We start from the raw sequence: 56632 nt of genomic DNA, 5'->3' as shown, positions 1-56632 counted from the left end.
TCAAGGACGGCAAGGTCGACGGCGACATCCTCACCGCGCTGCCCTCGTCGGAGAGCGCGCTCGTCGTGCCCGAGGCGCTGCAGCGTGCGTTCGAGAACCAGACCCCCGCGGGCCAGGGCGACGTGGACGTGGCGGGCATCCTCGCCGCGGCGCCGCAGGCCATCCGCGTCGTCGAGTTCGACGCCTACTCGGGCGACGTCTTCCAGGGCATCACCGAGTCCCTCGCATGGCTGAAGGACAACGACAAGTGAGCCGCATCGGAGTCGGCATCATCGGTGCGGGGAACATCTCGGACCAGTACCTGACGAACCTGACCCAGTTCGCCGACGTCGAGGTCCTGATGGTCGCCGACCTCATCCTCGAGCGCGCCGCGTCGCAGGCCGAGAAGTACGGTGTCCCCGCGTCCGGCACGGTCGAGGAGCTCCTCGCCCGCGACGACATCCAGATCGTGGTGAACATCACGATCCCCGCCGAGCACGCCAAGGTCGGCCAGCAGATCATCGCTGCCGGCAAGCACACCTGGAGCGAGAAGCCCGTCGCGACCAACGCGGAGGACGCGCAGGCGCTCCTCGCCGCGGCCGAGGCTGCCGGTGTCCGCTACGCCACCGCGCCCGACACCGTCCTCGGTGCCGGCATCCAGACCGCCATCCGCGCCATCGCCCGCGGCGACATCGGCACGCCACTCACCGCGACGACGATGTTCCACGTGCCCGGACCGGACCAGTGGCACCCGGACCCCGAGTTCCTGTACGCCCAGGGCGCCGGTCCGCTGTTCGACATCGGCCCGTACTACGTCACGACGCTCCTGCACGCCTTCGGCGCCGCCTCGCGCGTGCAGGCAGTGTCGTCGAAGTCCCGCGAGACGCGCGTGATCGGTTCCGGACCCCGCGCCGGCACCGAGTTCGCCGTCGAGGTGCCCACGCACCACGCAGCGCTCATCTCGTTCGAGGGTGGCCAGTCGGCCCAGACGACCCTGTCGTTCCAGCACGCACTGCCCCGCAACGGCTTCGTCGAGATCAACGGCTCCGAGGGCACCATCGTGCTGCCGGACCCGAACGTCTTCGACGGTGACAGCACGCTGTGGACGCTCGGCAAGGACGAGCCGACCACGCTGACGCACAAGGGCTCCACCTGGGGTCGCGGCACGGGTGTCGTCGAGCTGGCCCGCGCGATCGCCGAGGGCCGCCCGGAGCGCGCCTCCGGTGCCGTCGCCTCGCACGCGCTGGACGTCATGCTCGGCATCCGCGACGCAGCCGAGTCGGGTCAGTCCGTCGAGATCACCTCGTCGATCGACCCGATCCAGCCGCTCCCCGAGGACTTCGACCCCGCCGCCGCGGTCCTCGCCGAGGCCGCGAACGCGTAGTCACGTCGTGCGTCGCGCACCGCGCCGCACCTGGTGAGCAGGAATGGTCGGGTCCCGAACGGGGACCCGACCATTTCTGCTCACGAAGCGCACGCGCACGCGCACGCAAGCGCAAGCGCGCCGCGAAACGCACGCGCCGCGCTCACTCCGGCGGCGCGGGCACGATCTGCTCGAGCAACCGCAGCACCTTCTCGCCGTCGACCGCCTCGGGGTCGAGCAACCACTGCACCTGCAGCCCGTCGGACGCCGCGATGCTCAAGCTCGCGAGGTCGACCGGGTCCAGGTCCCCGCGGATCCGTCCCGCCGCCTGGTCCGCCTCGATCAGCGCGGCGAGGTCGGCCCGGAGCCGCGTGAACCGTTCCCGCATGAAGTCACGGGTCGCCGGGTGGCCCTCCTGCACGGCGTCGGCCGCGAGCGTCGTGTAGAGCTGCACCAGGCCCGGCACCGCACGGTTGCGCGAGGCACTGTCGCGCATGTCCCCGATCGCCGACTCCAACCGGTCGGGCGCCCCCTGCTCGCGCACCTCGTGCTCGCGGTAGACGGCGAGCAGCAGTTCATCGCGGCTGGGGAAGTAGTGGCGGAGCGCCGCGTGGGTGATCCCGAGGGCTTCGGCCACGGACCGCAACGACGATGCGTCGACGCCCTGTTCCGCGACCATGCGGATCATCTCGTCGAGGATCTGGGTCCGGCGCTCGGCTCCCTTGCGGTACCCGCCGCGTCGCGGCGGGGCCGCGTCGTCGTCGGCAGGGTGCGTCATGCACCCAACTTACCGCTGGAAGGTTTTAGCGCCACCCCTGGACTGGAGGCCCGTGGCGGGGCCGCACCGCGCCTCCCGCCCTCAGGCGGTCGCGACGACTGCCCCGGGTCACGTCCGTCTGGTCGCGTCAGCCCCGGCCGTCGACCGCGATCGTGTCAGTTCTCCTCGTCCACCGGCACGGGCAGCCCCTCGGTGAGGGCATCGCTGATCTTCGTCAGCGACTCCGCGAGGACGGCGTTGTCGGCGTCGGACAGGTGGTCGAGGACCCCGACGACGGCTTCGTGGAAGCGGGCGTACGAGGCATCGATCTTCTCGGCGGCGAGGTCGGTGGGTTCGAGGACCTGTGCCCGTCGGTCGGTGGGGTGCGCGGTGCGGACGAGGAGTTCCTTGTCGACGAGCGCGTCCACGAGCTTCGTGATCGAGGCGTTCGACACGGTGAGCATGACGGCGAGGTCCTTCGGGCCCATGGTGCGACCGTCGCGGTGCGCCTGGAGCATGTACCGGATCGCCAGCGACTCGTTCTTGCTCAACCCGCTCTCGATGCGTGCGGACTCGATCTGCTGCTCTTCGGCGTGCTGGAGGCGCAGCAGGGCGTCGACGGCGGTCTTCGCAGCCTCGGATCGGGGTTCGCGGGTGTAGAGGTGGGCGTGCTCTCGACGGACGACGGTCAACGGCATGCGATCATGCGCTCCTTGCTGCTCGCTACGCGGCGGGGACGGTGAAGAAGTCGGCGTACGCCGGCTCGGCGCGCCCGGCGAGGAGCGACGGGTCCTCGATGCGGCGCTCGACGTAAGCGTCGATCACTGCCGGGTCGGTCAGACCGATGCGGGTGTGGCTGCCACCGATCCGTGCCGCCCGAGGCATCCCGGAGTACGTGCTGTGCATGTCTGATCCCGCCCTTCTGCGGCCGTTCGTCCCCTGCGGACGGTCGAACTCTTTCACGACGTGAACGTTTTCCGCAACGAACGGTTCGCAGAATGTACGTTTCGCGCGCCGAACCGGTTCAGACCATCGCTGCGGCCATGACCGCCACCGCGATCCCCATGGCGAGCGTCTCGACGACGGGGAGCGCCCGGGCCCGACGCCGGATGCCGTCCCGCACCATGTGGGCGGTGAGCAGCAGGTAGCCGGTGGTCAGGCCACCGAGGACGACCTGCCACGTGACGGCGACCGCGCCGCCGTGTCCGTGCACGCCGACACCCGCCATGCCGGTCATGCCGGGGTCGTGCGCCATGCCGACGCCCAGCGCGCCCATCACCAGCAGGCCGAGCGCCACGTGCAGTCGCCCGAACCGACCGTGCGCCGACGTGACCCGCACCGCCGGAGACGACCCGTGCCTCCCGTCCGGACCGGACGCACCGGTCGCACCGGACGCACCGGACGCACCGGACGCGCTCTGCACCCGATGCACCGCGGCGACCACCACGGCCAGCAGTGCGAGCACCACGAACCAGAGCACCCCGGGCAGCACGCGCGGCCCGAAGGCCCCGTCCACCATCGCGGCCACCATCACGACCGCTGCCACCACGTCGACCGCACGGCCGGGGCGCCACGCCCCGACCGTGCAGCAGGCCCCGGCGGACGCCGGCACGATCGCGGCGAGCCCGAGCAGGTCGGTCACGTCAGTGCCCGTGGTCGTGGTCGTGTGCGACGGCGTCGTGCGCCGCCTCGACGCCTCCGGACGCTCGGTGCGAGCAGTGCGTCGCCGCGTTCGCCCCGATGGCCGCCGGCACGTTGAGCGCCGGGTTCCGCGGGAAGAACCCGTACGGCTTGAGCGTGAACTTGGCGTAGTCGACCGGCATGACGGGCCAGTCCTCGGGCCGCGGGAAGTGCGTCGGGCCGAAGGTGTGCCAGAGCACGATGTCCTCGCCGTCGAGCGGTCGGTCCCCCTCGACGTACCGGGCGACCCCGTCACCGCCGGGGTTCTGGTGCACGAAGTCGCCGGCGGCGAAGCGCTCCGCCGGGTCGTACTGCGTGACGTACAGGTGCTTTCGGGCGAACTCGGCACGGGCGGCGACCGACGACGAGTCGTCGGCGAGCAGCACGGGGGCGTCCTGAGGGTACAGCACGTAGCCGGTGGGGCGGTCGAGGTGGTTGCGCTCCTCGGTGTTCGAGACGAACCACGTGCGGGCCTTCGAGGCGTCGGCGAGACGACCCGACGACGACTCCGACGCGATCCGGGTCACCGACTTCGTGAACGCGTTGCCGTGCTCGTTGCCCGGCCCGACCGGCACCCGCACGGCGTCGACCTCGTCCACCGCGTTCGACAGCCCGTCGACCATCATGTCCAGCCGCGCCGAGAACAGGTGCTGGTGGTACGGGGCACCGAGGCCGGGGGCCACCTCGGAGGCGTACGGGTAGTCGTCGCCGGACGCCGAGCGCCCCGGGTACGAGCTGGTGAAGAGCACGCCGGTGAGCTTCGCCTCGCACTCGATCGTGCCGTCCAGGTACAGGTACCAGTAGAAGCCGTAGTCGTAGTTGCCGACGGTGGTGAAGAACGAGATCACCAGGCGGCGGGACCGACGGACCTCCTGCGAACCGGTGTAGATGTCGCCGTGCTTCCAGAGCGTGCCGAAGTCCTCCTCGTGCATGCAGATGCCGTTGCGGATGGTCTGCGGGTTGCCGAGCTCGTCGGCCAGCACGGCGTCGAAGTACTGGATCTCGCCGACGCAGTCGCAGCCGAGCTCGAGCGAGTTCGTGAACCGACCGAACAGGTACTCGCCGGTGTCGAAGTAGTTCTGCCAGAACCGCACCGGGGACGGGTCGCCGTACGGCACGAGCATCTCGTCGATCGACGCCCGGTACACGATCGGACGCAGCCGCTCGCCGTCCTGCCACGAGAGCTGGCGGAGCACGAGTCCCTCGCGGGCGTCGAAGCCGACCTGGAACCGCCAGTTCGCCCACTCGACGAACTCACCGTCGACGTGGAACGACGGCCCCTCCGGCTGGGTGATGACGATCGGTTTGAGGTCGAGCGGTTCGCCCTGCATCGCCGGGTCGTCGAAGTTCCCCGAGGTGGTCGGCACGGGCATGTCCGCCACGTCCACGATCCGCGTGACGGCACGGTTCGCGGCGTCGACGTACGCCGACAATCCGTCGACGGGGTGCGCCCACACGTGGTCGGCCGGGTGGTCCTGCTTGAAGGCGAGCACACGCAGGATGCGCCGGCCCTGCTCCTCCGGGTAGTCGTAGTACCCGGCGGACAGCGGCACGCACTTGACCTCGTCGGCGGACAGGCCGCGCTTCGCCAGGGCGGCGACCCAGCGCTCGTCCGCGTTCGCGATCTCGCCGACGGCGTCGAACTCCTCGATCAGCACGGGCAGCTGGCCGCGGGACCCGTCGAGCACGTCGGTCCGCAGCACTGCGCCGGTGGTGATCGACACGACGCGGTCGGTGGAGCGACCGGTCGCCATGTCGAGCAGCATCACCCGGGCCGTGCGGTCCGGCAGGGGGCCGTCGCCGGCCTGCCACGCCAGGACCTCCTGCTTGTGCGGCTCCTCGAGGCCGACGTAGGCGAACCGGGTGGTGTCGGTCCAGTCCGGCTGCGCCGTGACGAGGTCGCGGACGGCGGTGAACTCGTCGGGCGTCAGGCTGCCGAGCGGGTGCGTGGTGGTGGTCACGGTGGTCGGGTCGGTGATCGTCATGTGCGTGGTGCTCCTTGCGCGTTGCGTCGTGCGTGGGGTCGGGTCGGTTCGGCCGGGAGGCGCGTGGTGCGCCCGGCGGGTCAGCTCTCGGTGGCGAGACGGTCGAGCATCTGCTCGTAGCGGCTCCGACTGCGGCGTCGCAGCACCACCGCCTGCACCACGCCGATGACGGGGACGACCACGACCAGGCCGGTGAGCACGATGCTCACGACGCCGAAGACGCTGGCGCCCGAGGCGTCGACGTCGCCGACGAGCGTCGGGAAGTTCACCCAGATCAGGACGGCGGCGGCGACGAGCCCGAGGAACCCGAGGACGGGCGCGACGACGGTGTTCCAGACCCGCCGGTCACCGGGGTTGCGGCGGAAGTACACGATGACGGCGAGGCTCGTCGCGGCCATCAGGATCGCGACGCCCAGGGTGGCGACGCCGGCGAACCAGCTGAACACCTGCAGCACCGGGTCGAGGCCGAGCACCGCGAACAGCACCATCAGCACGGCGGCGGTGACGGTCTGCACGAGGCTCGAGGTGTGCGGGGACGCGTGCTTCCGGTGCACGTCGCCGAGCCGGCCGGGCAGCAGCGACGCGTTCGCCATCGAGTGCTGGTACCGGGTGATGACGTTGTGGAACGACAGGACGCAGGCGAACATGCTCGTCAGCAGCAGCACGTTGAGCACGGCTTCCCCCGCGCTGCCGATGTACTGCGCGGCGGTGGTGAGGATGAGCGATCCGGGGTCCTTCGCGACCTCGGCGAGGATGCCGCCGGGGCCCCAGGCCATCACGAGCCCCCACGACGCGAGCGTGTAGAAGACGCCGATGCCGATCACGGCCGTGTACGTCGCACGGGGGATGGTCCGCTCCGGGTCCTTCGCCTCGTCGCGGAAGATCGCGGTGGCCTCGAACCCGATGAACGCGGCGATGGCGAACATCAGCCCGACGCCGGGCGACCCGGACATGATCTGCGTCGGCTCGAACGGTGCGAGGGACAGGCCGTCGGCCCCGCCGCGGAACACGATCGCCGCGACCAGGACGAGCACGATGCCGACCTCGCCGACGAGCATCACGCCGAGCACCTTGCTCGACAGGTCGATGTGCCGGTAGCCGAGCATCCCGACCAGCGCCACGACGACGAGCGACCAGACGTACCAGGGGATGTCCGGTCCGCCGAGGCCCGTGACGGTGACGCCGAGCAGGTACCCGATGTAGCCGTGCACGCTGACCTGGATGGTCGTGTACGTCAGGAGGGCCAGCGTGGCGGCTCCCGCGCCGGCCGGACGACCGAGCCCGTGTCCGACGAACGTGAAGAACGCACCGGGCCGCGGCACGTGCCGGGTCATCGCCGCCAGCCCCACCGAGAAGAGCAGCAGCACGACGGCCGACGCGGCGTACAGCGACGGGAACCCGACGCCGTTGCCGAGCAGCATGCCGAGCGGGGCGGCTCCACCGACGACGGTGAGCGGGGCGGCAGCAGCGACGACCATGAACACGATCGCGGTGACGCCGAGCGAGCCGCGCATGGTCCGCTGCGGCGCGGGTGCGGCTCCGAGTGACGCGGGGTCCTTCGTGATGCTGGACATCGTGGCCTTCCGGTTCGGGTGGGACGGGGTGGGTGGGGATCGCAGGTGGTGGTGCTGGGTGTGACCACGGTCCCGTGCCGCCGTTGCGGTGCCGTTCCACCGGCGTGAAGCCCTGTCGCCGCCGAATGGGACGTGCTCGTCGGAGGCGTCTCGTTTGCGTGAGACGCCGCCGAAACACCACCGAGACACGGCCGCAACGGCGCAGCCCTACGGTTGCCGCATGACCGCGCTCGACCGAGCCATCGCCGACCCGCCCCGGGTGCCCGGCGTCGGCACGCGCTCCCCCGTCGACGGATTGTCGCGGCGGAGCATCGGCCCGGTCGACGTGCTCGCCCAGTCGGTGTCCGCCGTGGCACCGTCCGCCGCCGCGACCACGATCCCGGTCCTCGTCGCGACGGTCGCCGGACAGGGTGCCACGTGGTCGCTGCTGGCGGCGATGGCGCTGTCGTTCCTGGTCGGGCGGACGGTGAACCAGTTCGTCCGACGCGTCGCCGGCACCGGGTCGCTCTACACCTACGTCTCGCTCGGGCTCGGCCCGGTCGCCGGGGTCGTCGCGGGCGCAGCACTCCTGCTCGGGTACGGCTTCATCGCGATGTTCTCGCTCACCGGCAGCGGCTACTACCTCGACTACCTGCTGTCCCGCTTCGTGCCGGCCGCCGGCGACGACGCCCTGGTCACGATCGTCGTCGTGCTGGTGATGGGCGCGGCCGTCTTCGCGGTGATCGCGCTCGGGGTCCGGCTGTCGACCCGGCTGACGTTGCTCGTCGAGTCGCTGTCGGTGGCGGTCATCGTGGTCCTGATCGTCGCGCTGGTCGCGCGCCTGCACCCGGCCGACGTCTCCGCCGTCGCGCTCGGACAGACGCAGCCGGCGTCGTTCGCGGTCGGCACCGCCCTCGCCGTCACCGCGTTCGTCGGGTTCGAGAGCGCGTCGGTGCTCGGTGTGGAGGCCCGGCGCCCGTTCCAGGCGATCCCCCGCGCGATCTCGTGGACCGTCCTGGTCGCCGGCGTCCTCTACGTGGTCAGCGCTGCGGCCCAGCAGATGGGGTTCGCCGCCGTGGGCGCCGACCTGGCGTCGAGCGCCTCGCCCGTCAACGAGCTGGCGAACGCCTTCGGCATGCAGTGGATCGGGTGGGCGCTCGACCTCGGGATCGCGGCGTCGTTCGCGGCGTGCGCGATCGCCTCGACCACGGCGCTCGTGCGGGTCCTGTTCGCGATGGGCCGCGAGGGGGTCCTGCCTCGGGTGCTCGGTCGGGCGTCGTCGCGCTTCCGGACCCCGTTCGTGGCCGGCGCGGTCGCGTGCGGCGTGCTCACGGTGCTGCCGGTCCTCGGCCTGGCGAGCGGGATCCCGACGTGGACGCTGATGGAGGCCGAGCTCGTCGTCGCCGCCCTCGGGTACATCGCGGCGTACGCCCTGACGTGCTTCGCGGCCCCGGTGTTCTTGCGGCGCATCGGCGAGCTGACGGCGGGGGTCGCGGTCGTCGCCGTCACGACCGGTGTCCTGCTGACCGCCGTCCTGCTCACCTACCTCGGGGTCGAGGCCGCGTCGTCCCGCTGGCCGGCCGTCGCCCTCGCCGTGGGGACGGTCGCCGCGGTGGTGGTCGCGTTCCTGGTGGCCACACGTCGGCGACCCTGGCGGCGGGGTCGGAGCCGCGCCGTGTACGACGTACCGGTCGAGGCGGACCTGCTGGGGGCCTCCCGTCCGTCCGCCGGAACCGGCCACCAGGCGGAGGTGCGGTGAGCGAACCCGGACTCCGCGCGCGGCAGCCGAAGGCGATCCAGAACGCCCTCGCGGTGCTGGAGGCCGCCGCGCACGCGGGACCGGGCGTCACCGCCCAGCAGATCTCGGAGGCCCTCGGGATGCCGCGGGCCACCACCTACCGGCTCATCACCCTGCTCGTCGAGGACGAGTACCTCGTCCGGTTGCCGGACCTGCGCGGCTTCGCCCTCGGCCACAAGGTCGCCGACCTGGCCGGGGTGTCGCCCGCTCCGGCACTCGCACCGCTGCCCCGGGCCGTGCGCTCGGTGCTCGCCGACGTCCGCTCCGCCGTCCGAGCGGGCGTGCACCTGGCGCGCTACGACGCCGCCGGTGTGCGCGACATCGACGTCGACCCGGACTTCCCGCTGCTCGACGAAGCCGCGCTGCGGGCGACACCCGGGTCGAGTGCGATGGGGCGGCTGCACGCCGAAGGGGGCCTCGGACCGGTGCACCAGGTCGGCGCGTTCACGGCGGGGTTCGGGTGCCTGGCGCTCCCGGTCCGCGGCGAGCGCGGCGAGCTCGTGGCGGGGCTGACCCTGTCGGCGCCGGCGGCCCGGGTGTCGTCGCCGGGCGACGCGTTGGTGCACCTGCGCCGGGCGGTGACGCGGCTCGAACCGCTGCTCGGCTGAGTCGCGACGGCACGTCGGATCCGGTTGCGGTCCGGTGCGGGGTTCAGCGCCCGGACGTCAGCGCCCGGACCCGCGTCGACGCAGCGCGACGACACCGGCCCAGACGGTGCAGCCGGCGAACCCGAGGGCGAGCACGAGCACGACCGGGATCGCGAACCCGTCTCCGATCGACTGCTGCCCGCGGAGCCACACGACGACGAGGAGCAGTACCAAACACCCTGCGGCGATGATCGTCGCGACATTGCCAGCTGATCGTGAGCGCATGTCCACCTCGTTCCCTTCGATACCCACCGACACTACGAGAAGAGCACGTACTCGTCGACCGGCGAGCCGCGACGGCGAGCAGACTGCAGCGCCCCGGCATAGCGTGGGCGCGTGGACCTCGAACTCAAGAACCGTGTCGCACTCGTCGTCGGAGGCAAGGGGTACATCGGTACCGCCGTCGCCGACCGCCTCCGCGCCGAGGGAGCGACCGTCGTCGTCGCGTCCCGCAGCGCGGAGGACTCCGACGGCAGCGTGTCGATCGACACCGCCTCGCAGGACTCGGTGGACGCGGGCATCGCCACCGTCCTCGAGCGGCACGGGCGCATCGACGTGCTCGTCGTGACCGCAGCACCGAGTGCGAGCACCCTCGACCCGGCCCGGAAGTCCGACCCCGCGCAGGTCCTCGACGCGATCGACGGCAAGGCCCTCGGGTTCCTCCGGGTCGCGAACGCCGTGCTCCCCGCGCAGCGCGAGGCCGGGTTCGGCCGCGTGGTCGTCGTGAGCGGGCAGAACGCCTACTTCTCCGGCAACATCACGGCGTCGCTCCGGAACACGGCGGTGAGCGTCATCGCGAAGAACCTGGCCGACGACGTGGCGGGGACCGGGGTCACGGTGAACGTCGTCAACCCCGGCACGGTGACGGACACCCCGTCCACCGAGGCCCGCTCGGGAGGCCCCGGCGACTCGACCCCGCAGCAGATCGCCGACCTCATCGCCTTCCTGTCATCGCCGCTGAACGCGGTGTCCGGCGAGTCCGTCTCGATCGCGCACCGCCAGCGGGGGTCCGTCGTCGTCTGATCCCGGATCGGGGTCGCTGTGCAGTGCAGGCGCATCGTCGGCCTCGGCCGGAGCGAACTAGAGTTGCCCCCGCCGAGGACGGCCTGGCCGCAGTGTGCGGCGTGCAGAGGGGAAGAACGGATGGGGATCGGTCGACGAGCCCGCAGTGGGCTGCTCACGAGTGCCGTCCTGTCGTGGACCGCGTTCCTCACCACGCCGAGGCGTCCACGCTGACGTGATCGTGCTCGTTGCCCGCGACGTCGGCTGCGAATGCCGCGATCTCTTCTGCAACCGTGCCCGGCACCTGCCAAGCGGTGAAGTGCGCACCGTGATCGAGGTCGCGCCAGCTGCGGATGTCTCGGTACGTCCGCGCACCGTACGACCGCGGCAGGCCGCGCTCTCCGGTCTGGACCGCCACGGCGACCGGGACGTCGATGGCCGGTAGCTCCGGCTGTTGCGGGAAGTCGAGGTACGGACGGAACGACGCTCCGACGCTCCTCGTGAACCAGTACAACGAGACCGTGCGGAGGAGTTCGTCGTCGGTCCACCACGTCCCTGCACCGGACCAGGCCAGCAGCTTCTCGATGATCCAGGCCGCGAGACCGAGCGGCGAGTCGTTCAACGCGGCGGCGAGGATCTCGGGGCGCGTGGCCTGGACGCGGGCGTACCCCAGGCCGCGCGCCCACGCTGCATCGTGCCGCCGGAGCCAGGAAGCCTCTGCATCGGTCAGGTCTCGCGCCCGGGACGGCGGCGGGAACGCGGCGTGCGTCGCGAACAAACCGATGGTCGATTCCGGGAACAGCGCAGCCAACCAGTCGCTCGTGGTCGAACCGACGTCTTCACCGTAGGTGACGTACCGAGGGTGGCCGAGCACGTCCGTCATGAGCCCGTGGAACAGTCGAGCGACGACCGGCCCGGTGAACGGCCGATCGGCGAGCGGCGTCGACGGCCCGAATCCGGGCAGCGACGGCACTACGACGTCGAAGCCCATGGTGCGCCCGTTCCCGAGGTCGACGGTACGGCTGGCGAGGTCACGGGCGAGGGGCAGCATCTCCACGAAGGAGTACGGCCAGCCGTGGACGGCGATGACGGGTGTCCGCACCGTCGCCGTACCGCTGGCGGGCAGGGACGCGAAGTGCAGCCGTTGCCCGTCGACGTCGACCTCGTACTGGTCGACCGCCGCGAGTTCGGCTTCGATCCGCCGCCAATCGAACCCGTTCCTCCAGTGCTCGAGGAGTGCCCCGAGCCGACCCAGCGACAGTGCACTCTCGGACGCGGCCCCGCCGACCGGGTCGGGCATGCGGGCATCCCGGAGGCGCCGGTGGAGATCGTCGAGGTCGTCAGCGGACACCTGCAGGCGGAACGGGCGCATGCGCCGAACGCTACGGCCATGCACCGACACCGATCGCGTGGAGGTCCCGGCGGAGCTTCACCCGCAGGGACGAAGCGCTTCGCCCCTGCGCCCGATGCCCCGGCGACTCCGGACCGCGAGTCTGGTGACATGGAGTCCTCGACGAAACACACCATCGCCACGCTGCTGCTCTGTGCCGCGATCGTCGCCACCACCGTCATCGCCCTCGCCGCCATGACCCCGGGCGCGTGACGCTGGTCCGCGCTGCCCGGCGCGGGCGGCATGCGATGATCGAGCCGTGACGGACCGGCGCACGTTCATCCGGCCGCTCGCCACCCGTTCGATCGTCGTCGACGTGGCGTGGGCGGCCCTCGCGGCGTTGGTCTTCCTGCTGCCGCTCGAGGTCGAGCTCGAGCACGCGAGCTTCTTCGCCGTGCTCGCTGCCGCCGGCGCGATCGCCCTGCGTCGGGTCTCCCCGTCGGCGGCGATGCTCATGGTGGTCGTCCTCGGGATCATCCAGGTCGGCGGCGGCGAGCGCCCGTCACTCGTCGACCTCGCCATCTTCGTCGTCATCGGCACCGCGGCCGTCGTCGGGACCCGGACCGAGGTCATCCTCTCCGGGGTGCTCGCGCTCGTCGCGGGTGTCGGGGCGACGTTCTACCTCGCCGTCACCGGCTTCCGGTACCTGGTGCTGCTCAACGGCCCTCGCGACCAGGCGTTCCTCGCGATGGCCGCACCGGTCGCCGCCCTCCTCGGGGTGTGGGCGGGCGGGGTCGCCGTCCGGGCCTTCCGGTCGCGCGACCGCGAATCCGTCCGTCGAGCCGACGCAGAAGCTGCCGCGTCGCGCGCCGAGGCCGTCGCCACCGAGGCCGAGGCCACCGCCACCCGCGCCATCGACGTCGCGGAGTCCGAGCGCATCCGCGCGGACATCGCCCGTGACGTGCACGACGTCGTCGGCCACTCGCTCGCGGTGATCATCGCGCAGGCCGACTCGGTCCCGTTCCTGGCCGACGAGGCCCGCATCCGCGAGGTCAGTGCCACCATCGCCAGCACCGCCCGCAGCTCCCTGGTCGAGGTCCGCCAGGTCCTCGGGCACATCGACGGGTCCGGGGAGACGACCGATCCCGGCTCGCTCGAGGAGATCGTGATGGGCATCCGCGAGGCCGGTGTCGACGTCGACCGCACGGTGCGTGGCGTCCCGGTCCCGCTCCGGCCGGACACCGGCACGGCGGCCCGACGCGTGCTGCAGGAGATGCTGACCAACGCGCTCCGGCACGGCGCACCGGGGCTGCCCGTCGTGGTCCGTGAGACCTGGCGGAGCGCCGACGTCGTGCTCGAGGTCGAGAACGTCGTGGGTGACGGCACCACCGGGGGCTCCGGCCGGGGGATCGACGGCATGCACACCCGCCTCACCGCACTCGGCGGGTCGTTCGACGCCGCCGCGCTGGACGACGTGTTCGCCGCACGCGCCCGCGTCCCGTTCGACGTCCAAGGGGGACCCGTCCGATGACCGAACCGATCAGGATCCTGCTCACCGACGACCAGGCGCTGTTCCGTGCCGGTCTGCGCGTGGTGCTCGACGCCCAGGAGGACATGCAGGTGGTGGGCGAGGCCGCGGACGGTGCCGAGGCCCTCGACCGCATCCAGGAACTCCGACCGGACGTGATGCTGCTCGACATGCGGATGGCCGGCATGGACGGCGTCGAGACCGTCCGGCAGCTGTTCTCCGGCGCCGTCGAGGGCCCGCTCCCCCGGGTCGTCGTGCTCACCACGTTCGGGCTCGACCCCGCCGCCGCGACCGCGATCCGGCTCGGCGCGAGCGGCTTCCTGCTCAAGGACGCCACCCCGACGTTCCTGTTCGCGGCGGTCCGGGCCGTGCACGAGGGCAGTTCCGTCATCGCCCCGAACGACCTGGCGCAGCTGTTCGGCACCGACGTCGCCAGGGCACCGGCTCCGCAGCCGCCCGAGTTCCAGGCGTTGACCGAGCGGGAGCGGGTGGTGTTCGGCTGGGCGTCCCGCGGGCTCTCGAACGCCGAGATCGCGACGAAGGAGTACGTCACCGAGTCGACCGTGAAGACGCAGATCTCGAGCATCCTCGGCAAGCTCTCGCTGCGGGACCGCGTGCAGCTCGTGGTCTACGCGCATGACCACGGGCTGGCGGGCACCCGCGACGGGTCCTAGCCCGCTGCGACCTCGTCGAGGATCGCCTCGACCGCAGCCGGGTCGTGCGCGAACCGACCGAGGAACAGGCCGCCGATCCGTCCGGCACCCCGGGTGAGCAGACCGGGCCCGGCGCTGCCCCCGTACAGGACCGTGCTCCCGCGCAGTTCGGGCCGTGTGGCGAGGTGCTGCTCGATCCCCGCGAGCACCGCGACGATGTGGTCGTCCGGCGCCGGCGCGGGAGCGCCGATGGCCCACACCGGTTCGTAGGCGACGGTCAGCGCCCCGGCGAGTCCGTCAGCGATGGCAGTCGAGACACCGCGGTCGAGCTGCGCGGTCACCTCCGCCACGGCTTCCGCTGCACCCGGACGGGAGGCCCGGGTCGTCTCCCCGACACAGAGGAGCGGACGCAGGTGGTTGCGGAACGCCGCGTGCACCTTCGCGGTGACGGTCGCGTCGTCCTCGTGGAACAGGGAGCGTCGTTCGGCGTGCCCGATCTCGACCAGGTCGACCCCGATCTCCCGCAGTTCGGCGCCCGAGACCTCGCCGGTGAACGCGCCTTCGTCGGCCCACGACAGGTCCTGCGCGGCGAGGAGCACCCCCGACCCGGCCAGCACGTCGCGCACGGGGACGAGCGCCGGGAACGTCGGCGCCACGAACAGCGTTGCCGCTCCCGACCGCGTCGCGGGGTGCCGCCGGGCGATCTCGGCGACGGCCCCCGCCCACTCCAGGGTCCGAGCATGCGAGAAGTACGTCTTCAGCGACACCCCGATGGTGATCACGGTGCGAGGGTCTCCACGATGAGCGCGAACGACACCGCTCCGGGGTCCGGTGTGCCGACGGCCTGCTCGGCGTGGGTGCGTGCGCGGCCCATCTTCGGCACGAGGGACGCGGTGGCGTCGGCGGCCTCGCGGGCGGCGCTGACGGCGTCGGCCCAGGCGTCCGCGAGCGACGCTCCCGCGTCGACCCGGGTGCGGAGCACCTCGTCGAACGGCACGAGCGCGTCGACCATGGTCTTGTCGCCGACGGTCGCGCCGAACGCGAGGACGGCGTCGGTGGCGGCGTGCACCGCGCTCTGGACCGTGGCGGCTGTCGGACGCTCCTCGTCCCCGAGGACGCGACCCAGTGCCTCCAGGGCGGCTCCCCAGATCGCTCCGGACGTTCCGCCGGCCTTGTCGGACCACGCGTCTGCCGCGATCCGCAGGACGGAACCGACACCTGCGCCGGCGGTTACTGCGTCCGTGGCTGCGGCCTCTGCGGCGCGTGCGCCGCGCTGCATGCCGATGCCGTGGTCGCCGTCACCCGCGACGGCGTCGATCCGGCCGAGCTCGTCGGCGTGCTCGTCGAGGAGCGCGCGGACTGCTGCGAAGCCGGCTGCGACCTGCTCGCCGACCGCGCGCGAGTCGTCGCTCGCCGCGCCGATGGCGACACCCTCGGCGTCCGCTTCCACGGTGGAGGGGTCGACGCGTTCCTGCGGGACGGCGCCGCCCTTGCGGTACGCGGGGGTGTCCGCGGGCGCTGCCCAGAGTTCCTCGAGTTCGGCGTCGAGCCAGAACAGGGTGAGCGAGACGCCGGCCATGTCGAAGCTCGTGACGAGTTCGCCGACCTCGGGCTCGACGATGACGACCCCTGCGTCGGCGAGCCGCTGCTGCACCGAGCGGTAGACGACGAAGAGCTCCTCGTACTTGACGCTGCCCAGCCCGTTCAGGATCGGGACGACGCGCGCACCGTCGGGTGTCATGCCGTCGGGCAGTTCGTCGAGCAGACGGGACACCAGCAGTTCGGCCAGGCCGTGCGCGGTGGGGACGTCCGTCTCGCTGATCCCCCGTTCGCCGTGGATGCCCATGCCGATGGCCATCCGCCCCTCGGGCACCGTGAACAGGGGTTCGTCGGCGCCGGGCAGCGAGCACCCGGAGAACGCGACGCCGAACGACCGGGTGCGGTCGTTGGCGCGCTCGGCGACGGCCGTGACCTCGTCGAGGCTGCGGCCCTGCTCGGCGGCGGCACCGGCGACCTTGAAGACGCAGAGGTCACCCGCGATGCCGCGGCGTTCCTGGGCGCGGTCCGCGGGCGCACTCACCACGTCGTCGGTGGCCCGGACCGTGCGGACCGGGATGCCGTCGGCCTCGAGCGTGCGGGCCGCGGCGTCGAAGTTCAGGACGTCACCGGCGTAGTTGCCGTAGCTCAGCAGCACCCCGCCACCGTGCTCGGCGGCCCGTGCGACACCGGCCACCTGCTGGGCGCTGGGACTGGCGAACAGGTTGCCCATCGCGGCACCGGCGGCCAGGCCGGGTCCGACGAGTCCACCGAACGCCGGGTAGTGGCCGGAGCCGCCACCGATCACGACGGCGACCGTACGGTCGGGGCTGGTGGTGGCGCGGGCGACGCCGCCGTGCACCTTCCGTACCCACCGCTCGTTCGCGGCGACGAAGCCGTCGGTCGCCTCGTCGGCGAAGTCCGCCGGGTCGTTGAACAGTCTGGTCACGCGTTCGTCTCCTTCGACGTCGTGGTGCGGACATGCGAGGTGTCGAGGAGGTCATCCGCCTTCGACCCCCGGAAGAACTTCGTGCAGAAGATCATCACCGCCGCGACGAACGCCAGGACCCCGAGCGAGACGATCCCGAACGCACCGCTGTCGGTCGGCACCACCTCGTTGATCGCCGTGCGCATGATCGGGGCGACGAACCCGCCCAGGTTGCCGAGCGAGTTGATCAGGCCGATGCCCGCCGCGGCAGCCGCCCCGGTGAGGAACGCCGTCGGGTACGCCCAGGTGATCGGGCCGACGGCGAGGAAGCTCGCCACCGCCAGCGTGATGAAGACGATCCCCAGGATCGGCTGCTCGTTCGCACCGGCCCACGCCGACCCGAGGATCGAGAGCCCGGTCGTGACGTAGAACATGGTCCCCCAGCGTCGGCGGCGACCGACGGAGTCCGCCTTCGAGCCGACCAGGTAGCAGGCGACGAGTCCGACGAGCCACGGGATCGCGGACACCAGGCCGACCTGCCAGCCGACGTCCTGCCCGAGCAGTGAGGACACCTGCTGCGGCAGGTAGAACGTCGTGCCGTACACGGCGACCTGCAGGCAGAAGTAGATGATCGTGAAGTACCAGACCCGACCGCTCGCCATGGCCTTCCAGATGCCCGTCGGACCGTCCGCGCTTCGGGCGGTGTCCTCGCGCTCCATGGCGGCGGTGAGCGACGCCTTCTCGCCCGGTTCGAGCCACTTCGCCTGCTGCGGACTGTTCGTCAGGAACACCAGGGCCGCGATGCCGGCGAGCACCGCGAGGATCCCCTCGCCGAAGAACATGACCTGCCAGCCGTGGAACGGGGTCGCCTGGTCGCCGAAACTCAGCAGTCCGCCGGACAACGGGGCGCCGATCATCTGCGAGAACGGCTGCGCCAGGTAGAAGATCGCGAACATGCGCACGCGCACCTTGTTCGGGAACCACTCGGACAGGTACATGATCACGCCCGGGAACAGCCCCGCCTCGGTCACACCGAGGATGAACCGCAGGACGATGAACATCGTGTCGTTCGTCGTGAAGGCGAACAGCGCGGCGACGATGCCCCACGTGACCGCGATGCGGGCGAGCCAGAACCGGGCGCCGAAGCGCTTGAGCAGCAGGTTCGACGGGATCTCGAAGATCGCGTAGCCGATGAAGAAGATGCCGGCGCCGAGTGCGAAGGCCGCGTCGGAGATGCCGCGGTCGACGCTCAGGGCCTCTTCGGCGAACCCGACGTTGGTGCGGTCGAGGAACGCGACGAAGTACAGGATGACGAGCATCGGCATGAGGTGCTTCGTCGCCTTGCCGATGGCGGACTTGAGGCCGGGGTCGTTCGTCGACCCGAGCGCGGGGGCATGGGGAAGTGACACGGGTTCGCTCCTTTGCGAGCACGGTGTGGTTTCGGGGCGTCCGGCGGTCGGGCCTGGTGGCCGTCTGGCCGTCTGGCCGTCTGGCCGTTCGGCCTGTCGGACGGGAGGCACGGATCGCGTCGCGCGGGCGGCGCGCGATCCGTGGCCGGTCGGCTCTAGTGCATGTACAGGCCGCCGTCGACGTTGAGCGTCTGGCCTGTGACGAACCCGGCGTCCTCGCTGATCAGGTACGCGATCGCCGCGGCGATGTCCCGCGGGGTGCCGATGCGCGGCAGCACGCCGTCCGCTGCCATCTCGGCCTTCCGTTCCTCGGAGAGGGTGCCGCCCATGATGTCGGTGTCGATCGGACCGGGGGCGATGGCGTTGACCGTGACGCCGCGCGGACCGAGCTCGCGGGCCAGGCCACGGGTCAGGCCGATCACGCCGGCCTTCGCCACCGTGTACGGCGTCTTGCTGAAGGTGCCGCCGCCGCGCTGGGCCGAGACCGACGACAGGTTCACGATGCGCCCGTAGCCGTGCTGCACCATCGACTCCGCTGCCCGCAGGCTGGCGAAGTGCACGCCGTCGAGGTTGATCGACAGCACCCGGTGCCACTCCCCCTCGGGCAGGTCGAGGTAGGCATGCGCGGACGAGACCCCGGCCAGGTTCACCAGTGCGGTGACCGGACGGAGTTCGATCTCGATCGTGTCGAAGGCCGCCCGGACCGCGGTCTCGTCGGCGACGTTGGCGCCGACGCCGACGGCCCGCACGCCGTGCTGTTCGCGGATCTCGGTGGCGACCTGCTCGCTGGCGGTCTGGTCGAGGTCGATGATCCCGACGTTCCAGCCCGCCGCGGCGAGGTGGTGTGCGGTCGCCCGGCCGATGCCCCGAGGCGAGGCCGCTCCGGTGAGGACGACGGTGTGGTCCTGGTTCTGCGTGTTCGTGGTCATGGTCGTTCCCGTCAGTGGATCGGTGCCGGGCCGAGCTCGTCGAGGAGCTTCTGCATCGCGACGTACGCCTTGTTCCGGTAGGCGACGAGCTCCGGCGTCCGGTCGGCGGGCACTTCGAGGTACCCCGCGCCGGACTTCGTGCCGAGTTCGCCCGCGTCGACGTGCTGCTGCAGCGACGGCGGGGTGGCGAAGCGCTCCGGCCAGCGGGTCTGCAGCGACTCGAAGCAGAACGCGTAGACGTCGAGACCGGCCATGTCGGCGATCGCGAACGGGCCGAAGAACGGCAGGCGGAACCCGAACGTGGTCCGCACGATGGTGTCGATGTCGTCGGGGGTGGCGATGCCCTCGTCGGCGATCTTCGTGGCCTCCTCGAACAGCGCGTACTGCAGGCGGTTCAGCACGAACCCCGTCGAGTCCTTCACCCGCGCCGACTGCTTGCCGGTCGCGGCGACGACGGTCTCACCGACCTCGATCGCGTGCTCGTTCGTGGTCGGGTGCGGGATGAGCTCGACACCGGGGATGAACGGTGCCGGGTTCGAGAAGTGCACGCCGAGGAACCGTTCCGGGCCGACGACCGCCTCGGCGAGCGACTCGATCAGGATCGTCGAGGTGTTCGAGCCGATGATCGCGTCGGGGCGGGCGGCTTCGCTGATGCGACGGAGCGTCGCGTGCTTGATCTCGATCTTCTCGGGGACGGCCTCCTCGATGAAGTCGGCCGCGGCGACCGCTTCCTCGATGGAGGCGGCTGCGCTGAGGTGCGCGTCGACGCGTGCCACGGCGTCCGCGGGGACCAGGCCGTCCGCGACGAACTGCTCGGTCTCTGCGATGAGCCGGGCTCGGTTGGACGCGGCGATCTCGGCTGAGACGTCGGCGATCCGGACGGTGTGGCCGGCGAGGGCGAGGACCTGGGCGATCCCGCCGCCCATGTAGCCGGACCCGACGACGGCGATGTCGAGGGTGCTCATCGGATTGCTCCTTCGGTGCTGGTTGCTGCAGTCGGGGCCGCCGTCGCGTCGAGCTTCGTCGTCGCGAGGACGGATCGGATGTACTGCTGGTTGGTGGCGCAGACGCCGAGGCTGTCCCCGCCGTACTGCTCGGTCATGACGATCCCGCGGAACCCGTCGGCGACCGCGTCGCGCAGGACCTGGCGGTAGTTGATGAGGCCCGTCTCCATGGTGCTCGGCGCGCTCGTCGCCCAGCTGCCGTCGCCGGCCTCGTCACGCGTGTAGTTCTTCACGTGCAGGTAGTTCGTGTGCGGCATGGTCGTCGCGAAGAGCTCCCGCCAGTCCTCGATCGGCCGGTGCAGGCGGATGAGGTTCGCGACGTCCGCGTTCAGGCCGACGTTGTCGAGCCCGATGTCCTCGACCAGTCGCACGGCGCTGTCGGCGGTGCCGAGGTAGGTGTCCTCGTACAGTTCGAGGGCCATCGGCAGTCCGACGCTCGCAGCGTGCTCACCGAGCTCCCGCAGGCGCTTGACCGCCGCGTTCCAGACCTCCGGGTCGTCCGGGTCCTTGGGACCCTGCGCGGTCCAGAACCACAGCGCGCGCTTCTGGGCCTCGGTGAACGGCTGGTGCAGGCCCGTCGAGAACACCTGCATGCCCCACTCGGCCGCCGCGTCGATGGTGCGGTGGGCGTAGGCGAGGTTGTCCTCCTCGTGCCCGGGCTGGATGACACTCTTGCGCTGCAGGTGCACCGAGGGGATCCCGATGCCGTGCGACTTCGCGACGGCGAACAGCTCGTCGCGGCGGGAGCGCTCGAGGTCCGCGGGGCGGATGTGGCTGTCGGCGAGTTCGGCGAGCGAGAACCCGGCGGCGGCGATCTGTGCGAACACGTCGTCCCAGACCTCGGCCGGGGCGTCGTGGAACGCAGTGCCGTCGCGCGTGACCTGGGCGAAGCCGTGCAGACAGGCGGCGATCGGCCAGGTGTCCGACGTCCAGGTGGTGGGGTCCCAATCCTGGTCGACCCAGTCCTGCGGTGTGCTCACGGAATGCTCCTTCGCATGTCGGGGTTCGGCGGCGAACCTCTTTCCTATAGGAAAGATACTCGTGCCTCCACGAAGCGCAACCCCTTCGGAGTCAGCTCGTGTGCGACGCGTCCTCGCGCGACCGGAGCCGGACAGCGTCGATGTGGTGCCGCATCGCCGAGACCGCTTCGGTCGGCCCGACGGCGAGGGCGTCGACGACCGCCCGGTGCTCGTGCACGGCGCGGTCGGTGTCGTCACCACCACCCTCGACGATCTGCCGCATCCGGTGCACACGGGTCGTGATGATCTCGGACATCTCCTCGAGGAACGGGTTCCGCGTGGCATCGAAGATCAGCTGGTGGAACTGCCAGTCGCTGCGGAAGAAGCGGGCCATCAGCTCCTCCGGGGCGTGCGCAGCACCGACGGACGCGACCTCGGCGGCCACCGCAGCCTGCTCGTCGAGCGCCGTGCTGAGCCGCGCCCGCAGGGCGTCGACGTCGCCGCGGGCCGCGAGTTCGACCGCACCGCTCTCCACGATGAGCCGGGCGTCGAACAGGGCCTCGAGCTGGTCGCCGGCCAGGGGCGGGGAGACCCGGTAGCCCTTGTTGGCCTCGCGGGTGACGAGGCCGGTGCGTTCGAGCTGCACCAGGGCTTCGCGCACGGGGGTCGGGGAGACGCCGAGGGCGCGGGCGAGCCCGTCGATTGACAGGCGCATGCCCGGTTCGACGTCGTGGCCCATCAGGACCTCGAGCACCCGGTCGTACACGCGGTCACGCAGGCCGAGCTGCGCGATGCGTTCGGTCCCGAAGCCGGGCATGGTCGTGGACATGGGTCGATCCTAGAGAATCCACGAATCTCAACGCCGTCACCTCCACTCCGTACAGCGCCGCGATCCCCCGCGACCTGCTCCGGGGTGCCCTCGCCGCCTTCTGACGGTCAGGACCGGACGCAGCTCACGGAACGCGCACGAACCGCGGCGCCCCGCGATCCCGCAGTCGGAACCCGAGGTGCTGGTACAACCCGATCGCCCCGGTGTTCCCGGCAGCCGCGTGCATCAGGGGCGTCTCCCCACGCTCCCGGATCCCGTGCGCGACGGCGAGCACCAACCGGCGCCCGAACCCCTGCCCCCGGTACGCCTCGTCCGTGCACACCGCGCTGATCTCGGTCCACCCCGGCGGGTGCAGGCGCTCCCCCGCCATCGCGACGAGCCGACCGTCGCGCCGGATGCCGAGGTACGTGCCGAGCTCGATCGTGCGCGGCAGGAACGGCCCGGGCTTCGTCCGCTCCACCAGGGCGGTCATCTCCGGCACGTCGTCAGGCGTCAGCACGACGGCCTCGTGGTCGGGAACCCCCTCGATCGCCTCGCCGGTCAGCTGCACGCCCCCGGCGCCCTCGACCAGCTCCCACCCCGACGGCAGGACGGCAGCGGCACCGACGCCGAGCATCCCGCCCGACCCGAGCAGCGCCCGGACGTCCTCCCAGTCCTGCGGCGTGGGCTGCGCGGGGATGCCCGTCCACACCGACACGTCGGTCTGGTACCGCACGACCTCGCCACGGCGCTCGGCAAACCGCGCGTGGTGGCTGTTCAGTGCGGCCATCGCGGGCGCGTCGAGCACCCGCGTCGGGGTGCCGTCGTCGGCGATGGTCAGGTCGAGCTTCCGGAGCGCCTCGCCGCGGGAGTCGCCGCCGCGGAACCCGAGGTCCTCGATCCGCCGACGATCGCCGTCGGCCCACCCGGTGGTGTCCGCGACGACCCCGGAGGCGTAGTTGTTGGTGGCGCGTTGCACGACCTGCTCCACGTCCGCTGCCGAGGTCACGAGGACCTCTCCGGGCCGGATGAGCGCAGTCGTCGTCATCCCACCATTCTCTGCCCGCGGCGAGCGCCGCCGGCGCATCGTTGCACCCCGTGACGCCCCTTCCGAGAACCCGCGACCGGCGCCTCACGCCAAACGCGCCGCCACGAACTCCACCATCCGCCGCACCAGCAGCGCCCGCGACGACGCCCGCCGGTACTCGTGCCCCTCACCCTCGAGCTCCAGGTACTCGACGTCGTGCGACCGCTCCCGCAGCGACGCGACGACCTGGTGCGCCTCACCGATGGGCACGTTCGTGTCGAGCTCGCCGTGCACGACGAGCAGCGGCGCCGTGACGTCGTCGATGGCACGCATCGGCGACAGGGCCGCGAGCAGCGCTTCGTCGTCGACGGGGTGTCCGTACTTCGTCGCGGCCGCCGAGGCGATCCACGGTTCGGTGTCCCGGTAGAACGTCGCGAAGTCGCTCATCCCGCACACCGCGACCCCGGCCGCGAACACGTCGGGCGTGAACGCCAACGACGCGAGGGTCGCGTACCCGCCGTACGAGCGCCCCTCGACGGCGACGCGGGAGCGATCGGCGTACCCGTTGGTCACCAGGAACCGCGCGCAGTCGACGACGTCGGCGAGCGCGTTCCACCGCAACGCCAGGTCGTCGGCGTGCACGAACTCGTGTCCGTACCCGGACGATCCGCGGATGTTCGGGGCGAACACGGTCACCCCGGCGGCGGCGAGCGCCTGGTGGTGCGGTGAGAACGTGGGTCGCTCCTGGGACTCCGGTCCGCCGTGCAGGTGGACGAGCGCTGCGCGCGGGCCGGGAGGAACGTCCTGCGTCGCGCCGTCGACGTCCGCCGACGACGCGGCCGGCTCCACCGCCCGGTACAGCCAGGCGGTCAGCTCCAGTCCGTCACGCGCGGTGAACCGCTCGAGGGTCGGCTCGACCAGCTGCACGTCCGGCAGTGCGGGAACGTCGGTGACCCGGTTCCAGGTGAGTGCGTTCGTGTCGAGCCGCCAGAGTTCCCGCGGTCGGGTGGGCCCTTCGACGGCGAGCAGCACGCTCCGGCCGTCGCGGCTCAGCACCGGGTCGGTGACGACGTACCCGGGCAGGTCCGGCACCGGGGTGCGCGAGGCGTCGTGGGTGTTGATGAGGTCGAGTTCGCTGCGCCCGTCGACGTTCCAGACGAGCAGCAGCGTGCGGCCGGCGTCGTCGGCGTCGAGGTACTCGAGCTCGGCGTCGGGCCGTTCGGCGATCCGGCGGGGTGTGCCGCGCCACCCGTGCGGACCGACCGGCTGGGCGACGAGTCCGCGGCGGGGCAGTCCGGCCTCGGTGGCGACGTAGGCGACGAGGGGGCTGGTCTCGCTCGCGGGCGAGGGCCGCAGGAACGCGATCTCGGCGGACCCGTCGGGGTCGTCGGCGAACAGGGCGTGGCTCTCGTCGGTCAGTCGGTCGACCACGACGACGAACTCCTGGCCGCGCTGCCCGTCGCTCAGCACGACGAGCCGTTCCTCCACCGACAGGTCGAGGATGTGGATGAGTTCGCCGACGGCCAGGTCGTCGCGGTCGCCGGAAACCGGGTCGACCAGGTACGAGCGGGCCGGCTGCTCGGCCTCGGTCGAGGGCAGCGTGATGACGACCCGGTGCCCACTGCGGCTCCACGGGCCGAGTTCGGCGTGCTGGTACCGCGAACCGGCGATCTGCGCGGCGTCGGTGCCGTCCGGCCGGACCACCCAGACCTGCTGCTTCACGCCGCCGTCGGTCGCGATGGCGACGGCGAGCCACTCCCCGTCGGACGACCACGACACCCGGATCACCGGGTCGTCGGACAGCGCGATCCGGACCGGTTCGGGCAGTTCGCCGTCGACGACGACGTCCTGCACGAACACCTCGGGGGTACCGTGCCGGTCGGACACGAACGCCACGCGCCGGGCGTTCCGGGTCATCGTGGGACCCCACGACCCCCAGGCGGCGGCGAGCCGCTCACCCAGGTCGGCCGCGGCCCTGGTCGTGACCGAGGGACGGACGTCGGCCGACGACGCGACGCTCGCCGCGCCTCCAGGCCGGAGGGAACCCACGTTCACCGCACCCCCTGCTGCTGCAACCACATCTCGATCAGGCCGAGCTGCCAGAGCGCGTTCGCGCCGATCTCGGTCCTGGTGCTGTTCGGGTCCTGGAGCATCCGCTCGACCGTACCCGGGTCGAACAGGCCGCGCTCACGTGCTTCCGGCGCGTGCAGTGCCGCGCGCACCCGCTCCAGGTACGGGCCCTCGAGCTGCCGGATCGCGGGCACCGGGAACGACCCCTTGCTGCGGTCGATGACGCTGTCCGGGACGATGCCGCGCGACGCGCGCTTCATCACGCCCTTGCCGCCGTCCGACAGCTTGAGCGCGGGCGGGATCGCGCCGGCGAGCTCGACGAACTCGTGGTCCAGGAACGGCACGCGGGCCTCGAGGCCCCACGCCATCGTCATGTTGTCGACGCGCTTGACCGGGTCGTCGACGAGCATCGTCATCGTGTCGCTGCGGAGTGCGGCGTCGACGCTCGTCTCCGCACCCGGAGCGGCGAACGCAGCGTCCACGAACGCCGACGGGGTGTCGTCGTCGCTCTTCCAGCGCTCACCGAGCAGCCCCTGCAGCGCGGGCCAGCGGCGGTCCATGAACACGGAGCGGTAGGCCTCGGCGGCCTGGTCGCGGGGGACGCCCGCGAGCGGCGGGTACCAGTCGTAACCGGCGAGCACCTCGTCGGCACCCTGGCCGGACTGCACGACCTTGACGTGCTGGGAGACCTCCTGCGACAGCAGGTAGAAGGCGACGCAGTCGTGGCTGACCATCGGTTCGCTCATCGCGGCGACCGCACCGTCGATGCCGTCGAGCAGGCGAGACGAGGGGATGTGGATGCGGTGGTGGTCGGTGCCGAAGTGCTTCGCGACCTGGTCCGAGTACTCGAACTCGTCGCCGGACTCGCCGCCCGCGGCCTCGAAGCCGATGCTGAACGTGGCGAGGTCCTGCTGCCCGGCCTCCGCGAGCAACCCGACGACCAGAGACGAGTCGATGCCGCCGGACAGCAGCACGCCGACGGGGACGTCGGCCACCATGCGGCGCTCCACCGCGGTGCGGAGCGACCCGATGAACGCCTGCTCCCAGTCCCGGTCGGTCCAGTCGGCCTTGGCGGGGTCGCGTTCGAACCGCGGCTCCCAGTAGACGGTGTCGCGGGAGGTGCCGTCGCGCTCGACCACCCGGACGGTGGCGGGCGGGAGCTTGCCGACGCCGGACAGGATCGTGCGGGGTGCCGGCACGATCGAGTGGAAGCTCATGTAGGACGCGAAGGCGACGGGGTCGATGGACGTGTCGATGCCGCTGCCGGTCCTGCCCGCGCCGCCGTCCCCCGCCAGGATCGCCGGCAGGGAGCTTGCGAACCGGAGTCCGCCGCGGACCTCCGCGACGTACAACGGCTTGATGCCGAGCCGGTCCCGCGCGAGCACGAGCCGGCCGCTGGCGTGCTCCCAGATCGCGATGGCGAACATGCCGATCAGGTGCTCGACGAAGGCCGCGCCCCACTCGGAGTAGGCGACCGCGATGACCTCGGTGTCCGACGTCGAGAAGAACTCGTGACCCTTGCCGCGCAGCTCGTCACGCAACTGCTCGTAGTTGTAGACCATGCCGTTGTAGGCGATCGTCAGTCCGGCCCGGGGCAGCACCATCGGCTGCGCACCGGCGGTGGACAGGTCGACGATCGACAGCCGTCGGTGCCCGAGCGCGACCGGTCCGCGTGCCCACAGTCCGTCGCCGTCGGGGCCGCGGTGCACCATGCACCCCGTCATCCGTGCCACTGCTCCGACGTCCGGGGCCGTGCCGTCGAACCGGATCTCGCCCGCGAGTCCACACATCAGCGCTCTCCCTCGGCCGCCGCCTTCGCGGCGGATCCCACGATCCACGTGTCCTTCGCGCCGCCACCGCGCGACGAGTTCACGACCATGCTGCCCTCGGGTGCGACCCGGGTCAGCGCGACGTCGGCCAGGTGCGCGTCGTCCGCGCCCGTGCCGGTCAGGTAGACGAACGCGCGCAGGTCGACGTGCCGTGGGTCGAGGCCCGCGGGGCCGATGGTCGGGTGCGACGACAGCTGCACCACTTCCTGTCCGACCCAACCGGCTGGGTCGGCAGCGATCTCGCGCCGTCGTTCGGCGACCTCCGGGGCACTCGCGCTCGGCCCGATCAGGACCCCGCGACCGCCTTCGCCGTCGACCGGCTTCGTCACGAGTTCACCCACGCGGTCGAGGACCGACAGGCGTTCACCCTCGATGCTCGTACGGTACGTCGGCACCGACTCGAGCAACGGCTTCTCGTCCAGGTAGTACCAGATCAGGTCCGGCACGTTGACGTACATCGCCTTGTCGTCGACGAGCGCGTTGCCGGGGGCGTTCGCCAGGTGGACGCGGCCGGCCTCGGCGGCGTCCAGGATCCCCGGCCCCGCGTCGAGGGCGCTGACGTCGCGGTCGATCCGCAGGTACAGCCCGTCGAGCACGTCGCCGGTCGTCGCGTCGACCACGCGTCCGTCACGGACGTCCAGGTCGGACCCGGCCAGGAGGCGCAGCCCGGCTCCGTCGGCCAGCCTGCGGTGCTCGAACCACGCGCCGGCGGCGGGGCCGTCGCTGACGAGCGCGAGCACCGGGTCCGGGTTGCCGGTCACCGCGGTCGCGTTCGTGCGGAGCGTCTCGCGTAGCCGGTCGGTCACGCCGTGCGGGTCGCGCAGGAGTGCCGGACGGGGCGCGTCGGGCACGACGTCGTCCATGAGCTCGCGGAGTGCGATGCCGTACGCCACCCCTGAGGGCGAGCGCACGTTGTCCTCGAGCACACGCCAGCCACCGAACTCGTTGCGCACCAGGTCGAAGCCGAGCACGGGTGCGCGCACCGCGTGACCGGGCAGGCGCGCAGCATCGGGGTCCCAGCCGTTCGCCCCGACGAACTGGTGCTCGTCCATCACCCCGTCGGCCACGATCCGCCGCTCGCCGTACACGTCGCGCAGGAACAGCTCGATCGCCCGTGCTCGCTGCCCGAGGCCGCGCTCCAGCTGCGACCACTCGTACGCGCTGATCGTGCGCGGCACCAGGTCGCACCCGAACGCCTGCACCCCGCCGTCCACGACGAAGCCGACCTCGTGCTCGCGGGTCCAGGCGTCGCGCGCGGCGCAGTGCTCGTTCGTGGTGTCGGCGTCCCAGGCGGTGAAGTACGTCGCCAGGTCGCGGAACGCCGGACGGGGGCGCGCACCGGGTCCCACCGCTTCGTCGCCGGCACGCACGCGGTACCCGGGGACCGCGACCGCAGGGCCCTCGTCCCGGCCGGACGGGGTGCCGGCGGTGTCCTCGACCACCAGGGCGACGACGTCGTCGAGCTCGCCGCGCTCGGCGTACGCGGTGCGCTGCCGATCGGTGGAGTTACCGCGGGCCAGGGTGTCCTCGAGCAGGTCCGTGACGGTGCCCCAGTCGCCGAGCTCCTCGAGTTCCGGTCGGAGCCGCGAGACGAGTTGCCGCACCGCGACCTCGGCGGGCAGGCGGTCCGGGTGCTGCCCGAGGCCGAGCAGTTCGCCGCTCAGCCCGGTGCGCGCCGCCTGCCACATCGCCGCACGGTGCAGGGGTTCGCTGCGGGGGTGCCACTCGGCGCCGGACTCGACGGCGATCTCGGCCTTCCGCACCGCGGCCCGGAACAGGCCGGCGATCAGGACCGCGTCGTCGACGATCGGGGTGGCGTCGCAGACCCGGAGTTCGAGCGTCGGGGCGTGCGACGACGGCCGCACGTCGAAGTACGCCATCTTCTTGTCGGCGATCACCCCCGAGGCGATCAGGTCGTCGAGCACCTTGTCGTACTCGGCCGCGTTCGACACCCGACCGAAGCTGCCGGCCGACGGCCACCGCTGCCAGATGATGCTGCGGAACGACGAGTAGCCGGTGTCCTGCCCGTTCCAGAACGGACTCGACGCGCTGAGGGCCAGCAGCACCGGCAGGACCGGGGCGACGCGCTGCGCGATCTGCACGGCCAGGTCACGGTCGCTCACACCGACGTGCACCTGCAGGCCGCAGATGAGCTGCTCGTCGACGAGCATCCGGTACTGCTCCTGCATCCGGCCGTAGCGCCCGCCGCTGGTCAGTTCGAAGTCGGCGTACTCGGACCGCGGCGCGGTGCCCACCGATGCGATGGTCACCCCGGCCGGTGCGATCGCGGCGCTGAGCTCCCGGCGCAGGTCGACGATCACCCGCCGCAGGTCGTCGAGGGTGCGCACCACGGGGGTGTTCGTCTCGATGGTCGTGCGCTGCAGTTCCGCGCCGAAGCGGTCGGCGGGCAGCTTGGGCAGAAGGCGCGGGGCCTTCGCGGAAAGTCGGCCGGACTCGAGGTCGATGAGGTGCAGCTCTTCCTCGGCGCCGAGCGTCAGCTCTGCACTCATGGCTGGAACCTACGCGCGGTGGCTGTGGTGCGCGCCGCGGCACACCGCCCGACTCGCGTCCGTAACACGCCCGTCAATCGAGCGTCACGAGCACTGGTGGAGCACGACGTCACCCCGTGCGAGGTTGCACACTCCGTGCCTGGTTACGAGCGCGCACCGAGTGGCCAACCTCGCACCAGCCGCGAACCGTCAGCCCCGTGTCCGGGCCAACCGCCGGTTGAGCGCACCGTTCAGCAGCGCCACGAGCAACCCGACCGCGAACACCAGGGTGCCGAAGCACAGCACCTGCGGCGGCATCCCGGCCTTCGCGGCGCCGTAGACGAACAGGGGGAACGTGACCGCGGGCCCGGCGACGAACGAGGTGATGACGTAGTCGTCGATCGACATCGCGAGCGCCAGCAGCCCGGCCGCGAGCATGCCCGGCGCGAGCAACGGCAGCGTCACGAGCCGGAAGGCCTGGAACGGCGTCGCGCCGAGGTCGCTCGCGGCCTCTTCGAGCACCCGCGACGTGCCGGAGATCCGGGCGCGGAGCACCACCACGACGTACGCGACGTCGAACGCCACGTGGGTGATGAGCACGGTCAGGAACCCGGTGCCGAGCCCCACCGACAGGAAGAACGACAGCGACGCCGACCCGACCACGATGGACGGCGCCGCGATGTCCGCGAACACCACGGCGTTCACGGCACCGCGACCGGGGAACCGGTACCGCTCGAGCGCCAGGGCCAGCGGCAGGCCGATCGCGACCGAGATGATCGCGGCCAGGAACGCGACGACGACCGAGGTGACGAACGCGGCGCCGAGCCCGGACACGTTGACCAGGTTCGCGTACCAGTACGTCGTGAAGCCGTTCCACGCGAACGACAGCCGGTTCGTCGGGGCGTCGTTGAACGAGTACACGATCATGTAGACGATCGGCACGAGCGTGATCGCGATGGTGACCCAGTAGACGATCGCGAGCCAGGGCCCGCGGCGGTTCACGCCGTGGCGGTGGACGACGGGCGACGAGGTGGTCACGGTGGACGGACGAGACGGTGCGACGGCGGTCATACGAGGTCCTCGAGGTCGTCGGTGCCGGAGACGCGGGCGTAGATGAACAGGATGATGCCGAGCACGACCATGAGCACGGTCGACAGTGCCGCGGCGACGTTGTACTGCTGGTTGCCGGAGTAGGCGTCCTGGATCGCCTGGCCGATCGTGTACGTGTTCGTGCCGCCGAGCAGCGCCGAGTTCACCGGGTCGCCGACGCTGTCGATGAACACGAGCAGGACGCCGGCGAAGATGCCCGAGCGGGACAGCGGCAGCGTGGTGTGCCAGAACGCCCGGAACTTGCCGGCGTACAGGTCGTTGGCGGCTTCGCCGAGTCGCGGGTCGATGCGTTCGAGTGCGGCGTAGATCGGCAGGACCATGAACGCCAGGTCGTTGTAGGCGTCACCGAAGATCACCGCGCCGCCGGTGCCGAGGATGTGGAAGTCCTTGCCGGCCAGGCCGATCGCCTGCAGGAACGTGACGACCGGCCCCTGCGACGCGAGCACGAACGCCCACATGTCGGTTCGGATGATGAACGACACCAGGAAGCTCACGAACACGAGCATGAGCAGCGGGTTCTTCCACCGCGGCGACACCCGGAACGCGATGAAGTACGCCACCGGGTACCCCACGATGATGGTCACGACGGTGGCAGCGGCGCCGTACCAGAGCGACCGGAGCAGGAACGTCAGGTAGGGCACCTGCGGGTCGATGAACAGGGAGCCGTAGATCCCCCAGTTCCACGTGAAGGTGTACCCGTCGTCCGGGTTGCCCGACATGAGCGAGACGATGAGCCCGGACACGAGCGGGATGACGAAGAACACGCAGAGGTACGCGGTCCCGACCAGCGCGAGCAGGAAGGGCGTACTGCGACGGCGTCCCCGACGGACCGGAGCCGGACCGGCACCCGGTGTCGGTGCGGCGCCCGGGCCGGCGACCCCGACGGCCGTCACGACTGCACCACCGCGTTGAAGATGCCGTTCCACTCTGAGTACTCGTCGTAGTTCTCGAACACCCGGAACTCGTGCGACCGGTCCAGCACGTCGGAGTCCGGGAACACCAGCGGACTGTCCGCCACCGTCGCGTCGTCGAGCTCGTCGCGGACGTAGGCCTCGGCGCCGGGGACCGGGCAGACGTAGTTGACCCAGTCCTCGACGATGCCGGCGATCTTCGGCGTGTAGTAGAAGTCCATCCACTCGAGGGCGGCCACCGGGTTCGCTGCCTGCCGGGGGATCATGAGGTTGTCGTGCCACATCATCTGGCCCTCCTCCGGCGTGACGAACTGCAGGTCCTCGAACCCGGACTGCTGCGCCTGGAAGACGTCGCCGGACCAGGCCTGGGTGATCCAGGTGTCGCCGTTCTCGAGCTTGTTGATGTAGCTCTGGTCGTAGAAGCCGGTCACGCTGGGGCGCAGTTTCCGCAACCAGGCCTGCGCTCTCCGCCAGTCCGCCGGGGTCGACGTCTCCGGGGCGATGCCGTTCGCGAGCAGTCCGAGGGAACCGAGCTCGGTGTTGTCGCTCATCAACCCGACGCGGCCCGCGAACGCCGGGTCGAGCAGGTCCTGGAACGACGTGATCTCGCGGTCGATGTACTTCGGGTTGTAGGCGATCCCGGTGAACCCGGTCTGCCAGACGACGGAGTGCTTGTTGCCGGGGTCGTAGGTCGGGTCCTTCACCGAGTCACCCGCGTTCGCCGCGAAGTTCGGCAGCCGCGAGTGGTCGAGCTCGCACACGAAGCCGTTCTTGATCATCTGCGTCAGTTCGAACCCGTTGGTCATCACGACCAGGTCGTAGCCGGTGGCGCCCTGCGCCCGCAGGATCGGCGAGACGGTCGCGTAGAACGTCGCGTTGTCCTGGATCACCGCCTGGTAGTCGACACTGATGCCGGTGGCCTTCTGGAACAGCGCCAGGGACTCGGACTTGCCGTGGTCGGAGTCGATGTAGAGCGGCCAGTTCGCGAAGTTCAGCTGCTTCGTCGCCTTGGCGTCCTTCCAGAACGCGGTCCAGTCGACGGCGTTCTCGGCGCCGGAGGCGGCTGAGCCCTTGATGCTGCACCCCGTGAGCAGCGCGGCGAGCGCGGCGGCCCCACCGCCGGCCAGCAGGCCGCGTCGGCTGACGCGCGCGGACGTCAGTCCGCGCAGCAGGTCCGGGCCGGGTCCCCCGCCGGTCACGCGAGCGATCCTGCCGTGGCGGGTGCGGACTGGAGGCCCGTGGCGGCGTGGGTGGTGACGGTCCGGTCCGACGCGGGGTGCGCCTCCAGGCCGAAACCGTGGTCGACGCCCCACGTGAGCCAGACCTCGGTGCCGGTCGCGATCCGCGGCCCGCCCTTCGAGTTCTGCGCGAACACCGAGACGCGGCCGGCGCCGGGGACGTCCGCCAGGTACTGCGTGCTGACGCCGGAGAACGAGACGTCGACCACGCGGCCGGGGCCGAGGATGTTGCGGCCGGCCTCCGGAGCCGGCTCCGAGGTGCGGATCTTGAGCTTCTCCGGACGGACGCCGACGACGACGCTGCCCGTGGTCCGGACGGCGCGGTCGGCCGGGACGGCGATGGTGCCCGCCGGGGTCGCGACCACGAGCAGCGGGCCGTCGGTGCCGCGGACCTCGCCCTCGAGCAGGTTCGACTGGCCGAGGAAGTTCGCGACGAACGCGGTGCGGGGCAGTTCGTACAGGTCCTGGGGGCTGCCCATCTGCTCGATCCGACCACCGTTCATGACGGCGACCGTGTCGGCCATCGTCATCGCTTCTTCCTGGTCGTGCGTGACGTGCAGGAACGTGAGCCCGACCTCGGCCTGGATCGTCTTGAGTTCGAGCTGCATCTGGTGCCGGAGCTTCAGGTCCAGCGCACCGAGCGGCTCGTCGAGCAGCAGGAGTGCCGGCCGGTTCACGATCGCGCGGGCCAGGGCGACGCGCTGCTGCATGCCGCCGGACAGGGAAGCAGGGCGTTTGTCGGCCGAGGCATCGAGCTCGACCAGGTGCAGGGCCTCGCGCGCCTTCGTCATCGGGTCCGGGATCCGTCGCCGCTTCAGGCCGAACGCGACGTTGTCGAGCACGCTCATGTGCGGGAACAGCGCGTAGTTCTGGAACACCGTGTTGACGGGCCGCTGGTACGGCTTCGTGTCGGTGACGTCCTCGCCGCCGATCGTGATGGTGCCGCTCGTGGGCTCCTCGAGCCCGGCGACCAGTCGCAGGGTCGTGGTCTTGCCGCAGCCCGAGGGGCCGAGCAGGGCGAAGAACGAGCCGGCCGGCACCGTCAGGTCGAGCGCGTCGACCGCGGTGTGCCCGGGGAACGACTTGGTGATCTGCTCGAGCCGGAGATCGGCTCCGGATTCGGCGAACGTGCCGGTCATTGCCATGGTGCCTCCTGCTGCTTCGGAAGGATCGGGGTCAGCCGATGTAGGACATGACGTGCTTGATGCGGGTGTAGTCGTCGAACCCGTACTGGGACAGGTCCTTGCCGTAGCCGGAGTGCTTGAAGCCGCCGTGCGGCATCTCGGCGACGATCGGGATGTGGGTGTTGATCCACACGCACCCGAAGTCCAGGTCACGGGCGAAGCGCATCGCCCGCGAGTGGTCGGTCGTCCACACCGAGCTCGCGAGCCCGTACTCGACGTCGTTCGCGGCGCGCAGCGCTTCGTCCTCGGTCGTGAAGCGCTGCACGGTCTGCACCGGGCCGAACACCTCCTGCTGCACGATGCGGTCGTCCTGGCGCAGGCCGGACACGATCGTGGCCTGGTGGAAGTAGCCGACGTCGCCCTGCCGCCCGCCGCCGAGCTCGATCGTGGCGTGGTCGGGCAGGGTGTCGACGAAGGACCGGACCTGGGCGAGCTGGTTCGCGTTGTTCACCGGGCCGAAGTACGGGGTGGCCGCGTCGGCGCCGGTGGTCGCGGTCGCACGTGCCGAGGCGGCGAGCGCCGCCACGAACTCGTCGTGGATGCCGTCCTGCACGAGCACCCGGGTGGCCGCGGTGCAGTCCTGCCCGGCGTTGAAGAACCCCGCGGCGACGATGCCGGCGACGGCGGACGGGATGTCGGCGTCGTCGAACACGATCACCGGGGCCTTGCCGCCGAGCTCGAGGTGGGTGCGCTTCAGGTCGCCGGCGGCGGCGCGGGCGACCTCCGTGCCGGCGCGGACGGACCCGGTGATGGACACGAGCTGCGGGGTCGGGTGGTCGATCATCGCGGCGCCGGTGGTGCGGTCCCCGACCACGACGTTGAGCACGCCGGGCGGCAGGAACTCGGCGGCGACCTCGGCGAGCAGCAGGGTGGACAGCGGGGTGGTGTCGCTCGGCTTGAGCACGGTGGTGTTCCCCGCGGCGAGCGCCGGGGCGAACTTCCACACCGCCATGTTGAGCGGGTAGTTCCACGGGGTGACCTGGGCGACGACGCCGATGGGCTCGCGCCGGACGAACGAGGTGTGGTCGGCCATGTACTCGCCGGCGCTGCGGCCCTCGAGGTCGCGGGCGGCGCCGGCGAAGAAGCGGATCTGGTCGACGGAGAGCAGGATCTCGTCCTCGACCAGGGTGGCTCGGGGCTTGCCGGTGTCGAGGGACTCGAGGTCGGCGAACTCCGATGCCCGCTCTTCCATGGCGTCCGCGATCCGGAACAGCGCGAGCTGTCGTTCGCCGGGGGTCGTGCGGCGCCAGGTCGCGAAGGCGGTGCTCGCGCTCGTGAACGCGGCGTCGACGTCGGCAGCCGTGGACACGGGGGACGTGCCGTAGACCTGCTCGGTGGTGGGGTCGATCAGGTCGAACCGGGTGTCCGCGCCCGACTCGACGAAGGACCCACCGACGAAGTTGCGCACCTCGTGCGTCGTGGTCACCGTTTCCGTCGTGTCCAGCATGGCGGTGATCCTGACACGGATTCCGGCGGTTCGGAAGAAGGATCCGGAGGTTGTGGAGAACCGTAACAACGGAAATCGTCGCGAAACACGGTGTTCACAACGGAATCCCTTGCGCGGTCCGGACCTCGCTGCCATGCTGTCCGGCATGGCGGCAGCACCACGACGTCCGGGACCGATCGACGACACCTCGAAGCGGATCATCGAACAACTCCAGGCGGACGGCCGCCGTCCGTACGGCGAGATCGGCAAGGCCGTCGGTCTCAGCGAGGCGGCGGTCCGGCAGCGCGTCCAGAAGCTCACCGAGACCGGCGTCATGCAGATCGTCGCGGTCACCGACCCGATGCAGCTCGGCTTCCACCGGCAGGCGATGATCGGCATCCGGGTCAGCGGCGACACCCGAACCGTCGCCGATGCCCTCGAACAGCTGCCGGCGGTCGACTACCTCGTCATGACCGCCGGCAGCTTCGACCTGATGGTCGAGGTCGTCTGCGAGGACGACGACGACCTGATCGAACTGCTCAACGGCACGATCCGGGCCATCCCGGGCGTCGCCGGCACCGAGACCTTCGTCTACCTGCAACTCCGCAAACAGCTCTACGACTGGGGAACGCGATGACCATCTCCGAAACGACCAGCGGCCAGGCCACCGGCCAGTCCACCCGCCTCGGGTCCTACGACCCGTTCGCCCCGGTCGACGACGCCGACCTGCAGCGGAAGTCCCGGGACCACCTGTGGATGCACTTCGCCCGACACGGTGCGAACCAGGCCGGTGCCGACGTGCCGATCATGGTGCGCGGCGAGGGCCACCACGTCTACGACAGCCACGGCAAGGGCTACATCGACGGGCTCTCCGGCCTGTTCGTCGTCGCCGCCGGCCACGGTCGGAAGCGCCTGGCCGAGATGGCGGCGAAGCAGGCGGAGACGCTGAGCTTCTTCCCGATCTGGTCCTACGCGCACCCGGCGGCCATCGAGCTCGCCGACCGTCTGGCCGAGCACGCCCCCGGCGACCTCAACAAGGTCTTCTACTCGACGGGCGGCGGCGAAGCGGTGGAGACCGCCTTCAAGCTCGCGAAGTACTACTGGAAGCTCCAGGGCAAGCCCATGAAGCACAAGGTCATCTCGCGCGCGGTCGCCTACCACGGCACTCCGCAGGGTGCCCTGGCGATCACCGGCATCCCGGCGATGAAGCAGATGTTCGAGCCCCTGACGCCCGGCGGCTTCCGGGTGCCGAACACGAACTACTACCGCGCCGAGGAGATGGGCTTCCCGGGCGGTACCGAGGAGCAGTTCGGCTTCTGGGCGGCCGAGCGCATCCGCGAGATGATCGAGTTCGAGGGCCCCGACACCGTCGCGGCGGTGTTCCTCGAGCCGGTGCAGAACTCCGGCGGCTGCTTCACCCCGCCGCCCGGGTACTTCCAGCGGGTGCGCGAGATCTGTGACGAGTACGACGTCCTGCTCGTCTCGGACGAGGTGATCTGCGCCTTCGGACGGATCGGCACCATGTTCGCCTGCGACACCTACGACTTCGTGCCGGACATGATCACGTGCGCGAAGGCGATGACCTCGGGCTACTCCCCCATCGGCGCGACCATCATCAGCGACAAGCTCTTCGAGCCGTTCGCCAAGGGCGACACGACCTTCTACCACGGGTACACGTTCGGCGGGCACCCGGTGTCGGCCGCCGTCGCGATGGAGAACCTCGACATCTTCGAGGAAGAGGGCCTGCTCGCGAACGTGCGACAGAACGCGCCGCTGTTCAAGGCCGAGCTCGACACCCTGAAGGACCTGCCGATCGTCGGTGACGTCCGCGGTGACGGCTACTTCTACGGCATCGAGCTCGTCAAGGACAAGGCCACCAAGACGACCTTCGACGACGACGAGTCCGAGCGGCTGCTGCGCGGGTTCCTGTCGAAGGCACTGTTCGACGCCGGGCTGTACTGCCGGGCCGACGACCGTGGCGACCCGGTCGTGCAGCTCGCTCCGCCGCTGACCATCGGGCAGCCGGAGTTCCGCGAGATCACCTCGATCCTGCGGAGCGTCCTGTCCGAGGCCTCGTCGAAGATCTGATCGTGAGCGGCTACCGGGGCGTCTCGTTCTGGCTCGACCAGCTCGCGTCCACCGGACGCGACGACCTGGCGCCCCGGCCGCCGCTCGACGGCGACACGACCGCGGACGTCGCGATCGTCGGCGGTGGACTGACGGGTCTCTGGACCGCCTGGTACCTGCACCAGGCCGACCCGGGCCTCCAGATCGTCGTCCTGGAACGCGAGATCGCCGGGTTCGGCGCCTCCGGTCGCAACGGGGGCTGGTGCTCGGCGCTGTTCCCGCGCTCAGCGGAGTCCGTCGCGCGCGAGCACGGCCGCGACGCCGCACTCGCGCTGCGCCGAGCGATGCGCGACACCGTCGACGAGGTCGGCCGCGCAGCGGCCGAGGCCGGGGTCGACTGCGACTACGTGAAGGGCGGTACCGTCCTCTACGCGCGCTCGGCCGTGCAGGAACGCGCGGCCCACGACGAGGTCGCCTCGTCGGCCGAGTGGGGCGACGCCATGACCTGGCGCGCGGCCCGGCCCGGCGACGCCGCCGGATCCGCGGGGGTCGCGTGGACCCCGGACTGCGCGCGGGTGCAGCCCGCAGCACTGGTGCGTGGCCTGGCGGCCGCCCTGGAGGCCCGGGGCGTCCGGATCGCGGAGCACACGCCCGCCTCGTCGTGGGACCACGGGCGTGTGGTCACGTCGCGTGGGACCGTCACGGCCGGCGCGGTCGTCATCGCGGTCGAGGGGTACGGCGCACAGCTCGAACAGACGAAGCGGCGGATCCTGCCGCTCTACTCCCTCATGATCGCCACGGCTCCGCTGCCCGCGGCGGTGTGGGACCGCATCGGCCTGGAGCACGGGCAGACGTTCTCCGACTACCGGCACCTGCTCGTGTACGGCCAGCGCACGGCGGACGACCGACTGGCGTTCGGTGGACGCGGGGCCCGCTACCACTGGGGGTCCGCGATCACCCCCGGCTACGACCGGGTCCCACGTGTGTTCGAGCACCTGCGGCGGTCCCTGGTGGAGTTGTTCCCCGCCGTCGCCGACGCCCCGGTCACCCACACGTGGGGCGGCCCGCTCGGGGTGCCGCGCGACTGGTGCGCGTCGGTCACCTGGGACGGGCACGTCGGCACCGCCGGCGGCTACGTCGGCGACGGACTCTCCACGACGAACCTCGCCGGGCGGACGCTCGCCGACCTCGTGCGCGGAGTCGCGTCGCCGCTCACCGCGCTGCCGTGGGTGAACCACCGATCGCCCGACTGGGAGCCCGAGCCGCTCCGGTTCCTCGGGGCGAACGCCGGGCTCGTGGCGACCGACCTGGCCGACCGCGAAGAAGCCCTGACCGGACGGCCGAGCCTGGCGGCGAGGCTGATGGCACCCCTGACCGGAGGCCACTGATGGCTGCGCTCGATGCCGACGTCGTCGTCGTCGGGGCCGGGGTCGCCGGGCTCGCCGCTGCCCGGGCGCTCGCACTCGACGGCCAGCGGGTGGTCGTGCTCGAGGCCCGCGACCGGATCGGCGGCCGCACCTGGACCGACACCGAGCTCGGCGTGCCCGTGGACCTCGGCGCCTCGTGGATCCACGGCGTCGACGGCAACCCGCTCTGGGCCCTGGCTCCCCGGTTCGGCATCGAGACCGTCGAGTTCACCGTCGGGAGCTTCCAGTTCGACGGCCGGCCGATCGCGTGGCACGGGCCCTCCGGCGCGCCGCTGTCCGAGGCGTCGGCCTCGGCGTTCGTCGCGGACCTGCACACCGTCGACGTCGCCCTGGACACCGTCGTCGCACACGCTCCACCGCCCTCGACGTACGCGGCCGCCGTCGACACCGTGCTGCGGTCCCTGCAGTGGCAGGGCGACCGGGCCGCGCGGGTCCGCGAGTACACGGCGCACCGCTCCGAGGACCTCTGCGGCGCACCCGTGACCGTCCTCGACGCCCGCGGCCTCGAAGAGGAACACGTCCCCGGCGACGAGGTGGTGTTCCCCGGCGGCTACGCCCAGTACGCCGCCGCCCTGGCCGAGGGGCTGGACGTCCGACTGTCCGCGGTCGTGCGGTCGGTGACGCAGTCCGCGACGGGTGTCGTGGTCGGACTCGCGGACGGTTCGTCGGTCACGGCGGACGACGTCGTCGTGACCGTCCCACTCGGGGTGCTGCAGGCCGGTGACGTGACGTTCGACCCACCGCTCGCCGAGACGGTCACCGGTGCGATGCGCCGGCTCGGGATGGGCGTCTACGACAAGGTGTTCCTGCGGTTCCCGGAGCGGTTCTGGGGCGAGTCGTGGGTGGTCCGCCAGCAGGGGTCGGCCGGTGTCGACTGGCACTCCTGGTACGACATGTCCCGCGTGACCGGAGCGCCCGTACTGGCCGCACTGGTCGGTGGGACCGGGGCCCGACGAATCGAGACCCTGCCGGACGCCATGATCGTGGAAGAGGGCATCGGCGGCCTGCGGCGGATGTTCGGCCCCTCGGTCCCCGAGCCCGAGGCGTTCCGGATCACCCGGTGGGCCGACGACCCGTTCGCACGCGGCTCCTACTCGTACCTGCACGTCGGGGCGTCACCGGACGACCACGACCTGCTCGGCACGGTGTCCGGCCGGGTGCAGCTCGCCGGCGAGGCCACGTGGGGCGACGACCCGGCGACCGTGCACGGCGCGCTGCTGTCCGGCCTGCGGGTGGCCGGGCGGTTGCTCGGCTCCGAGGTCGACCCGCTCGTGCTCGCGACGCCCGTCAGGGGCTGATCGGCTCAGTCGAACGCCGGGGTGTCGACCGAGCACGTCACGGGCTCGCCCGCGGCAGCTGTCTCCGTGGCGATCTCGCGCTTGCCGTCGAGCAGGATCCGGCAGGTCGCCGTCGCACCCCGCGCCGGGGTCGCCCGGACCGAGGCGCGTTGCTCGGCGAGGACGATCGACTCGTGCTCCCATGCCGAGCCGCTCGTCGTCGCGGTACTCGTCTTCTGCGCACCGAGCCGGTGCACCTCCGGGGCGTCGCCGCGCTTCTCGGCACCCTCGACGCGCACGTCGGTGAGCGCGGCCCCGCTCGGCTGGTCGACGCTGACCTCGTAGGTCACGGACCAGGCATCGCCCGTCTGCTGCTGGACGAAGCTGCACCCGGTCGCGAGCACCGCGACGGAACCGGCGACCACAACGGCGGCGAGGAGACGGACGGTGGGACGGTTGCGTTCGGACATGCCACCAGCCTGCGCACGAAGGGCCCGCGGATCGTCCCCCGGGCGACGCGACCCCGTGCGACGACGGATCGATCCCGGGTCCTCCGAGCGGTTGACATCGGCTCCGTCCGCCCTGGCGGTCAGTACCGTCGACCCGGCGTCCGCGCAGGTCCTGTTCAACGTGCTGCTCTTCGTGCCCCTCGGTGCTCTCGCCCGGCGCGCGCCTCGCTCCGCTCGTGGGACTGCTCGCCGGGTCGGGCGGGCCACCGACGCGGACGCCCCGCGCCCGGCCACCGCGGTGTGGGCGACCCGCGGCCGGCGCGGGTTCGCGCTCGCGGTGATCCGGGCGGACGTCGAGGACGACCGGGTGCCGGCGCGCGTCGACTGAGCGGCTCCCGACGGGTGCCCCGCGCCGGCAAGAGCGCGGGACACCCTGGGCTCAACCCTTGCGCCACACGTCGTGCAGGAACCGGGCCAGGGTCACGAGCAACGTCGCGATCCCCAACCACGGCACCTGACGGCGTCGACGCGGTTCGTCGTCGGAGGACATCCGAACCACCTTCCGTGTCAGCGCCGGCGGACACGAAGAGCAGGGGCCGAGGGACGTGCGACCCGACGGTGATCGAGTTACACTGGTTCCGAGTTCAAGCTCGGGACGCGTTCTGTCCCTCGTTCTCCACTCGGAGAGCAAATCGAAGCCCATCGCTGTTGTCCCAGCGGTGGGCTTCATCCTTACTCGGGCCACGCTCCGGCGGTGACGCGGCCCACCACCAGCCTACTGATGTTCCAGGTGCCGGTGAGAGCGTCACGGGTGTCCTACTGACCGGACACTCACGGATCGTACGGGCCCGGAACGACGTTCGAGTGCCACACTCGGAGCCGTGACGACGACGCGGACCGCACCCCGGCACGAGCACCGCGCGCCGGTGGCGATCGCCGTCCTGGTGAACCTCGGGCTCAGCCTGTTCCTGCCGAGCGAGGTGCTGTTCTTCCCGTCGTGGGTGGTCCCGGTGCTCGGCGTCCTGCTGCTGATCCCGCTCGTCGTCTTCAACCCGCGACGCCTGACCCGCGAGACGACCTGGTCGCGGTGGGTGTCCTTCTCGTTGGCGATCCTGATCACCGTCGCGAACCAGCTGACCGTGGTCCGGACGATCGAGGTGCTCCTCGGTGGCCACGCCGACGGCGGTGCCGTCCTGCTCACCGCCCTGCAGGTGTGGGTGAGCACGATCATCGCGTTCGGGCTCGTGTACTGGGAGCTCGACCGGGGCGGACCGGTGGCTCGTCGCCGGCCGGAGCTGTGGACGAGCGACGAGGCCGACTTCCAGTTCCCGCAGGAGACGGACCCGAAGACCGCTGCGTGGCGACCGGTCTACCTCGACTACCTCTACGTCGCGATGACGAACATGGTCGCGTTCAGCCCGACGGACACGATGCCGATGACCGTGCGCGCGAAGATGATCATGGCCTACCAGGCACTCGGCGGGTTCATCCTGCTGGCGCTCGTGATCTCTCGCGCGGTGAACATCATCAGCTGACCGCACTCCCGACGAGTGATTCCGACACGTCCCAGAGGCGAGCGGCGTCGTCACCGCGGAGCAACGGCGCCCACGGCTTCCGACGGCCGGCCGGTCCGCCGAGCTGACCGGGTCCGGTCGGACCGACGAAGCACCCGTCGAGGTCCGTGTCGGTCGCCGCGAGCAGGGCCGGCTCCGCCGCCGAGGCGGGCGTCCCGACGAGGAGCCGGCGCGCCGACAGCCAGCGGATCAGCCGGACGGCCACGGTGTCGCCCGAGCGTCCGATCTCCGGGCGTGCGGCGAGCAGGCTCGTCGGAGCGACACCCGGGTGGCTGACCGCACTCGTGATCCCCCACCCACCGGCCCGGCTCCTCCGACCGAGCTCGAGGGCGAAGAGCGCGCACGCGAGCTTCGACTGCCCGTACGCCCGCGCGACGTCGTAGTCCCGCTCGGACTGCAGGTCGTCCCACCGGATCGAGGCCCGCTGCGCCGCCACGCTCGACTGCATCACGACCCGACCGTCGGCGGCACGGAGCAGGGGGAGCAGGGCGCCGACGGGTGCGACGTGCCCGAGGTGGTTCGTGCCGAACTGCAGCTCGAAGCCGTCCTGGGTCGTCTGCCGCTCCGGCGGGTTCATCACGCCGGCGTTCCCCACGAATACGTCGATCGGCGTGCCCCCGGACCGCAACCGCTCCCCGAGCGTCGACACGGACTCCAACGAGGAGAGGTCCAGGTCCTCGAGCAGCACGGAGGCATCCGGGTGCTGCGCGGTGATCCGGGCGACGGCCGCCGCTCCCTTGTCGCGGTTGCGCACCGGTACGACCACCTCGGCCCCGGCGCCGGCGAAGCGCGCGGCGATCTCCAGTCCGATGCCGTCGCTCGCCCCGGTCACCAGGACCCGGCGTCCGCTGAGGTCCGGGAGGGTGAGTGGTTCGTTCCGTGCCATGGTCGGCCTCTTCCGTCGTGGTGAGCACCCGATCCGGCACCCGAGACGATCGTTGCGGTGCCGTGCACACGGAACCACGGCCTGACGATCCGTGGCTGCGGTCGACGCCCCGGGAGAGGATGGGGCGCATGATCGACCGAGCGTCCCTGGCGGACTTCCTCCGCAGCCGTCGGACGGCCCTGCAGCCGGAGGACGTCGGGCTGCCCCGGGGCCAGCGCCGTCGCACGAGCGGGCTGCGGCGCGAGGAGGCGGCGCTGCTGAGCAACATGTCCGTCGACTACTACGCGCGGTTGGAGCGGGAGCGCGGCCCGCAGCCGTCCGACCAGATGCTCGCGTCCATCGCGCAGGGACTGCGGCTCACGATCGCCGAGCGCGACCACCTCTTCCGCCTCGCCGGACACGAGCCACCGGCGGCCGCCTCCGGCGGGGACCACGTCAGCCCGGGGATGATGCGCATCTTCGACCGGCTGGCCGACAGCCCTGCCGAGATCGTCACCGAGCTGGGCGAGACACTGCAACAGACGCCGCTCGCCGTCGAGCTGACCGGTGACGCCCGCGGCCGACGAGGCGACGACCGGAGCATCGGCCACCGATGGTTCGCCGACCCGGGGTCCCGCGACGTGCACCCGGTCGAGGACCATGCGTTCCTGTCGCGGATGTACGCCTCGGGGCTCCGGGGCGTCCTCGCACGCCGAGGCCCCGGTTCCCGAGCAGCGCGCCTGGCCGACCACCTGCTCGGGACGAGTGCGGAGTTCCGCGACGTCTGGGCACGTCACGAGGTCGGCGTGCGACCCCGTGACGTGAAGCGGTACCGCCACCCGGAGGTCGGCCTGCTCACGCTGCAGTGTCAGGTGCTGAACGACCCCGAGAGTTCCCAGACGCTGCTGGTCCACACCGCGGAGCCCGGCAGCGAGAGCGCGGAGCGGCTCCGGCTGCTCGCCGTGGTCGGCTCGGCGGTCGGTCGCGCCTGACCTCGGAGCTCGTCAGGCGCCGTGTGCCTCCTCCGACACCGGCTGCCACTCGCGCCAGGTCGCCAGGCGGGACTCGTAGTCCCGCTCCGCGATGCCGAGCGGCGCCTTGCCGAAGAAGACGCGCAGGGGCGGCTGCTCGGCGTCGACGACCTTCAGGATCGCCGAGCGGGTCGCTTCGGGCTTGCCGGGGTCGGCGGCCGACGGGCGCTTCGACGCGGCTTCGCGGACGTCTGCGTACGCGGCGATCTGGTCGCTCTTCTTCGACGACGGCCCGGACCAGTCAGTCGAGAAGCCGCCCGGCTCGATGAGCGTCACGTGGATGCCGAAGCCGGCGACCTCCTGCGACAGGGACTGCGACAGCCCCTCGAGCGCCCACTTGGACGCGTGGTAGGCGCCGACCGTCGGGAACGCGCTGATCCCGCCGATGCTCGACACCTGGATGACGTGCCCGGAACCCTGCTCGCGCATGATCGGCAGCGCGGCTTGGGTGACCCAGAGCGCCCCGAACAGGTTCGTCTCGAGCTGGGCGCGGACCTCGTCCTCGGTGAGTTCCTCGACCATGCCGAAGTGGCCGTAGCCGGCGTTGTTCACGACGACGTCGAGCGAGCCGAAGTGCTCCGCCGCACGCTGCACGGCCGCGAAGTCCGCGGCACGGTCGGTCACGTCGAGCTGCAGTCCGAGGAACGTGTCCGGGTACTGGTCGACGAGTGCCTGCACGTCGTCGGTGTTGCGGGCCGTACCGGCGACGGAGTCTCCACGTTCGAGGGCGGCTTCCGCCCACTCGCGGCCGAAGCCCTTCGACGCTCCGGTGATGAACCAGGTCTTGCTCATGCTGTCTCCTCCTGAGATCTGACGCGATCAGGCAACGCTCCCCGCTTCCGTGGCACCTGGAGGTCCGGGTGACGGACGCGGCAAGCGGACACCGGCGCACCGTGCTCAGGGCCGCGGTGCCGCGAACTCCAGGTTGACGTCGTCGGGGTCCTGCACGGACAGGATCACCAGGCCGAACGGCGGCAGGTCGGTGACGTCGCCGTGTTCGATGCCGGCGGCGTCCAGTCGCTCGACGGCGGCGTGCAGGTCGTCGACGGACCCGACGCGGAACGACACGTGGTCGAGGCCGACTCGGTCGGGATCGAACCGGTCCTCGGCGGGGGCGACCGGTCGCAGGCCGAGCGTCTGCCCGCCGAACGTGAACGAACAGCCGCCGTAGGTCCGCCACGGGTCGTCGTGGATCGTCGGGTCGTCGATCTGGTCGCTGAAGTCACTGCCGGGTGGCATGCCGAACAGCTGCTCGTAGAAGGCCTTGCTGCGGCGGATGTCGGTGACCGTGAGGCGCACGTGCGAGAAGCCGAGCGGCGTGACGATGGGTTCGCTCATCACCCCACCCAACTCCCCCTGGGCCTTGCGCTCGTTGACCAGGCGATCAACAATGGCGGGATGGACGTCGTCATCGCTCCCCCGCATCCGTCTCCGCTGCACCAGGACACCGGCACCCCCCGCCGCACGACCCGCGTCGCCCTCGTGCAGATGCGTTGGCTCGAGGACCCCGCTGCCCACCGCGCACAGCTCGCCGACGGCATCGCCACCGCCACGGCCAACGGCGCCACGGCCGTGTTCCTCCCCGAGCTCACCCTGCGCCGCTACCCCGGCGACACCCCTGCCAGTGGTGTCCCGAAGGACCTCGCCGAGTCGCTCGAGGGCGGCCCGACGGTGGCCTTCGCCCGGGCACAGGCGATCGAGCACGGGGTCTTCGTGCACGCATCGCTGTACGAGCGGCCCGCCGACGACGACGAGCCCGACGACCCCCGCGGCTACAACACCGCCGTCCTCGTCGCCCCTGACGGCACCCTGGTCGGCCGGACCCGCAAGACCCACATCCCGATCAGCGCCGGCTACTACGAGGACACCTACTTCCGCCCGGGTACGGACGACGACGCCTTCCCGGTGTACGAGCCGGCGGGACTCGGCGCGCGCCTCGGGCTGCCGACCTGCTGGGACGAGTGGTTCCCCGAGGTCGCCCGGTCCTACGGCCTCGCCGGGTCCGAGGTCCTGGTGTACCCGACGGCGATCGGCTCCGAGCCGACGTTCCCGGACTTCGACACCGCGCCGATCTGGCGGCAGGTCATCGTCGCGAACGGCATCACCGCCGGCCAGTTCATGGTCGTGCCGAACCGGTGGGGTGACGAGGGCGACATCACCTTCTACGGGTCGTCGTTCATCTCGGACCCGTTCGGCCGCGTGCTCGCCGAGGCGCCGCGTGACGCCGACGCCGTGCTCGTGGCGGACCTCGACCTCGACGCCCGGACGGAGTGGCTCCGACTGTTCCCCTTCTACGTGACCCGTCGACCGGACCTCTACGCGAGGCTCGTCGCCCCGGTCGACGAGGACCGCCACGCGTACGGCGCACGAGACGCGATCGACGCGGCCATCGGGGTGGCGGCGACCGACGAGATCGACGCGGCCGAGGCCGTGGCGGCGACCGACGCCGGACCGGAGGCGCGCGCATGACGTGGGTGATGCCTCCCGAGACGGCTCCGCAGGAACGCACCTGGATGGCGTTCCCACGCCCCGGCCTGACGCTCGGCGACGACGCGGCGAGCGCCGAGGCGGCGCGACGGACGTGGGCGGCCACGGCCAACACGATCAGCGAGCACCAGCCCGTCACGATCGTCGTGGACCCGGTCGCGCGAGCCGACGCGCGTCGCCTGCTGTCGACCGCGGTCGAGGTGCTCGAAGCGCCCCTCGACGACTTCTGGATGCGCGACATCGGGCCGACGTTCGTCGTCGACGACGTGACCGGTGAGCTCGGCGCCGTGGACTGGGTCTTCAACGGCTGGGGCGCGAACTCCTGGTCGACGTGGACCCGCGACGCCGAGGTCGCCACCATGGCGGCGGCCGCCGCCGGTGCGCATCGGATCCCCTCGCTGCTCGTGAACGAGGGCGGAGCGATCCACGTCGACGGCACGGGAACGGTCCTGGTGACGGAGACCGTGCAGCTCGATCCGCGACGGAACCCGTACGCCGACCGCGAGCGCGTCGAACTCGAGCTGGCCCGGACGATCGGCGCGACGGACGTGGTCTGGCTGCCCCGCGGCCTGACCCGTGACTACGACGGGTTCGGCACCCGGGGCCACGTCGACATGGTCGCGACGTTCGCGGGCGCGTCGAGTGACACCAGCGACATCAGCGCCATCAGCGACACCAGCGCCACCAGCGCCACCACGACGTCCCGCACGATCCTGCTGCACGCGCAGCCCGACGCCGGCCACCCGGACCACCTGGTGATGCCGCAGATCCGTCGGGCGCTCGAGCAGGCCACTGACGCCACCATCGTCGAACTGCCGGCCCCGTCGACCCTGACCGACGACGACGGCCCGGTCGACTGGAACTACGTCAACCACGTGGTGGTGAACGACGCTGTGATCGCCTGCGCGTTCGGTGACGCCGTTGCCGACGATCGCGCCCGCGGCATCCTCGCCGACGTGTACCCGGGTCGTCAGGTGCGCTCGATCGACGCTCGTCAGGTCTTCGCGCGCGGCGGCGGGCTGCACTGCATCACGCAGCAGCAGCCAGCGGTCTGAGCCATCGCCGCGGTGTACAGCGGCTGCCCGACGCCTGTACACCGCGGCCGGTCCGCACGGCGCCAGAGCGTCGGTATGGTGCTCCGAACCAGCCCGGGCGACGCTGCCCAGCCGAGCTCCGGCGCTGCCCGCCCCCGACCCAGCAGGGAAGTCAACGCACATGGCATCACCGACCGCGGTCCCCGCACCGACAGCCTCAGCAGCACCTGCGCGCGGCGGTTCCCTGAAGCGGAGCCTCGGACTCTGGGCGATCGTCGGCCTGGGCCTCGGCTACATGACCCCGACGGTGGTGTTCGACACCTTCGGCATCGTCTCCGGGCAGACCGACGGCGCCGTGCCGAGCGCGTACCTGATCGCGCTGGTCATCATGGCCCTGACGGCGATCAGCTACGGGAAGATGGTCCGGGTCTACCCGGCGGCCGGCTCCGCGTACACGTACGTGCGGGAGTCGATGCACCCGAACCTCGGGTTCATGGTCGGCTGGGCGTCCCTGCTCGACTACCTGCTCCTGCCGATGGTGAACGCCCTGATCATCCGGCTCTACCTGGAGCAGGTGTTCCCGGCGTTGCCGTCGTGGGTGACGGTCGTCGTCTACACGGTGTTCGTGACGACGGTGATCTGCCTGTCGATGCGCGGCACGTCGAACCTCAACATGGTGCTGCTCATCGGCGCGATCCTGGCGATGATCGCGTTCGTGGTCTTCACCGTCATCGAACTCGTCCACGGTGCCGGAGCGGGCACGATCGCGAGCACCGAGCCGTTCGTGCACGACGGTGTGACGATGTCCGCCCTGCTCACCGGCGCGACGGTGGTCTGCTTCTCGTTCATCGGCTTCGACGCCGTGACGATGTACACCGAAGAGGCGAAGTCGATCCGGATCATGCCGAAGGCGATCATGCTGACGGTGCTGCTCGGCGGCGCGATCTTCCTGGTGTCCGCCTACTTCGCGCAGCTGCGGTTCCCGACGAACACCCCGTTCGGCGAGTTCACCGACGACCCGCTGCCCCAGATCGGCCTGCTCGTCGGTGGCCCGGTGTTCCAGGCGGTCCTGGTGTCGGCCGGGTTCGTCGCAGCGCTGGCGTCGGGGCTCGCATCGCACGCGAGCGTCGCCCGCATGCTCATGGTGATGGGCCGGAACAACGTCCTGCCGAAGCGGGTGTTCGGGTACGTCAACCCGCGCACGCACACCCCGGTCTTCAACGTCGTGTTCGTCGGCGCGGTCACGCTGCTCGCGATGAGCTTCTCGCTCGACACCATCTCGTCGTACATCAACTTCGGCGCCCTCGTCGCCTTCACCTTCGTCAACGCGAGCGTCATCGTGCACTTCGCCGTCCGGCAGGGCCGCCGCCACACCGCGGCTGACCGGTGGAGGTACATCGTCCTGCCCGGCCTCGCGATGGTCCTGACAGGGGTGCTCTGGTCGCAGCTCCACGCCGACGCACTGATCGCAGGAGGAGTGTGGGCTGCGATCGGCTTCGCCTACCTGCTCGTCATCACGAAGGGCTTCCGGGTGCTGCCGAAGAGCTTCGACGAGAACCAGCCGGTCACCGGCGTGAACAAGCAGCTGACCGACCAGGCCTGACCCACCGAGAGAGGACGCCATGTACGCCGTCACCGACCCCACCACGGGCACGACCCTCGAGACGTTCCCGACCATCACCGACGACGAGCTCCGGGCGACGATCGCTGCCGCGGACCGCGCCCACCGCGAGCGCACCAGCTCCGTCGCCGACCGCGCGGCCCTGCTCCACCGCGTCGCGGACCTGTACCGGGAGCGTCACGCCGACCTCGCCGCCACGATCGTGCGCGAGATGGCGAAGCCGATCGACCAGGCCGAGGGCGAGGTGGACTTCTGCGCCGACATCTACGACTACTACGCGGATCACGCCGAGGAGTTCCTCGCCGACCAGCCGATCACCCTGGCCGACGGCTCCGAGGGCAGCGCCTTCATCCGGAAGTCGTCGATCGGCGTGCTGCTCGGCATCATGCCGTGGAACTTCCCCGCCTACCAGATCGCCCGGTTCGCCGGTCCGAACCTGCTCATCGGCAACACGGTCCTGCTCAAGCACGCACCGCAGTGCCCCGAGTCGGCCCTGGCGATCGAGCGGATCTTCCACGACGCCGGGTTCCCCGAGGGCGCGTACACGAACGTCTTCGCGACGAACGACCAGGCCGCCGACGTCATCGCCGACCCGCGCGTGCAGGGCGTCTCGCTGACCGGGTCGGCCCGCGCCGGTGCCGCGGTCGCCGAGATCGCGGGCCGGAACCTCACGAAGGTCGTGCTCGAGCTCGGTGGTTCGGACCCCTTCATCGTGCTGTCCACCGACGACCTCGACTCCGTCGTCGAGTCAGCCGTCACCACTCGCCTCGAGGGGAACGGGCAGGTCTGCAACGCCCCGAAGCGCTTCCTGGTGGTGGACGACCTGTACGACGACTTCCTGGCGAAGTTCACGACGGCCATGTCGGCGGTGTCGCCGACCGACCCGTCCGTGCCCGGCACCGAGCTCGGCCCGTTGTCGTCCCCGGCCGCCGCGGACCGCCTGCAGGAGCAGCTCGCGTCCGCCGTCGCGCAGGGTGCGACCGTCGTCACGGGCGGCGACCGCCAGGGCAACGCCTTCGTGCCGACGATCCTGACCGACGTCACGCCGGACAACGACGCGTACCGCGAGGAGTTCTTCGGCCCCGTCGCCGCCGTGTACCGGGTCGCCGACGAGGACGCCGCCGTCGCACTCGCCAACGACACCCCGTACGGCCTCGGCTCGTACCTGTTCACGACCGACGCCGACCAGGCACTCCGCGTCGCGGACCGGCTCGAGGCCGGCATGGTCTACGTCAACATCGTCGGCGCGGACAGCCCCGAACTGCCGTTCGGTGGCGTCAAGGCGAGCGGCTTCGGCCGTGAGCTCGGCCCCCTGGGGGCCGACGAGTTCGTCAACGAGAAGCTGATCCGCATCGGCTGACGGACGCTCTGGACCCGGCCCCACGACGGACGGGAGGCGCGGTGCCAGCTGGCACCGCGCCTCCCGTCTGCTCGTCGGTCGCCGCTACTGCTGCGGCTCGGCGGGCTCGCCGCCGGAGTCGGTGTCGCTGTCCTGCGCGGGGTCCTTCGTCGCGTCGCCCGTGGGCGACCCGTCCGGCAGGTCCTCGGTGTACTGCGCTTCCGCCTCGCTGGGGTCGCTGGATCCGTTCGCCGTCGTGTCGCTCATGGCCCGGATGCTACGCGCGGTCGGCGCTGCGCTCGTTCAGACGGACGAGGCGGCAGCGCCGGAGCCGGCGGCAACCGGGGTCACGGCCAGGATCTCGTCGGCGACCTCGCGCCCGATCCGCACCGCACCGTCGACGTGCTGGTACCCCTGCCCGGCCAGGTCGCTCGACGCGAACCGGATCGGACCGACGGCTGCGCGCTGGTCGGCGCCGTACCGGACGAGACCGCCCAGGTCGAAGCTCGCCGCGTAGGCGCCGCGGGTCCACTCCTCGGTGCCCCAGTCGCTCTCGTAGTACACGACCGGGCGCAGGGCCTCGTCGCCGTAGTAGTGGGCGAGCGAAGCGAGCACGCGGGCCTTCCGTTCCTCGGCCGACAGCGCGAACAGGTCGTCGGCGTGCTGGTCGGAGACGAACCCGACCAACGTGCCCTGCTCCGATCCGTGCTCGGTGTTGTCGTACGCCTCGTGCACGACCTCGTACGGGCTGAACGCGGTGCCGGAGAGCCCGGCACCGCGCCAGAACGGCCGGTCGTAGACGGCGTGCACCTTGATGACGAAGCCCATCGACAGGTGCTGGTGCAGCTGGTGCTGGCGACGGGGCAGCGGGGGTTCGTACGAGATCCGCGAGTACAGGGGCGGCGGCACGGCGACGAGCGCCTGCCGGGCGTGCACCTCGTAGCCGCCGTCGGCGAGCGCGACGACCCCGTCGTCGGTCCAGCGCAGGGTGCGCACCGGCGCGTTCAGGTGCACGGCGTCACCGAGGCGCTCGGCGAGCCGCTCCGACACCTGCTGCATCCCGCCGACGACGCGCTTGTCCAGGATGAAGTCGGCGTCGACCAGGTTCGTGAAGCTCCCCGCCGAGGCGGCCATCAGCAGGGCCTGCAGGGCCGAGAACGCGTGTGCCGGCTTCGTGAGCATGGCGCCGGCGATGAACAGTTCGACGTTGTCGGTGGCGACGCGGTCGTCGCTCAGCGTGTGGAGCCAGGCGCGGAAGGAGACCTCGTCGAGTGCCGCCGCGTGCGGGGACTCCCAGGGGCGGGCGGGATCGACCGCCGCGACGTACTCGTCGACGACCGACACGAGTCGCTCGATCTCGTTCGCCGTCGCCTCGGGCAGCGGGAAGATGTCGCCGGTGTACTCGGTGCGGGTGCCCTCGGCGTCGACGTAGACGCTGGAGCCCTCGCGGTACCGGTCGTACGTGTCGAGTCCGAGTTCGTCGAGGGTCTCGAGCAGTGCGGTCTGGTCGGGCGAGACCCACTGGCCACCGATCTCGAGGGTGACCCCGTCGACGTCGTTCGTCCAGGTGCGGCCGCCCACGCGGTCGCGCGCCTCGAGCACCGTGACGGTCAGTCCCGCGGCGCGCAGGCGGTTCGCGGCGGTCAGGCCGGTGACACCGGCTCCGATGACGACGACGTCGCTCTCGATCATCATGCTGCTCCTTCGGTGGTGGTGCTCCGGAACGGGTCCGGGGTCAGCGTGTACATGGTCTCGAGGTACTCGGCGATGCCCTCGCCGCCGCCCTCGCGGCCGAGGCCGGACTGCTTCACCCCGCCGAACGGGGCCGACGCGTTCGAGACGACCCCGGTGTTGAGTCCGAGCATGCCGGTCTCGAGCCGCTCCATCAGGCGCTGCCCGCGGGCCGGGTCCTCGGTGAACGCGTAGCCGACCAGACCGTACTCGGTGTCGTTGGCGGCGGCCACGGCCTCGTCCTCGGTCCGGAACGTCCGGATCGCCAGGACGGGTCCGAAGATCTCGTCGCGGAGCAGGTCGCTGCCGGGCTGCACGTCGGTCAGGACCGTGGGTGCGTAGAAGGTGCCGGGGCCGTCGACCGGGTGTCCGCCGGTGCGGAGCGTCGCCCCGCGGTCGAGCGCGTCGGTGACCAGGCGGTGCGCCTTGTCGACGGCGCGGTCGTCGATGAGCGGTCCGATGGCGACGTCGTCCTCCGTGCCGCGTCCGACCCGCATGGCCTCGACGCGTGCGGTGACCCGGCGCGTGAACTCGTCGACGATGTCCTCGTGCACCAGGAACCGGTTCGCGGCGGTGCAGGCCTGCCCGGTGTTGCGGAACTTGGCGGCGAGCGCACCCTCCACGGCCAGGTCGAGGTCGGCGTCGGCGAACACCAGGAACGGGGCGTTGCCGCCGAGCTCCATGCTCGTCCGGAGCACGTTCTGCGCCGCCTGGGCGAGCAGCGTGCGTCCGACCGGCGTCGAGCCCGTGAAGGACAGCTTCCGGAGCCGGGGGTCGGCGATCACGGGCGCGGAGACGTCGGCGGCCCGCGTGGTCGGGACCACGTTGACCACGCCGGCGGGCAGTCCGACCTCGCGCAGCAGGTCGACGAACAGCAGGGTCGTGAGCGGCGTCAGTTCGGCCGGCTTCACGACGACCGTGCACCCGGCGGCGAGCGCCGGTGCGATCTTCCGGGTCGCCATCGCCAGCGGGAAGTTCCACGGCGTGATGAGGAACGCGGGACCGACGGGCTTGTGCGAGACGGTGGCACGGCCGGTGCCCTCCGGGTTGGTGCCGTACGAGCCGCCGATCCGGACCGCTTCCTCCGAGAACCAGCGCAGGAACTCCCCGCCGTACGCGACCTCGCCGCGGGCCTCGGCGAGCGGCTTGCCCATCTCGAGCGTCATGAGCAGCGCGAAGTCCTCGCGTCGTTCCTGCAGCAGGTCGAACGCGCGGCGGAGCAGCTCGGCGCGGTGCCGCGGCGGCGTGGTCGCCCAGCCCGTCTTCGCTGCTTCGGCGGCGTCGAGGGCTCGGACACCGTCCTCGGCGGTTGCGTCGGCGATGTCGAGCAGCGTCTCGCCGGTGGCGGGGTCGACGACGGCGAAGGTACGGCCGTCGGCCGACGGCTGCCAGGCACCGTCGACCAGGAGGCCCGTGGGGACGCGGGCGAGCAGCTCGCGTTCGGCGTCGGTGCGGTCGGCCGCAGGGGCGGTGGTGGTGGCGTTGGTCTCGGTGGTCATGCTGTTGCGAGTCCTTCCAGGACGACGTCGAGTCCCTCGTGGAGCAGGGCGTCGTCGATCGACAGTGGGGGCAGGAACCGGACGACGTTGCCGTACGTGCCGGCGGTCAGCGCGATGACGCCGTGCTCGAACGCGGACCGCACCACCTTCCCGGTCAGTGCTGCGTCCGGTTCGCCGGTCGCGGGGTCCACGAGTTCCATCGCGACCATCGCGCCGCGTCCGCGGACGTCGCCGATCCGCGGGTCGGTCGTCTGCGCGGCACGGAGTCGTCCGAGCAGCACGTCCCCGAGCTCGCGGGCTCGGTCGATCAGCCCGTCGTGCTCGAACGCGTCGATCGCGGCGAGGGCGGCGGCGCAGGCGATCGGGTTGCCGCCGTAGGTGCCGCCGAGCCCGCCGACGTGTGCGGAGTCCATGATCTCGGCGCGACCGGTCACGGCGGAGAGGGGCAGACCGCCGGCCATGCCCTTCGCGGTCGTGACGACGTCCGGCACGATCCCCTCGTGCTCGCTCGCGAACATCGACCCGGTGCGCGCGAAGCCGGTCTGGACCTCGTCGGCGATGAGCACGACGCCGTTCGCCGTGGTCCACTCGGACAGCGCGGCGAGGAACCCGGGCGCTGGCACGACGAAACCGCCCTCCCCCTGGATCGGCTCGATGAGCAGCGCCGCGGTGTTCGCCGCGCCGACCTGCTTCTCGATCTGGCTGATCGCGCGCTTCGCCGCCTCGGGTCCGGAGAGTCCGTCGTGGAACGGGTAGGACATCGGCACCCGGTAGACCTCGGGGGCGAACGGGCCGAAGCCGTCCTTGTACGGCTGGTTCTTCGCGGTGAGCGCCATCGTGAGGTTCGTCCGGCCGTGGTACGCGTGGTCGAACACCACGACGGCCTGCCGACCGGTGTGCTTGCGCGCGATCTTCACCGCGTTCTCGACGGCTTCTGCGCCGGAGTTGAACAGTGCCGTGCGCTTGTCGTGGTCACCGGGGGTCAGCCGGTTGAGCGCCTCGGCGACCGCGACGTACCCGTCGTAGGCGGCGATCGTGAAGCACGTGTGGGTGAAGGCAGCGACCTGCTCGGTGACCGCGGCGACGACGGCGGGGTGCGCGTTGCCGACGCTGGTCACGGCGATCCCGGACCCCAGGTCGACGAACGAGTTGTCGTCCGCGTCCACGACGACCCCGCCACCGGCCGCGACGACGGCGATCGGCACGGCGACCCCGACCCCGGCCGCGACGGCTCCGGCCTTCCGCGCCATGAGCTCGCGTGATCGCGGGCCGGGGACGGCCGTGACGAGCCGTCGTTCTTGGGGCAGCGAGGGGCCGCCGGTGGGCGCACTGATCGAGGGTGCTGCGGTGGAGGACATGCGGCGATGGTAGGAGCCTGCGGCGACCACGGCGGCTGTCCACCGTGTACATCGAGGCCCGGTCCGATCGCCCCGGTGGATAAGGTGCTCGCATGCCCGCGACGCTGCGTTCCCTGTTGCACCGTGCCGACCTCCGCCTCCGCCCACTGACCGGCGCGGACACGGGCGCCCTCGACGCCCCGCTGTCGTGGCTGCACAGCTCCGACCTCGAGGACCCGACGCCGTTCCTGGCCGACGGGCAGGGACTGCTGACGACGGGCACGCAGTTCGGTGCCGAGGCCGAGGTCCCGGAGGACGTCGCCGGCCCCTACGTCCGCCGACTCGTCGAGCGGGGCGTCGTCGCACTCGGGTTCGGCACGGAGGTCGTCCGCGCCGGCACCCCGGACGCCCTCGTCGCCGCCTGCGAGCAGTACGGACTCCCCTTGTTCGAGGTGCCCTACGAGACCTCGTTCATCGCGGTCGCGCAGGCGAACGCCGAAGCGGTCGCCCGCGACGCGAACGCCCGGAACGCCTGGGCCCTCGCCGCACAGCGGGCGATCTCGCTCGCGGCGATGCGCCCGGACGGGCTCGGGGCCACGATCGCGGAGCTCTCCGGGCAGCTCGACGGCTGGGTCGGGCTCTTCGACGTGTCCGGGCGGCTGGACCGCGGGCACCCGACGGACGGCGTGCCCGCCCAGGACCTCGAGCTGCTCCGGACCGAGGCGCTGCGCCTGCTGCGGGCCGGACAGCGGGCGAGCCTGCCGGTGACCACCGAGCACCACACCGGGTTCACCCTGCAGACCCTCGGCAGCGGGGGCCACCTGAGCGGTGTGCTCGCGATCGCGAACGGCGGTGCGCTCGACCGCGCCGGCCGCGAGGTGGTGACGTCCGTCATCGCCCTCGCCGGACTCGCGTTGCAGCAGAACCGTGAGCTGGCCAGAGCGCGCGGGCTCCTGCGCACCGGCCTGCTCACCATGCTCTCGGTCGGCGATCCGGAGGTGGTCCAGTCGACGTCGCGCGAGGTGTGGGGGCCCCTGCCCGCCGAACCCGTCCGGATCGCGGCCCTCGAGGTCGACGACCACGACGTCGACACCGTCGTCGACCTGCTCGAACTGTGGGTGCAGGACCGGCCCGGACAGCTCTTCTTCGCCGTCGACGACGCCCTCTTCCTGTGCGTGAGCGCCGACGACACCGCGATCGTCGAGGAACTGGTCGGACGCTTCGACCTGCGGGCCGGCCTGTCGGACGGTGCCGCGTACCGGTCGTTCGGCCGTGCCCGCACCGAGGCCGTGCAGGCCCTCGACCGTCGGCGGGAAGGGCGACCGGGCACCACCGAGTTCGGCGACCTCGCCCGCGAAGGCGTCCTCGCACACCTGGCCCACGTGGACGTCGACGCCGGAGCCGTCGCCCGCGCGTTCCTCGCTCCCCTGCTCGAACACGACCGGTCGGCGGGCACCGAGCTCACCCGCACCGTCCGCGCCTGGCTCGAGCAGAACTGCGAGTACGACCGCGCCGCCCAGGTGCTCGGCATCCACCGTCACACCGCACGCTCCCGGGTCGAGCACGCCGGCCGGCTCCTCGACCGCGACCTCGCCGTCTTCGCGACCCGTGCCGACCTGTGGGCGGCCTTCGTCGTCGAGGGCGCGTGACGCGCGGATACGGTGGGACGATGCCGACGACACCGGCCCGCCGGCGCCTGAGCCCGGCCGAACGCGGATCCCAGATCACGGCGGCCGCCGTCGACCTGGCGCGTGCCGAGGGC

Annotated in this window: 52 protein-coding genes (2 of these 52 running past the window's edge); 20 read left to right on the top strand and 32 right to left on the bottom strand. The window is 71.4% G+C overall.

Annotated features, from left to right (window positions below):
- Positions 1-251 carry the final stretch of a sugar phosphate isomerase/epimerase family protein gene (locus ABH929_RS02590; RefSeq protein ID WP_404560012.1) on the top strand. Its footprint begins 550 nt before the window's first position, so only the last 251 of its 801 coding nucleotides appear in the window; its start codon lies off the left edge, out of view; it ends in the stop codon at positions 249-251.
- A complete protein-coding gene (locus ABH929_RS02585) occupies positions 227-1363 on the top strand; it encodes a Gfo/Idh/MocA family protein (RefSeq protein WP_263089309.1) in 1137 nt (378 codons plus the stop codon). The genes ABH929_RS02590 and ABH929_RS02585 overlap by 25 nt, the downstream gene beginning before the upstream one ends.
- Before the next feature lie 142 nt (positions 1364-1505).
- On the opposite strand, the gene ABH929_RS02580 is transcribed toward ABH929_RS02585, so the two are convergent.
- The 6 genes from ABH929_RS02580 to ABH929_RS02555 form a co-directional block, all read right to left on the bottom strand.
- Positions 1506-2120 (bottom strand): TetR/AcrR family transcriptional regulator, encoded by a 615-nt coding sequence (locus ABH929_RS02580; RefSeq protein WP_205463521.1) that lies wholly within the window; start codon positions 2118-2120, stop codon positions 1506-1508.
- 155 nt (positions 2121-2275) lie between these two features.
- Positions 2276-2797: a MarR family winged helix-turn-helix transcriptional regulator gene (locus ABH929_RS02575; RefSeq protein WP_205463520.1), complete on the bottom strand. Its 522-nt coding sequence runs from the start codon at positions 2795-2797 to the stop codon at positions 2276-2278.
- A 25-nt stretch (positions 2798-2822) separates the two neighbouring features.
- Complete coding sequence (locus ABH929_RS02570) at positions 2823-3005, bottom strand: hypothetical protein (protein ID WP_123292879.1); 183 nt, start codon at positions 3003-3005, stop codon at positions 2823-2825.
- Between the two features lie 118 nt (positions 3006-3123).
- Positions 3124-3741, bottom strand: coding sequence for a hypothetical protein (locus ABH929_RS02565; protein WP_404560011.1), 618 nt, complete (start codon positions 3739-3741; stop codon positions 3124-3126).
- A 1-nt stretch (position 3742) separates the two neighbouring features.
- Positions 3743-5764: a primary-amine oxidase gene (locus ABH929_RS02560; protein WP_404560010.1), complete on the bottom strand. Its 2022-nt coding sequence runs from the start codon at positions 5762-5764 to the stop codon at positions 3743-3745.
- An 80-nt stretch (positions 5765-5844) separates the two neighbouring features.
- Positions 5845-7338: an APC family permease gene (locus ABH929_RS02555; protein ID WP_263089310.1), complete on the bottom strand. Its 1494-nt coding sequence runs from the start codon at positions 7336-7338 to the stop codon at positions 5845-5847.
- A gap of 220 nt (positions 7339-7558) precedes the next feature.
- Between ABH929_RS02555 and ABH929_RS02550 the strand changes: the two genes are divergently transcribed.
- Positions 7559-9076 (top strand): APC family permease, encoded by a 1518-nt coding sequence (locus tag ABH929_RS02550; protein ID WP_404560009.1) that lies wholly within the window; start codon positions 7559-7561, stop codon positions 9074-9076.
- Entirely contained in the window at positions 9073-9723 is a 651-nt protein-coding gene (locus ABH929_RS02545; protein ID WP_235035995.1) for a helix-turn-helix domain-containing protein, read from the top strand. The genes ABH929_RS02550 and ABH929_RS02545 overlap by 4 nt, the downstream gene beginning before the upstream one ends.
- Before the next feature lie 57 nt (positions 9724-9780).
- Here the strand turns inward: ABH929_RS02545 and ABH929_RS02540 are convergent, their stop codons facing one another.
- Positions 9781-9987: a hypothetical protein gene (locus ABH929_RS02540; protein ID WP_404560008.1), complete on the bottom strand. Its 207-nt coding sequence runs from the start codon at positions 9985-9987 to the stop codon at positions 9781-9783.
- A 111-nt stretch (positions 9988-10098) separates the two neighbouring features.
- Between ABH929_RS02540 and ABH929_RS02535 the strand changes: the two genes are divergently transcribed.
- Positions 10099-10785, top strand: a complete 687-nt coding sequence (locus ABH929_RS02535; protein ID WP_404560007.1) for an SDR family NAD(P)-dependent oxidoreductase — start codon at positions 10099-10101, stop codon at positions 10783-10785.
- Between the two features lie 187 nt (positions 10786-10972).
- On the opposite strand, the gene ABH929_RS02530 is transcribed toward ABH929_RS02535, so the two are convergent.
- Positions 10973-12136 carry an epoxide hydrolase family protein gene (locus ABH929_RS02530; protein ID WP_404560006.1) on the bottom strand — a complete coding sequence of 388 codons (1164 nt, stop codon included), beginning with the start codon at positions 12134-12136 and terminating at the stop codon, positions 10973-10975.
- Positions 12137-12413: 277 nt separating this feature from the next.
- Here ABH929_RS02530 and ABH929_RS02525 point away from each other — a divergent pair, with 277 nt between their 5' ends.
- Both ABH929_RS02525 and ABH929_RS02520 read left to right on the top strand, forming a co-directional pair.
- Complete coding sequence (locus ABH929_RS02525) at positions 12414-13625, top strand: sensor histidine kinase (RefSeq protein ID WP_404560005.1); 1212 nt, start codon at positions 12414-12416, stop codon at positions 13623-13625.
- Complete coding sequence (locus ABH929_RS02520; protein ID WP_404560004.1) at positions 13622-14296, top strand: response regulator; 675 nt, start codon at positions 13622-13624, stop codon at positions 14294-14296. Before ABH929_RS02525 ends, ABH929_RS02520 begins: the two co-directional genes overlap by 4 nt.
- On the opposite strand, the gene ABH929_RS02515 is transcribed toward ABH929_RS02520, so the two are convergent.
- From ABH929_RS02515 to ABH929_RS02440, 16 genes are all read right to left on the bottom strand, one after another.
- Complete coding sequence (locus ABH929_RS02515; protein WP_404560003.1) at positions 14293-15057, bottom strand: triose-phosphate isomerase family protein; 765 nt, start codon at positions 15055-15057, stop codon at positions 14293-14295. The two genes, ABH929_RS02520 and ABH929_RS02515, sit on opposite strands and share 4 nt — an antisense overlap.
- The gene (locus tag ABH929_RS02510; protein ID WP_404560002.1) at positions 15054-16760 is read right to left on the bottom strand and encodes a dihydroxyacetone kinase family protein; all 1707 of its coding nucleotides are present in this window, start codon (positions 16758-16760) and stop codon (positions 15054-15056) included. The genes ABH929_RS02515 and ABH929_RS02510 overlap by 4 nt, the downstream gene beginning before the upstream one ends.
- Entirely contained in the window at positions 16757-18148 is a 1392-nt protein-coding gene (locus ABH929_RS02505) for an MFS transporter (protein WP_404560001.1), read from the bottom strand. The genes ABH929_RS02510 and ABH929_RS02505 overlap by 4 nt, the downstream gene beginning before the upstream one ends.
- A 155-nt stretch (positions 18149-18303) precedes the next feature.
- Positions 18304-19077 carry an SDR family NAD(P)-dependent oxidoreductase gene (locus ABH929_RS02500; protein WP_404560000.1) on the bottom strand — a complete coding sequence of 258 codons (774 nt, stop codon included), beginning with the start codon at positions 19075-19077 and terminating at the stop codon, positions 18304-18306.
- Between the two features lie 11 nt (positions 19078-19088).
- Entirely contained in the window at positions 19089-20042 is a 954-nt protein-coding gene (locus ABH929_RS02495; protein ID WP_404559999.1) for a 3-hydroxyacyl-CoA dehydrogenase family protein, read from the bottom strand.
- Positions 20039-21061 (bottom strand): sugar phosphate isomerase/epimerase family protein, encoded by a 1023-nt coding sequence (locus ABH929_RS02490; protein ID WP_404559998.1) that lies wholly within the window; start codon positions 21059-21061, stop codon positions 20039-20041. The genes ABH929_RS02495 and ABH929_RS02490 overlap by 4 nt, the downstream gene beginning before the upstream one ends.
- Before the next feature lie 91 nt (positions 21062-21152).
- Positions 21153-21869 (bottom strand): GntR family transcriptional regulator, encoded by a 717-nt coding sequence (locus ABH929_RS02485; RefSeq protein WP_404559997.1) that lies wholly within the window; start codon positions 21867-21869, stop codon positions 21153-21155.
- Positions 21870-21993: 124 nt separating this feature from the next.
- Positions 21994-22896, bottom strand: coding sequence for a GNAT family N-acetyltransferase (locus ABH929_RS02480; protein ID WP_404559996.1), 903 nt, complete (start codon positions 22894-22896; stop codon positions 21994-21996).
- A gap of 84 nt (positions 22897-22980) precedes the next feature.
- On the bottom strand, positions 22981-24930 hold the full coding sequence (locus ABH929_RS02475; protein WP_404559995.1) for a S9 family peptidase: 1950 nt from the start codon (positions 24928-24930) through the stop codon (positions 22981-22983).
- Positions 24927-26735, bottom strand: coding sequence for an N-acetylglutaminylglutamine amidotransferase (locus tag ABH929_RS02470; protein WP_404559994.1), 1809 nt, complete (start codon positions 26733-26735; stop codon positions 24927-24929). The genes ABH929_RS02475 and ABH929_RS02470 overlap by 4 nt, the downstream gene beginning before the upstream one ends.
- The gene (locus tag ABH929_RS02465; protein WP_404559993.1) at positions 26735-29284 is read right to left on the bottom strand and encodes a glutamate--cysteine ligase; all 2550 of its coding nucleotides are present in this window, start codon (positions 29282-29284) and stop codon (positions 26735-26737) included. The genes ABH929_RS02470 and ABH929_RS02465 overlap by 1 nt, the downstream gene beginning before the upstream one ends.
- A 189-nt stretch (positions 29285-29473) precedes the next feature.
- Positions 29474-30334, bottom strand: coding sequence for an ABC transporter permease (locus tag ABH929_RS02460; RefSeq protein WP_123671284.1), 861 nt, complete (start codon positions 30332-30334; stop codon positions 29474-29476).
- Positions 30331-31266 (bottom strand): ABC transporter permease, encoded by a 936-nt coding sequence (locus tag ABH929_RS02455; protein ID WP_123339295.1) that lies wholly within the window; start codon positions 31264-31266, stop codon positions 30331-30333. The genes ABH929_RS02460 and ABH929_RS02455 overlap by 4 nt, the downstream gene beginning before the upstream one ends.
- Positions 31263-32483: a PotD/PotF family extracellular solute-binding protein gene (locus ABH929_RS02450; RefSeq protein WP_263054917.1), complete on the bottom strand. Its 1221-nt coding sequence runs from the start codon at positions 32481-32483 to the stop codon at positions 31263-31265. The genes ABH929_RS02455 and ABH929_RS02450 overlap by 4 nt, the downstream gene beginning before the upstream one ends.
- Positions 32480-33667: an ABC transporter ATP-binding protein gene (locus ABH929_RS02445; protein WP_404559992.1), complete on the bottom strand. Its 1188-nt coding sequence runs from the start codon at positions 33665-33667 to the stop codon at positions 32480-32482. Before ABH929_RS02445 ends, ABH929_RS02450 begins: the two co-directional genes overlap by 4 nt.
- A 31-nt stretch (positions 33668-33698) precedes the next feature.
- A complete protein-coding gene (locus tag ABH929_RS02440) occupies positions 33699-35153 on the bottom strand; it encodes a gamma-aminobutyraldehyde dehydrogenase (protein ID WP_404559991.1) in 1455 nt (484 codons plus the stop codon).
- A 133-nt stretch (positions 35154-35286) separates the two neighbouring features.
- Here ABH929_RS02440 and ABH929_RS02435 point away from each other — a divergent pair, with 133 nt between their 5' ends.
- The 4 genes from ABH929_RS02435 to ABH929_RS02420 all read left to right on the top strand — a co-directional run bounded on the left by ABH929_RS02435 (position 35287) and on the right by ABH929_RS02420 (position 39924).
- Positions 35287-35769 (top strand): Lrp/AsnC family transcriptional regulator, encoded by a 483-nt coding sequence (locus ABH929_RS02435; protein ID WP_035809531.1) that lies wholly within the window; start codon positions 35287-35289, stop codon positions 35767-35769.
- Between the two features lie 119 nt (positions 35770-35888).
- Positions 35889-37220 carry an aspartate aminotransferase family protein gene (locus ABH929_RS02430; protein WP_240347678.1) on the top strand — a complete coding sequence of 444 codons (1332 nt, stop codon included), beginning with the start codon at positions 35889-35891 and terminating at the stop codon, positions 37218-37220.
- Between the two features lie 2 nt (positions 37221-37222).
- On the top strand, positions 37223-38587 hold the full coding sequence (locus ABH929_RS02425; RefSeq protein ID WP_404559990.1) for an NAD(P)/FAD-dependent oxidoreductase: 1365 nt from the start codon (positions 37223-37225) through the stop codon (positions 38585-38587).
- The gene (locus tag ABH929_RS02420) at positions 38587-39924 is read left to right on the top strand and encodes a flavin monoamine oxidase family protein (protein WP_404559989.1); all 1338 of its coding nucleotides are present in this window, start codon (positions 38587-38589) and stop codon (positions 39922-39924) included. The genes ABH929_RS02425 and ABH929_RS02420 overlap by 1 nt, the downstream gene beginning before the upstream one ends.
- Before the next feature lie 5 nt (positions 39925-39929).
- Here the strand turns inward: ABH929_RS02420 and ABH929_RS02415 are convergent, their stop codons facing one another.
- On the bottom strand, positions 39930-40373 hold the full coding sequence (locus tag ABH929_RS02415) for a hypothetical protein (RefSeq protein WP_404559988.1): 444 nt from the start codon (positions 40371-40373) through the stop codon (positions 39930-39932).
- Positions 40374-40428: 55 nt separating this feature from the next.
- Between ABH929_RS02415 and ABH929_RS02410 the strand changes: the two genes are divergently transcribed.
- A complete protein-coding gene (locus ABH929_RS02410; protein WP_404559987.1) occupies positions 40429-40740 on the top strand; it encodes a hypothetical protein in 312 nt (103 codons plus the stop codon).
- Positions 40741-41233: 493 nt separating this feature from the next.
- Positions 41234-41887 (top strand): DUF1345 domain-containing protein, encoded by a 654-nt coding sequence (locus ABH929_RS02405; protein WP_263054924.1) that lies wholly within the window; start codon positions 41234-41236, stop codon positions 41885-41887.
- Here the strand turns inward: ABH929_RS02405 and ABH929_RS02400 are convergent.
- Positions 41880-42812, bottom strand: coding sequence for an SDR family oxidoreductase (locus tag ABH929_RS02400; protein ID WP_404559986.1), 933 nt, complete (start codon positions 42810-42812; stop codon positions 41880-41882). The two genes, ABH929_RS02405 and ABH929_RS02400, sit on opposite strands and share 8 nt — an antisense overlap.
- Before the next feature lie 128 nt (positions 42813-42940).
- On the opposite strand from ABH929_RS02400, the gene ABH929_RS02395 reads away from it, so the two are divergent.
- Positions 42941-43783: a helix-turn-helix transcriptional regulator gene (locus ABH929_RS02395; RefSeq protein WP_404559985.1), complete on the top strand. Its 843-nt coding sequence runs from the start codon at positions 42941-42943 to the stop codon at positions 43781-43783.
- A gap of 12 nt (positions 43784-43795) precedes the next feature.
- On the opposite strand, the gene ABH929_RS02390 is transcribed toward ABH929_RS02395, so the two are convergent.
- The gene (locus ABH929_RS02390) at positions 43796-44614 is read right to left on the bottom strand and encodes an SDR family oxidoreductase (protein WP_404559984.1); all 819 of its coding nucleotides are present in this window, start codon (positions 44612-44614) and stop codon (positions 43796-43798) included.
- Between the two features lie 105 nt (positions 44615-44719).
- Positions 44720-45160 carry a VOC family protein gene (locus tag ABH929_RS02385; RefSeq protein WP_214546051.1) on the bottom strand — a complete coding sequence of 147 codons (441 nt, stop codon included), beginning with the start codon at positions 45158-45160 and terminating at the stop codon, positions 44720-44722.
- Between the two features lie 60 nt (positions 45161-45220).
- On the opposite strand from ABH929_RS02385, the gene ABH929_RS02380 reads away from it, so the two are divergent.
- From ABH929_RS02380 to ABH929_RS02365, 4 genes are all read left to right on the top strand, one after another.
- Entirely contained in the window at positions 45221-46291 is a 1071-nt protein-coding gene (locus tag ABH929_RS02380; RefSeq protein WP_404559983.1) for a nitrilase-related carbon-nitrogen hydrolase, read from the top strand.
- Positions 46288-47364 (top strand): agmatine/peptidylarginine deiminase, encoded by a 1077-nt coding sequence (locus ABH929_RS02375; RefSeq protein WP_404559982.1) that lies wholly within the window; start codon positions 46288-46290, stop codon positions 47362-47364. Before ABH929_RS02380 ends, ABH929_RS02375 begins: the two co-directional genes overlap by 4 nt.
- Before the next feature lie 160 nt (positions 47365-47524).
- Positions 47525-48946, top strand: coding sequence for an APC family permease (locus tag ABH929_RS02370; protein ID WP_263054930.1), 1422 nt, complete (start codon positions 47525-47527; stop codon positions 48944-48946).
- A 19-nt stretch (positions 48947-48965) separates the two neighbouring features.
- Positions 48966-50324 (top strand): NAD-dependent succinate-semialdehyde dehydrogenase, encoded by a 1359-nt coding sequence (locus ABH929_RS02365; RefSeq protein ID WP_263054931.1) that lies wholly within the window; start codon positions 48966-48968, stop codon positions 50322-50324.
- 84 nt (positions 50325-50408) lie between these two features.
- Here ABH929_RS02365 and ABH929_RS02360 read toward each other — a convergent pair whose 3' ends face one another.
- Genes ABH929_RS02360 through gabT form a run of 4 tightly spaced genes read right to left on the bottom strand, consistent with a single transcriptional unit; the run spans position 50409 to position 54891 of the window.
- Positions 50409-50570: a hypothetical protein gene (locus ABH929_RS02360; protein ID WP_166673220.1), complete on the bottom strand. Its 162-nt coding sequence runs from the start codon at positions 50568-50570 to the stop codon at positions 50409-50411.
- Between the two features lie 36 nt (positions 50571-50606).
- Entirely contained in the window at positions 50607-51998 is a 1392-nt protein-coding gene (locus ABH929_RS02355; protein WP_404559981.1) for a flavin monoamine oxidase family protein, read from the bottom strand.
- A complete protein-coding gene (locus tag ABH929_RS02350; RefSeq protein WP_404559980.1) occupies positions 51995-53533 on the bottom strand; it encodes an NAD-dependent succinate-semialdehyde dehydrogenase in 1539 nt (512 codons plus the stop codon). The genes ABH929_RS02355 and ABH929_RS02350 overlap by 4 nt, the downstream gene beginning before the upstream one ends.
- A complete protein-coding gene (gene gabT / locus ABH929_RS02345) occupies positions 53530-54891 on the bottom strand; it encodes a 4-aminobutyrate--2-oxoglutarate transaminase (RefSeq protein WP_263054934.1) in 1362 nt (453 codons plus the stop codon). Before gabT ends, ABH929_RS02350 begins: the two co-directional genes overlap by 4 nt.
- 92 nt (positions 54892-54983) lie before the next feature.
- Here gabT and ABH929_RS02340 point away from each other — a divergent pair, with 92 nt between their 5' ends.
- Entirely contained in the window at positions 54984-56519 is a 1536-nt protein-coding gene (locus tag ABH929_RS02340; protein WP_263054935.1) for a PucR family transcriptional regulator, read from the top strand.
- A 20-nt stretch (positions 56520-56539) separates the two neighbouring features.
- Positions 56540-56632, top strand: the start of a protein-coding gene (locus tag ABH929_RS02335; RefSeq protein WP_263054936.1) for a TetR/AcrR family transcriptional regulator. The gene runs 525 nt beyond the window's last position; the window shows 93 of its 618 coding nt (coding positions 1-93); it begins with the start codon at positions 56540-56542; the stop codon falls past the right edge of the window.

Origin of the sequence: Curtobacterium sp. AB7 (assembly GCF_044909335.1) — a bacterium.
Taxonomy (GTDB): Bacteria; Actinomycetota; Actinomycetes; order Actinomycetales; family Microbacteriaceae; genus Curtobacterium.
The sequence above is the reverse complement of the archived record's forward strand: the minus strand, read 5'-3'. Positions and strand labels throughout refer to the sequence as shown.

What these genes read in the sequence shown, in the direction of transcription:
- ABH929_RS02350 (WP_404559980.1), bottom strand. Translation starts at nt 53,533, where the DNA reads ATGACCACCGAGACCAACGCCACCACCACCGCCCCTGCGGCCGACCGC.
- ABH929_RS02365 (WP_263054931.1), top strand. Translation starts at nt 48,966, where the DNA reads ATGTACGCCGTCACCGACCCCACCACGGGCACGACCCTCGAGACGTTC.
- ABH929_RS02495 (WP_404559999.1), bottom strand. Translation starts at nt 20,042, where the DNA reads ATGAGCACCCTCGACATCGCCGTCGTCGGGTCCGGCTACATGGGCGGC.
- ABH929_RS02580 (WP_205463521.1), bottom strand. Translation starts at nt 2,120, where the DNA reads ATGACGCACCCTGCCGACGACGACGCGGCCCCGCCGCGACGCGGCGGG.
- ABH929_RS02530 (WP_404560006.1), bottom strand. Translation starts at nt 12,136, where the DNA reads ATGCGCCCGTTCCGCCTGCAGGTGTCCGCTGACGACCTCGACGATCTC.
- ABH929_RS02380 (WP_404559983.1), top strand. Translation starts at nt 45,221, where the DNA reads ATGGACGTCGTCATCGCTCCCCCGCATCCGTCTCCGCTGCACCAGGAC.
- ABH929_RS02555 (WP_263089310.1), bottom strand. Translation starts at nt 7,338, where the DNA reads ATGTCCAGCATCACGAAGGACCCCGCGTCACTCGGAGCCGCACCCGCG.
- ABH929_RS02415 (WP_404559988.1), bottom strand. Translation starts at nt 40,373, where the DNA reads ATGTCCGAACGCAACCGTCCCACCGTCCGTCTCCTCGCCGCCGTTGTG.
- ABH929_RS02430 (WP_240347678.1), top strand. Translation starts at nt 35,889, where the DNA reads ATGCACTTCGCCCGACACGGTGCGAACCAGGCCGGTGCCGACGTGCCG.
- ABH929_RS02465 (WP_404559993.1), bottom strand. Translation starts at nt 29,284, where the DNA reads ATGAGTGCAGAGCTGACGCTCGGCGCCGAGGAAGAGCTGCACCTCATC.
- ABH929_RS02400 (WP_404559986.1), bottom strand. Translation starts at nt 42,812, where the DNA reads ATGGCACGGAACGAACCACTCACCCTCCCGGACCTCAGCGGACGCCGG.
- ABH929_RS02470 (WP_404559994.1), bottom strand. Translation starts at nt 26,735, where the DNA reads ATGTGTGGACTCGCGGGCGAGATCCGGTTCGACGGCACGGCCCCGGAC.
- ABH929_RS02385 (WP_214546051.1), bottom strand. Translation starts at nt 45,160, where the DNA reads ATGAGCGAACCCATCGTCACGCCGCTCGGCTTCTCGCACGTGCGCCTC.
- ABH929_RS02485 (WP_404559997.1), bottom strand. Translation starts at nt 21,869, where the DNA reads ATGTCCACGACCATGCCCGGCTTCGGGACCGAACGCATCGCGCAGCTC.
- ABH929_RS02480 (WP_404559996.1), bottom strand. Translation starts at nt 22,896, where the DNA reads ATGACGACGACTGCGCTCATCCGGCCCGGAGAGGTCCTCGTGACCTCG.
- ABH929_RS02585 (WP_263089309.1), top strand. Translation starts at nt 227, where the DNA reads ATGGCTGAAGGACAACGACAAGTGAGCCGCATCGGAGTCGGCATCATC.
- gabT (WP_263054934.1), bottom strand. Translation starts at nt 54,891, where the DNA reads ATGTCCTCCACCGCAGCACCCTCGATCAGTGCGCCCACCGGCGGCCCC.
- ABH929_RS02560 (WP_404560010.1), bottom strand. Translation starts at nt 5,764, where the DNA reads ATGACGATCACCGACCCGACCACCGTGACCACCACCACGCACCCGCTC.
- ABH929_RS02360 (WP_166673220.1), bottom strand. Translation starts at nt 50,570, where the DNA reads ATGAGCGACACGACGGCGAACGGATCCAGCGACCCCAGCGAGGCGGAA.
- ABH929_RS02575 (WP_205463520.1), bottom strand. Translation starts at nt 2,797, where the DNA reads ATGCCGTTGACCGTCGTCCGTCGAGAGCACGCCCACCTCTACACCCGC.
- ABH929_RS02445 (WP_404559992.1), bottom strand. Translation starts at nt 33,667, where the DNA reads ATGGCAATGACCGGCACGTTCGCCGAATCCGGAGCCGATCTCCGGCTC.
- ABH929_RS02540 (WP_404560008.1), bottom strand. Translation starts at nt 9,987, where the DNA reads ATGCGCTCACGATCAGCTGGCAATGTCGCGACGATCATCGCCGCAGGG.
- ABH929_RS02370 (WP_263054930.1), top strand. Translation starts at nt 47,525, where the DNA reads ATGGCATCACCGACCGCGGTCCCCGCACCGACAGCCTCAGCAGCACCT.
- ABH929_RS02355 (WP_404559981.1), bottom strand. Translation starts at nt 51,998, where the DNA reads ATGATGATCGAGAGCGACGTCGTCGTCATCGGAGCCGGTGTCACCGGC.
- ABH929_RS02520 (WP_404560004.1), top strand. Translation starts at nt 13,622, where the DNA reads ATGACCGAACCGATCAGGATCCTGCTCACCGACGACCAGGCGCTGTTC.
- ABH929_RS02460 (WP_123671284.1), bottom strand. Translation starts at nt 30,334, where the DNA reads ATGACCGCCGTCGCACCGTCTCGTCCGTCCACCGTGACCACCTCGTCG.
- ABH929_RS02570 (WP_123292879.1), bottom strand. Translation starts at nt 3,005, where the DNA reads ATGCACAGCACGTACTCCGGGATGCCTCGGGCGGCACGGATCGGTGGC.
- ABH929_RS02420 (WP_404559989.1), top strand. Translation starts at nt 38,587, where the DNA reads ATGGCTGCGCTCGATGCCGACGTCGTCGTCGTCGGGGCCGGGGTCGCC.
- ABH929_RS02340 (WP_263054935.1), top strand. Translation starts at nt 54,984, where the DNA reads ATGCCCGCGACGCTGCGTTCCCTGTTGCACCGTGCCGACCTCCGCCTC.
- ABH929_RS02375 (WP_404559982.1), top strand. Translation starts at nt 46,288, where the DNA reads ATGACGTGGGTGATGCCTCCCGAGACGGCTCCGCAGGAACGCACCTGG.
- ABH929_RS02395 (WP_404559985.1), top strand. Translation starts at nt 42,941, where the DNA reads ATGATCGACCGAGCGTCCCTGGCGGACTTCCTCCGCAGCCGTCGGACG.
- ABH929_RS02550 (WP_404560009.1), top strand. Translation starts at nt 7,559, where the DNA reads ATGACCGCGCTCGACCGAGCCATCGCCGACCCGCCCCGGGTGCCCGGC.
- ABH929_RS02500 (WP_404560000.1), bottom strand. Translation starts at nt 19,077, where the DNA reads ATGACCACGAACACGCAGAACCAGGACCACACCGTCGTCCTCACCGGA.
- ABH929_RS02435 (WP_035809531.1), top strand. Translation starts at nt 35,287, where the DNA reads ATGCTGTCCGGCATGGCGGCAGCACCACGACGTCCGGGACCGATCGAC.
- ABH929_RS02390 (WP_404559984.1), bottom strand. Translation starts at nt 44,614, where the DNA reads ATGAGCAAGACCTGGTTCATCACCGGAGCGTCGAAGGGCTTCGGCCGC.
- ABH929_RS02440 (WP_404559991.1), bottom strand. Translation starts at nt 35,153, where the DNA reads ATGCTGGACACGACGGAAACGGTGACCACGACGCACGAGGTGCGCAAC.